We start from the raw sequence: 57,019 nt of genomic DNA, 5'->3' as shown, positions 1-57,019 counted from the left end.
GGATTGCCTCGCCCGCATCGGCTCTCTGGAAACGGATCTGGCGACGACTCGCGAAATCGCCGCCCGTCTGGCCCCTACCGAGGCCCGTGTAGGAGATCTGGAAACCGCACTGCGTGCGGAGCGGGGGCGCACTGCGGCTCTGGAACAAACGCTCTCCGTCACCACTTTGCGAGCTCAAGAGTTGACCACACAACTGCAGGACATCCAAACACGACTGGGCAGCCAACTTGAAAAATCGAAAGTTCGCGAAGCCGAGCTGATGCAGCAATTAGCGAATCAGGAGCAGACCCTTGCCGTGGATCAGGCGCGATTAGGCACCGTGGATGATGAGATTTCCCGTTTGAAGGAGAATCATGCAGCTTACCAGACCACTGCAGAAAATCGAATCACAGGTCTCCAGCGTCAGCTAGCTGCGGCGGAGGCCAAGGCTGCGATGGTGCAAAAGGAATTCATGAGTGCTGTAGGTGTGCTGCCAGAGCCTACGGCTGCGGTGGTGGGTGCGCCTAACGACAGGCGTGTCATGGAATTGGAAGCAAAGATTTCCCAAACGGAGGCGGAGGCCCGAAAAAAATCCCGTGAAGATGGTTACCGCATTGCAGAGCTGGAGTACCGACTCACTGAAGCTCAAGAGGCCTTGGCTAACCCAAAAGTGCACGACGCTGCATCCCCAGAAATCGAAGCCTTAAAAGCCGAGGTGAAAGCTCTCACGGCTGACAAAGAGGCGCTGGTGCATGATCTGGAGACACTGAAAATGCTCAAGGCAAAGTCGGTAGAGCCCGTGCCTGAGGTTCTAGAACAGGGCTTTCTGCTCATGGATGATGACGCTCCTGCGCAATGATTTTGCCAGATGGGCCACTGACGCACGTTTGATGGATCATGATGTTAGCCCGCCAGCCGCTCAATTTTTGGGAACTCACCTACGGCAGCACTTTGGGGCTGGGCGTTCGTTACCTCTTGTTCGCTGGTATCGCCTGGCTCTTGGGGTATTGGATTTTCAAACGCAGCTGGTTCCACCGCAAGATCGTCGCGCGCTTCCCTAGCTCCCATGAGGTGTGGCGCGAGATCGGCTACTCCGCGCTTTCCATGATGATCTTTGGAGTTGTCGGTGCGGCCACGGTGTATGCCTCACGTCAGGGCTGGACGCAGATGTATGGGAAAATCTCCAAGCATGGACTGCTATGGTTTTGGCTGAGCATCGGCTGTGCCATTGTAATCCACGATGCCTGGTTTTACTGGACTCACCGGCTCATGCATCATCGGAAACTGTTTCGCTGGTTTCACCGGGTGCATCACTTGTCTCATAATCCTACCCCCTGGGCTGCCTATGCCTTTTCACCTCTAGAGGCTCTGGTGCAGGCACTTATTTTTCCGCTGCTGGTCGTCGTGATGCCCATGCACACCTATGCCTTTGGTCTCTTCATGATGTGGCAGATCGTCTTTAACATCGCTGGCCACATGGGGTATGAATTTCACCCGCGCTGGCTCATGCGCTCTCCACTGCGTTACGTCATCAATACGCCGACGAACCACATCATGCATCATGAAAAGCTAAGGGGAAACTACGGTCTATACTTTAACTTTTGGGATCGCCTCATGGGGACGAATCACGAGGCGTATGAACGGCGCTTTGAAGAAGTCACTTCTCGCGCAAAGGGGCCGTCTTCCACACCACCCAGCACTCCGGTGGATTCGCGCTGCGATTGACCGGGCGCAGATGCTGCACCTCATAGGCCCGAGGGGGCAGGGAAGTCGCCCAGTCCGTCAGTGCGGCCAACTCCTGTGCCCCGCCTTCGTGCCCTGGGTAAACGGCGATGGTGAGCAGCCCGCCGGGCTTTAGCAACTGCACGGCAGCATTCACCGCCGTGAGGGTGGTCTCTGTACGCGTGATGACGGTCTTATCGGATCCAGGCAGGTAACCTAGGTTAAACATGATGCCCGCCACCTGGCCCTGATGCTCGTGCTTTACGAGCTCCATCATCGTTTCATGTCCCGCCTGGACCAGGGTGAATTGGTCTTCCTCAATGCCTGCCTCTAGTAAGCGACGGTGCGTTTCTGCCACGGCCGCTGCTTGCACATCCATGGCGTAAACATGACCTGCTGCGCCCACACAACGGGCGAGGAAGAGTGTGTCATGCCCGTTCCCCGCCGTGGCATCTACCACCACATCTCCTGCGGAAAGGCGATCTGCGAGGAGCAGTTGCGCCCAGCGCACGGCGGAGGGCAGGCCACCGGTCTGGCTGGCGAGTTGCGGGAGGCGGGGGGAGGATTCCATGCCAGATTTTGCCGTGCCGCAGCCTCCTGACAAGTAGCACCGGAGGCTGTTTTGTTCCTCTCGGGGGAATTGACAGGTGAAGAGGAGATGCATACTTTGACTGAGTTTGTCTCTTCCCAGAGAAAACGAGGAGTCTGATTCTGACGCCATGGATCAGCCTTCTGTTGTATTTACCTCACTGGCGGCTCCTGACTCAGACCTTTCAATGAACTTATACGTCAGCAATCTTGCGTACAGCGTGACTGATGATGAACTGCGCGGCGAATTTGCTGCTTTCGGTACCGTTTCCAGCGCCCGTGTGGTGATGGATCGCGAGACTGGGCGCTCACGCGGCTTTGGTTTCGTGGACATGCCGAATGATACCGAGGCAAAAATGGCCATCTCCAGCCTTGAAGGCAGCAACCTGGCTGGGCGCGCGATCAAGATTGTCGAAGCCCGCCCCAAAGAGGAGCGTCCACGCCCTGCGGTGGGTGGCGGCGGCTATCCTGACCGGAAGAAATCAGATCGTGGTCATGCGGGAGGATTCCGCAGTCCCCCAGCGCCCACATATAACGATTGGGACGATGGAGATCGTGGCGGCAAAAAGGGCAAACCCCGGGACCGTGGCCGGAAAAACCCTGAAAGCGACTGGGACTAATTCCTCGCTACATTGGTCCTCGAGGCACTGTGTAGGTCATTGCGACCCGCAGTGCCTTTTTGCCTTATAGCAAAAAAGGGATCATTCCAGGGTGTTTTGCTTTGATAAACCTAAATTTAAGGCTTTGCAAAGTGAGAGCTGGAGCCTAAATTTCCGTAACTGACATATTTGCCATGTCTAACCGGGTTTTGGCAAACATGCCCCGAGTGAACTTGCACCCGGCCATCCTGAAAATTTGCGAGCGGTGGCAACGCAAGTTGCTCGACCGGGGGCGGCAGCTACCTCGAATTCATCCCGGATGATTCGCCTGCTTGCGATTTCGGCAAAAGAGCCCACCTTGCGCGCCCTTTTTGCCAACCTGACTGTCCTGTGAGCCCTTCCCACCCAACCGATGACCTCCGCGTGGCGGAGATCCTGCCGCTGATCCAGCCTGCCCTGCTGATGCATGACATCCCATTGGGTGATTCGGAGGCGGTTTTTATCGAGCAGACACGTCGCAGTTCGGAGGCTATTCTCAATCTCAAAGATGACCGCCTGCTGGTGGTGGTGGGCCCTTGTTCCATCCATGATCGCACGTCTGCTTTGGAATATGCCAAGCTCATCGTGGCGGCCCGGGAGAAATACTCCGCAGATTTGGAAATCCTCATGCGGGTGTATTTTGAAAAACCCCGCACCACGGTGGGGTGGAAAGGTTTCATCAATGATCCTCATCTCAATGAAAGCTATGACATCAACACGGGCCTGCGCGGTGCCCGCGGTTTGCTGATGGATCTGGCCAAAATGGGCGTGCCCGCTGCCACGGAGTTTCTGGATGTCATCACGCCCCAGTACATTGCCGATGTGGTTGTGTGGGGTGCCATCGGTGCCCGCACGACTGAGAGCCAGGTGCATCGCCAGCTCGCTTCCGGTTTGTCCATGCCGGTGGGTTTCAAAAACGGTACAGATGGCAGCATCCAGACCGCGCTGGATGCCATTCAGGCAGCCGCTGGCCAGCATTGTTTCCTCTCTGTGACCAAGGACGGCGTCGCTGCCATCGTGAAAACTCGTGGCAATGAGGCCTGCCATGTCATCCTGCGGGGTGGCAAGGCGGGGACTAACTTTGATGCTCAGTCCATCGAGTCTGTGGTGAATCAACTCGGCACGCGTGGCCTGCCCGCCAGTGTGATGGTGGATTGCAGCCATGGCAATAGCCTCAAAGACTACCGCAAGCAGCCGGCCGTGGCCCAGTCCCTAGCGGAACAGATGAGTGCAGGCAGCAAGGCCATCACCGGGGTAATGATCGAAAGCCACCTCGTTGAAGGTCGCCAGGATGCGAAGCCCGGTCAGGCCCTGACCTATGGCCAGAGCATCACGGATGCCTGCGTGAACTGGCCGGCTACGGAGTCCATGCTAGATACCCTGGCTGCCGCTGTGCGCGCACGGCGGGCAGCGTAAGGTGACTGTTGTGTTTCACTTTCCAGTTGCTCCCTTCGGCCAGCGTTGCTGGTTGATTGTCTTTCTTTCTCAGTGATCGCTGCCCATATCGAGTCTTTTTCCCGTGCTCGCATCCTCGTCATCGGGGATGTCATGCTGGACCATTTCATCTGGGGGGCAGTGCGCCGCATCTCACCGGAGGCCCCGGTGCCGATCGTGGAGGTGACCAAGGAAACGACCTTTCCAGGAGGCGCAGCCAATGTAGCGCGCAACCTTTCTGCCTTCACACCGCATGCCTACCTGATGGGCCGTGTGGGCAAAGACAGCGCTGCGGGGGAACTGCGCCGCCTCTTGCATGAGGAAGGTGTCAATACCGACCCCATGCTGGAAAGCAGCACGCTGCCCACTATCGCCAAGACGCGCATCATCGCCCGCCAGCAGCATGTGGTGCGGGTGGACCGTGAGACGATTCAAAAGCTCTCCGCCGAAGAGTTGGATGAAGTCTGTCGGGGCGTCGAAGCGATGTTGCCAGAGTTGGATGGACTCATCATTGAAGACTACGGTAAAGGCTTCGTCACACAGGCTTTTGCAGACCGAGTTCTCGGCCTGGCCAAGGCCGCAGGGAAGCTGGTGACGGTGGATCCTTCCCCCCACAATCCTCTCAACTGGCGTGGCGCTTCTCTGGTGAAGCCCAATCGCCTCGAAGCCTTTGCAGCGGCTGGCATTCAGGACCAGCGCACTCCTGGCCCACCTTTGGAAGACAAACGTTTGCTGGAGGTCGGTGAACAGCTTTTGGATCAATGGGCCGTGGGCAAAGTGCTTATCACTTTGGGCGAACAAGGCATGATCCTTTTCCAGCGCGATGCAGCTCCACATCATATCCCGACTCAGGCCCGCGAGGTGTTCGATGTTTCTGGGGCAGGGGATACGGCAATTGCATTCCTAACGCTGGCGATGGCGGTGGGACTCAGTGCAGAAGAGGCTGCGAATGTCGCCAACCATGCCAGTGGCATCGTGGTTGGTAAGCTAGGCACCGCCCGGGTGATGAAAGATGAACTGCTGAATGCCTTCGAAGATTGATTCATTATGTCAGATTTTAATGCCATGCTTCAGGGTCATCTCGATGGCCACCTCGCCACGCTCAAGCGCCTGGATGAATGCCGTGAGACTCTGGCAGCCATTGCTGCGGCATGGGTCACGGCGCTGAAGTCTGGGAAGAAGATCTTGTTCTTTGGCAATGGCGGCAGTGCAGCCGATGCCCAGCATCTCGCGGCCGAATTGTGCGTGCGTTATCGCATCAATCGCCGTGCTCTTGCAGGCCTCGCTTTGACCACAGATACTTCTGTGCTCACCGCTCACAGCAACGACTATGGTTTTGAAACCGTCTTCTCTCGTCAGGTAGAGGCTCTGGCTCAGCCGGGGGATGTGGTGGTAGGCATCTCCACCTCCGGCACCAGCAAGAACGTGGTCGCTGGGCTGAAGGCAGCTCGCGAAGCTGGCTGTGTCGTCGTTTCCTTCACCGCTGAAAAAGGCGCTGACTGTGCGGCCCTGGCTCATCACGCCTATTGCGTGCCCACTCCCGTCACCGCGTTTGCTCAAGAGTGCCACCTGCTAGCTGGGCATGTGCTGTGTGAGTATGTGGAGGCTGCTTTTAAGGACTGAAGAGAGCCTTTTTAGTTAGGCGAAAGGTATCCATGGGACTGAGTCGAAAACTAGCCATGGCAAAGGTCGCATGGCGACTGGGCCGGCGGTTTCAGGACAAGCTGGAACTTCTGCGCCTGTGCGCCTGCTACGGTGGGTTAACTCCATTCCGAGGGGGGCTGGTGAAGGTGAATACCAGTGTGCCTGGTGCACCTGTGCTGCATCTCCGTCATGCTCAACCAGACACCATTTTAATGGTGGAGGTGCTGATGGAGCAGGACTACCGCTGCCTGGAGGCGCTTTCATTCACGCCCACCTCCATCCTCGACATCGGGGGAAACATCGGCCTGGGTAGCTTTTACCTGAAGACGCTTTTTCCCCAGGCCCAGATCACTGGATTTGAGCCTTCTCCGTCGGAGTTTGAAAGGCTTATGGCTAACTATGCCGAATGGTCCGGTTGCCGGGCTTTTCAGAATGCCATTGGCGATGTGGACGGTGCGCATCTTCGTTTTGCTGTCCATCCAGACCGCACTGGTGGCCAGCATGTGCTCGGGGCAGGGGAATCTGGAGATTGGCACGAGATCCAGGTGACCGCGCGGCGGGTGGATGCCCTTATCCATGAGGGCCTGGTAACCGTTCCAGATCTGGTGAAGATGGATATCGAAGGTGCGGAGGTGATGGCCTTGCAGGGCTTTGGTTCATACCTCTCTCAAGTGCGCGCCTTCGTGCTGGAGACTCATTCGGCGGAACTTCACGCCCACTGCATTCGCCTGCTCACCGATGCCGGGCATACGGTGTTAAGTGACGTTTCTCGCTCCCCTGAAGCCCGGATTCTTTTCACGGAAAAGCGGCCTTGATGGCCTAACGAAGGATTTACATATGGACCGCGCCTACTGGAGAAGCCTTTTTGCCACCATGCCGCATGCTCTACTGAGCAGCCTACGTCAGCATGGACTGAAAGGCGTTTATTTAACACTGGCTGTTTTTGTGTTTCGTCGTCTCTGGTTCCCTTTGCAGATGGGCCCCGTCATTCGACTGACTAACTGGCGTGAAGCGGCCAACTACATGGACAACTTCATCCTAGGCGAACTGCGCCACCCGGAGGTGGAAAGATGGGTGCAGAGCCAGCCTGGGGTGGTGATTGAAGTGGGCGTGAATGTGGGCATCACCAGCCGCTGGTGGCTGGCGCAAAATCCAGACGTGCAGGTCATCGGCGTGGATATGATGCAGGAGGCTCTGGACTACACCGGTCGCTGTGTGGGCGAGTTGAATCAAGCCCGCCGCTGGCACCCTGTCGTAGGGGCTGTGGGGGATACCGCCGGGAGTATGGAAGTCGTTTTTGATGATCCTTTGGAAGGCACCAACAGCCTGGACAATGCCCAAGGGGGAAACCGCAGGACGGTGGAAATCAATATGCTGGATGCCTACCTTCAGCGTGCGCCGCAATTGCCGCCTCTCTTGCTGAAAATTGACATCGAAGGTTACGGTGCATTAGCACTGCAGGGCGCATCCACGCTTTTACAAACGGTGCCCTGGGTGGTGGTAGAAACGCACCACGCAGAGGAGCTTTCGCAGTCGGCGGCCCTGTTGACGAAGAGCGGATTTGGCCTGCGGCATTTTCACGGACGGACCATGTGGTGGTCACGGCTGAGTTGACATGATCCTGCGAAATCTCTCATGGCTCACGGTTTCCCAGATCGTGCGTTTGGTCACGGGCCTGTTCGTTGGCACGTGGTTGACTCGTGCTTTAGGGCCAGAGCAGAATGGTTTGTTAGGCACTGCTTTGGTCATCAGTTCTTTGATGGGGTTTACGGCGGAGCTGGGGCTGCGACAGGTGCTGATCAAAGAGCTCTCCACTCGCGGCCACGATGCGGGACTGGTGCTAGGGACGGCTGCGCGATTGATGTTCGGCTGGGGGCTTGTATGCTTCGGGCTGGCGTGTGCAGTTGCGTGGTGGTGGGGAGGGGCGGAGATGCTGATGGTCGGCAGTATCCTGTATGCATCTCTACCCCTGAATGCTTACCTCGCGATCCTTTCGCGCTGGGATGCCGCACAAGAATCTCAGCGGACAGCGCGTTTGGGCATCTTGGCCAATGGACTTGCCGCACTCGCACGGGTGGTCTGCATCCTGGCAGGGGCAGATCTACGCTGGGCTGCTTTCATCATAGTTCTAGAGGTCGCTATCTCGGCTGCCGTGGCTTTCACGTGGGCGATCAAACATGGCTGGGGGCCGGAAATGCGCTCCTGGGACGCGAAGGTGGCGCGCTCTTTGCTTGTGGAATCGCTACCTTTGTTTTTGGCACACTCCGGCACTCTTTTATTACTGCGAGCAGATCAGTTGATGATCTATCACATGCGTGGGGCGGCTGAAGCGGGTGTGTATGCAGCAGCCACTCGTTTATCCGAGATTGTTTATGCGGCAGGGCCTTTGGTCATCATGACTTTCATGCCCATTCTCTCTCGCTCGTTCCAAAGCGACCCTGCGAAGTACCTGCGCCAGTGCGGCTGGTTGTTTGGGGCGCTGAGCTTGGTGGCCTATGGTTCCATCCTGTTTTGGTGGCTGGCGGGAGCGGCTGTGGTGAGATTGTTCTATGGGGAGGCTTTTACTCAGGCCGCCATGGTTCTTTTGGTGCATGGCATCGCGTCATTGCCGTATCTGCATGGTGAGCTCCGAACCGCTTTGTTGGTCATTGAGCGGAAAACGGTATGGAGCATCCGCTGTGCGCTCATCGGCTTAGTTTTAAATGTGCTGCTGAATCTGTGGTTGGTGCCGGATCATGGCGCCGTGGGGGCTGCTTGGGCCACGGCCATCGCTTACACTTTAGTGTGGTTGGGATCCTCTTGGGTGCTACCTGTGCTCAGGCCTTTAGGGCTGCAACAACTCGCCGGGCTAGCTGCGCCTTTTTGGTTCTGGCGGGAGTCGCGCCACTGGCGGGCCTTGATGTCATGAAATTTGAAGTTCTAGATTTGGTCAATCTCCGGCGCGTGGCGATCGTTCGCTGCTGCGGGCTGGGGGATGTGGCGCAGATGACACCTTTGCTACAGCAGATCCGACAGGATGCACCGCAGGCTGTGGTGGAAATTTTTCTCAATGCCAATGTAGCTTCGCTGCTGGAAGGCTCCATCTGGGTAGATCGTGTGCATGGCCTGCCGATGGAAGATTTTACCGCCACACGCAGCGCTCCTTTTCTCAACAACCTATGGGAAAAAATCCGCCAACAGGGCACTTACGATGCGCTCTTTTGTTTGGATCTCGCGTGGTCTCGCACACTCCTCTCATGTCGGGTGAAGGCCGGGGTTCGCATCGGCTTCCGCACGGAAAGTTGGCGGCCTTATCGCCCGCTGGATTTTACGGTGACGGTGCCACTGGACTATGCACGCAATGCAGATCACACCTCGCTTTGGTTTCTGCGTTTGTGGTTAGGCTCCACAGATATGGAAGATCATGAATTTGGGCCGGACCTGGCTCACCTGCGTGATTTTAATACCGACCGTCTGCCACGGCATGTGGCCCTGGTGCCACGAGCCGGCAATGATCTGGTGGCGGGGGATTTAAAGCAGTGGCCTATGACTGCCTGGCCTAAACTGGCGGAGCTACTTTTGGCCCGTGGGTGGCAGCCCGTGGTCATGGGCAGGACGGGTGACTTTGACATGAAGGACATGCCGGAAGGCACGCTGGATATGCAGGGGAAGCACTCCGTCACAGGCGCGGCGAAGTACATCTCCCGATGTGCTGGCTTGATCGGCAATGACTCCGGGCTTTACCACATCGCTCTGGCGCTTGGGACTCCAGCGGTGGGCCTGTTCGGCCCTACCGCTGTCGCGCGCACCGGTCCATTCCGTGCGCCGCATGGTCTGGCGATGACGGCCCCTTTGCCTTGCGTGCCCTGCTGCGCAGATCGCTGCACTGTTGCGGCTGAAGGACGCGAGGAAAAAGGGCGTCCGTTTTGTTTGTCATCGCTGACTCCAGAATCCGTCTGCGAGCGGGCGATCCAACATTTTTTGAGATCATGAATGAGGGCCGCGCAGGTGCTTTGTTTCCCATGATTGTGCTGGGGGGCGTGGGGCTTTTTGCTCTGGCTTCTATTTTGCTCACAGAAGGGAACACCATTGGTGAGTTTTGTCGCTATCTGCTCGCAGGTGGTTTTCTACTGAGCTTGGTTGCTCCGCGCACCGGATTCTATGTGTGGCTGACTTTCTGCGGCTACAATGACTTGCTCAAACGGCTTATGATTATGGGCGGGCGGGTGAGCCATAGTGACCTCCCTTTTGTGCTAGGAATCACTCCAGCGATGTTTGGCGGGGTGGCATTGGCTCTGGCCCTTGGAGGACTCATGGGCACTCGTCGCTTAGTCTTTCGTGACTTGGCTGCTTTATTTGCTGGTGGGGTTCTGATGATGGGCACAGGTGCCTTAGCTTACATGAAAGGTGGTGTGGGCCTGAACGGGGTCTTACAGGCCATTGCCAATAACGGTCTTTATGCCCTGCTCTTGTTTGTTCTACCCATGCTTTTTCGCACTGTCGAAGACTTGCAAAAGCTGTGGCGATTTCTCGTCTTCGCTTTTCTTCCCGTGGCCGTTTATGGCGTCATTCAGCAGGTGCAGGGTTTCGCTGAGTTCGAAATCGAGTACCTGCAGACGAATTTAAGCATCGAGATCAAACAATTGGGAACCGGGGAGGTTCGCGCCTTTTCCACGCTCAATTCACCCAGTGCTCTTTCCGTTGTCTGCGCGACCTTGGCGGTGGCGAGTTTGTTCTTAGGATTTGCGCACCGTGAAAAGAGGCAGCGTCCTTTGCTTCACCCCCTGCTCGCCATGACGTGTTTTGCCATCCACTTTGCAGGCCTGATTGCTTCCACCAGTCGCACACCCATTTTCATTGTACCCATCGCTTTATTTGGTGGGTGGTGTTTCTTTTCAAAATCTCGCACCCGGATGTTTTATTTCTTCTCCGTGGGCAGTTTCCTAGCTCTGGTGGTGGCTTCACCTTGGTTGGTTCAGCGCATAGATTTGGTCAATGAATTCATCGGTCGCTTGGCCGCACCCGGAAGCTTCATGGGGCGCATGTTGACGGTGGGTACCTACTGGGACCGGCTGGAAGGCTTTGCCACGGTGCTGATGAATCTGGATGCCTACACACTGCTGGGATGGGGCATTGATGAGCATGGCGAAGGTCGTTTCCATTTCCACGATCCTTTGAGTGAAGTGCTCGTGCGCTTTGGGGCATTGGCCTTGCTGTTTTTGTTGGTCTCGGGATTCTTATTGCTCGTCCTCAGCCATCGCCAAGCCTGGCGTTTGCATGCCACCGCTGATCGGCAGTTTGCGGCTCGCATGATCGGGCTGGCTTTTGCTCTTGTGGCTGTCTCACTCATCAGTGGCAGCATTCTTTCGGTATTTCCTAACAATGTTTTCTTCTGGCTTTGCCTAGCTGGGGTCGCTGCCTTGGCCCGGCAACAAGCCATGGGTGATCGGAAAGCGGCTGCCCATGAGACACCTGTCCATGGTTCTTCCGTCGCTGTTCATCCGGTGCCCCGAGTGGTGCCAATGCGTCCCCGTATCCGCCAGATCGGAACCAGATCATGAATGCCGCCTTTGCCGCTCTAAAACACCTCGCTCGCCGCTGGCCTCTGGTCCGGGGACGGGATTTCATGCTGAGAAACGTTTTGCGCCGCTCATCCTGGTGCCAGTCCCTGGCCAGCACCACTCCCCTCGTGCAGACCCGAGCGGGTTTCTCCATGAAAGTGAATCCAGGGAATGACTTCATCTCCATGGGATTGAAGCTCTTTGGCAACATCGAACCTGTCACCGAACAATTCATTTTATCTCACGTGCCAGCGGGCGGAGGCTTCGCAGATATCGGGGCGAACGTGGGCTACTTTTCTCTGCTCGTTGCCAATCTGCGAAGTGAGGCCCAGGTGCATGCTTTTGAGCCAAATCCGCCGATTGCCACCCTGCTGGAAGAAAGCGTTAAGTTGAATGGTCTAACAGATCGTGTGACCGTTAATCGTCTGGCAATCGGGGACCAAGTCGGTGTATTACCTTTTAGACTGCACGATACGAATACCGGCCACTCTCGCTTGGCAACTGACGGTGCCCCTGGGGACATCGAAGTGCCGGTGGTGGTCTGGGATGCCTGGTGGGCGCAGAAACAACCTGAGCGCCGGATCCACTGCGTGAAAATGGATATCGAAGGTGCAGAGCTCCTGGCGCTGCGCGGGATGAAGACGTTTTTGCAACAGCAGAAACCCGCCTTGGTGGTGGAGGCTTACGATCATCAACTCCGTGAGTTTGGCTGCACGGCGGATGCTTTGAAGCAGTTCATCCTAAATTTAGGATATCGCGAAGCCCGGCCTGCCGATGGCAATTTTTATTTCACCCATCCCTCTTCCTGATGTCTCTCTTGCGCTCTCTCGCCCGCCGTTGGCTCTTCACCTTCAATACCATCCGCTACCGAGTGGAGTGGCCGCGTATTGAAAAAGCCATGCGCATGACCCCATGCCGTGGGGTGATTTTTGATGGCGGTGCAGGTTCCGGTGAGTTTATCCGTCGTTGTCTCGACCTTGGTTTTGAACAAGCCGTCGCCCTGGAATATGACGAGGGCAATTACGCCCAACTCCAAGCCAATGCTGGGCGACTGCACAATGTGCGCACGATGCGTGAATCTTTGTTAGCCATCCCCCTGCCGGATGCGAGTGTGGACGTGGTCCTTTCCACGCAAGTGCTGGAGCACATCACAGACCACGAGAAAGCTGCGGCGGAACTGTGCCGCATCCTCAAACCTGGAGGATACGCGGTGATCACTGTGCCACGTCCGCCAGAGCCGTTCCCGAATCCGGAGCACATGCGGGAAGGCTACACCGAGGCTGAACTCACCGCTTTGTTCGCGCCCTATGGCATGAAATGGCTAGCCAGCGATTGGTTCCTTACCCGAGATACGGTGGACCGCATGCTGCACTGTGCGCGACTGCCTCTACGGGGGATGTTTGTGCCGGTGGCTCTGGTGGATGGTGAGACACACCTCACCCCGAAAGAACGCCGTTCGTTGCGTCCCTACGGACTCCTCGGCGTGTTTCAAAAACAAGTTTGATGGCCTCTACGGCAGCAACTGAGAATCGCCGTGTGCTGTGGCTGGACCCCTGTTTTCAGGCGGGCCGCCCCACCACTCAGAGCCTCTATCGCGCCTTGCCCTGGATGTTGGAAAAAGGCTGGCAAATCGAGCTTTGGTGTCTCGATCATGATGCTGTGGATTCACGCGTGAAGATCGTCAGGTTGCCTCGGGCTCACAGGTTAAGACTTCTTGAACCCTTGTGGTTTTGGTTTCTCGCTAGGCTGCGGCTGACTTGGATGAGATGCCGGGGGCAATCATGGAGCATAGTGCATACTTCTGGACCTGATATTCCTGGAGCAGATGTGATGTCGCTCCACTTTCACAATCGCACCTGGATTCAGCTTCAGTGGCAAGAGCCCGCACCCTCGCTCAAGGAGCGGCTGCGGGTGCTGCACACGGTCATTGGAGTGATCCAAGAAACGCTGGCTTTCATGTCCAAACGCTGGCGTGTGATACTACCGGTTTCGGAAGGGTTGGCCGCACGGATTCGTCCGCAAATCGCCGCACCTCAACGCATTCAAATCTTGCCAAACCTCCTTGATGAAACGCGTTTTCATTCGGGTGTCAGATCCCTCCATAGGGCAGCCATGCGCCAGCAGATCCACGCCGGAGAAACCGATTTTCTGTTCATCTTCGTCAGCACAGGGCACTATCAGCGCAAAGGATTGTGGTCAGCATTGCGGAGCCTCCAGGCCTGCCGAAAGAGAGCCGAGAAGGAATGTGGACTGCACCTGCGATTTCTCGTGGTGGGGGCAGGGGACCGCGCCCAACAAAATCTCATTCCTCAACTCAATCAAACCGCTCCCGACTGGCGTGACTGGGTCAGCTTGATCCCCCCCACATCCGAGGTGGAGCGCTGGTATGCAGCAGCGGATGCTTTTTTATTTCCTTCCCTTTATGAGACATTCTCCCTTGTCGCACTAGAGGCCGCTGCCTGTGGTTTGCCCCTTTTGGTCACTGCATACGATGGCCATGAAATGTATCTGCGAGATGGGGGCAATGGCTGCCTTCTCCCCTGGACAGTGGCGGGGATGACCCAGCGCATCATGGAGTTTTTGCAGGTGGATCGTCACCATCTTAAAGCAGGGCCAGACCGGTTTGTTCATGCCTCTGGTTATGCCGATGTTTTGGATCAAACCTATGAGTCGGTGATTCGTGAAAGGATGCTATGACTTCCCTTGCTCGCATTCATCTGGCACCCGCTCACCCCTGCATGGGATGGGTCAGCATGAATCGTTACTGGCAAGCACTGCGGGCAGAGTCAGCAGGAGATACCGATGTGCAATCCCTGGTCACTGAGGGACCGCTTGAAGCTCCTGCTGCCTCTCGTTTGAAACGCCAGTGGATACGCCGCATTGCCTATCCCTGGCAGGTGCGGAGTAAGGTGCAGAACGGCGTTCTGCATGTCTTGGACCATAGCTTTGCAGACCTGCTATCTCAGGTGCCATCTGCTGTAAAGACGGTGGTGACGGTACATGATCTCATCCCCCTAACAGACCCGGGGGATCTCACCCTGGCTCAGCAGCAGCGTTTCCAAAAGACGGTGAGATGGGTAGCAAAGGCAGACAGAGTCGTGTGTGTATCACAGCACACCGCTGGGGAAGTCCAGCGGCTGCTCAGAGTCGCAACGGATAAGCTAAAGGTCTTGCCCAATGGAGCTTCAAAGCTGCCGGAAGCGGATGCCCGCATGGCTCAGCGACTGGCGTCACTGCCCCCTTACATTTTCAGTGTGGGCGGTACCAGTCCACGTAAAAACCTCCCGTTTTTGATTCCCCTGGTGAAGCAATTGGCAGAGCGTGGACAGCGGGCCACCGTCGTTCGTGCGGGGGCACTGCTGGATCTGGCCCTAGCCTCTGCCATTCGGGAGCAGGGTGATCTGATCGAACTTGGCCCAGTGGATGATGATGAACTCGCGGCAGCTTATGCAGCGGCTGCCCTCACGCTGGTGCCTTCCACCCAAGAGGGCTTCGGCTTGCCTGTTTTAGAGGCCATGCAGGCGGGCTGCCCGGTGGTTTACAGTCTCGCTACCAGTCTGCCTGAAGTGGCGGGCAAAGCGGGGTTAGGCTTTGAACTAACAGATATCCATGCGGCGGCCAGTCACTGCTGGCGTATTTTGACAGATGCAGAGGTCCGTGTGCAGTGCCGCATCGCCGGACTGGAGAGAGCTGCCCAATTCACTTGGCGCAGCCATTGGCGCGGGCTGCGTACCCTTTATGAAGAGCTGTTGAAAGCATGAGCCATTTCACCAAAATTCATGTCTGGATGCTTTTGGTCTTTGGGCTGGCATTAGCTGCTTTGGTTTTCTGGCAGCCGTATGCAGCGGGTTACGGAGATTTTCGTCTCACCCTCATCCAGGAGTTGCTCATCCGCTGGAAAGATCCCACCTGGCAGCACGGCTTCTTGGCCCCATTCATTGCAGGTTGGTTGGTCTGGCGGCAGCGGGTAGAACTGGGCGCGATGCCGCTGAAAGGCAGCCCGTGGGGTTTGGGTGTCATCGTCTTGTCGATGCTTTTTTACTACGCAGGTTACAAGGCGAATAACTACTACTTCGGTGCTTTTGGCCTTCAATGGTTTGTCGCAGGGACGGTGCTTTGGGCCTGGGGTTGGGCGCAGTCAAAGCGGCTTTTTTTTGCCTGGCTGATGCTGGGATTCATGTGGCCCTTGGTGTTTCTCGAAGAAACCTTGGGCTACCGTTTGCAAGTGCTGATGGTGGAAAGTGTCTCCATCGTTCTCAATACCCTGCAGGTGGATACGATCCGCGATGGAACAGCCCTTGTTTCTGCGCCGGATGTTTCCTCTGGGCGAGTTTTAGGACAATTGTTCCATTTGAAAGTGGATGGTCCTTGCAGTGGCATGCGCTCACTTTTCGCCCTGCTGAAGGTCTCGGCTTTGTTTGGTTACTTCAGTCAAAAGAGCTTGGGGCGCTGCCTGTTTCTTTTCGCCTGTAGCTTTCCTTTGGCGATTTTGGCCAACATGGCGCGCATTTTCATTTTGTTAGGTGGCACAGTGCTTTGGGGGCAGGATTTTGCGGTTGGCAATGCGGAACAAAAAGTTTCTCCCTTTCATTTTGCCTCAGGCATCGTGGTTTATTTGGTGGCTTTGGCAGGCCTCCAAATGATCGGCACTCAAATGAACCGTTGGCTAGGCCCACCCGCTTCGTCGGCTTCGCCTAAAGTTGAATCTGAGTCCTCCGTTAAGCCATCTTATCCTTGGGGAAAAATGGGGATGCTGACGGTTCTCGTTGCAGTCACGTTGTTAGCATGTCGCTTTTCCCCTGAAGTCACGGCTGGAAATGAAGCCGGGGTGGTGATGGAGTTGCCTGTCGGCATTGGCAGATTTATCGGAGATGAAGAAGCGCCCGATCGGGTGGAAAAGGAACTGCTGCCTGCGGATACCCAGTTGGTGAAAATGCGTTACCGCACGCTTTCTTCTCCCGAGTTGCGCGATGTTGCCCAAGTGACGTTGGTTCTTTCTGGGGCAGAACGTCGCAGCATCCATAGGCCTGAAGTTTGTCTGGATGGCCAGGGATGGACGTTGCTGCAATCACGCGTGGTACCAGTGGAGATTAACCCGGGCCAGGTGTTGGAGGTGAAGGACCTTTTGATTGAACGCGTCTGGGTTGCACCGGACGGAACACGGAAACCCTTACGGGCTCACTACGTGTATTGGTTTGTGGGGGCAGACGTCACTACCCCTCATAATGCCACTCGAGTTTGGCTGAGCAGTTGGGATAACATCACCCGCAATGTCAATCACCGTTGGGCCTACCCGAGTGTCACGGCCTGGGTCACGGAAAATCTCGATTCCTCCGAAACCGGACAACGTCGTCGTGGTTCAGATGAGACGATGGATGTTATTACCCAATTGATTCGTGATTTGGCCCCCCGTTTTCAAAAATCGTTGATGAAGGAGGTGCCTGATGTCCGATGAACTCATGCCTCGACGGCTGGATAAGGATACGGAACTGATGATTGACGCCCTGCGTGGCGTGGCAGCTCTGCTGGTCTTCTTTACCCATGCTTTCGATCTCGCTGTTTCTGATGCATACGGCTGGAACTATGCGAGCAATCCTGAGGGCTGGCGCTGGGCCCGCGCCAGCCTAGGGCATGGAGGCTTTTTTGTGTGGTGCTTTTTTATGGTTTCAGGAGTGTGCATTCACCTGTCCATTTCACAGAGTTTGGCCAATCGTCAGTTTTCTTGGAGGCATTATGCGGTAGCGCGCATCTCCCGTATTTATCCATTGTTCTTGTTAGGTCTCGTTTTGGCAGTGTTAGCCTGGGCTTTGCATGAAAATTTTGGTGAAGGTTACAATCCCACGCCATGGCGTCAGCTCGCTGCCAGCTTGTTGAGTTTACAGATCTTGACCACGCCCTTTCCGGCGTATGAGCCTTCCTGGAGCCTGAGTTGTGAGATGATCTATTATGCCATCTGGCCAGCCACGTTACTCCTCATGCGCGGGCGTGTCAGTCGGGCGACGGCTTTCTGCCTGGTTTCAGTTTTGGCTCTCATTGGGGGGATCATGCTGATATGGAAGGTGGGGCATCGGTTTGAGAGTAGCACCTTGGTGGATGGCGTCTGGACGGCGGCGGTGCTTTTCCCTGTTTGGGTTTGTGGAGCCTGGTTAGGGGCGAACTGGGGGAGCCCCACCCTGGCCATTTCTCGTCGCACCTGGTTAACCTCTCTTTTGCTTTGCGTGCTTTCTGAGGGGCTATTGGTGGTGCTGAAGTTCAAAGAATACCCCTCCTGGGCAGTTCACATGGCAGGTTTAAGTTCTATTCCTGGCCTCATGCTTTTTTTAGCGGGGGCACATTATGCCCGCCTGACGACCTGGGAAAAGGCCCCTGCCATCTGTCGTTGGTTAGGCCAGTTCAGCTACCCTTGCTACATTCTTCACATGCAGCTTTTGCTCTTGCTTGACCATTTTGTGGACGAATATGCAGAGGACTATGTGCATCGGCACCCCATCTGGCACACCGTATTTGAATTTGCAGGGGTCCTTATCCTACTGGTCTGGCTAGGGCCCAAATTAGAGCGAACGGCCATGCGTTGGAGATCCTCTTTTCTGAAAGGGACTCGTCCGGTGGCCATGGGTTGAAAGCATTCTTGAGCTCAAAATTAGAAATTTTAAAAAATATTCAATATCTGCTAGATTTATCATAAAATTTAGCGAATCTTAAGCTTATGAAGTACATTGTTCTGTTTTTCTCCCTCCTGTTTGCGTCTGCCCTCCCTTTGAGTGCGCAGTCCATCTTCAATGGGGTGGATTATGACGGCTACATCGGGGTTTATGACATCAATGATCAGCATTACTGGTGGCTGTGTGTGGAGCCAGAAAGCACCCCGGCCGCAGGCGCAGGCACAGGTTTCATTGCAGATGCCGTCAGCATCCTAAACGGATGGGATCAGCAGAACACGGAGCGCCGAGATGACTACATCGCCGATTCGGCTGCTCAAGCAGCCTTGGCTAAACAGGTCGCTGTCATCGAATACGTTCTCGATACCTATCTCCCCATCAGCACCCTCACCACACCAGGCGCTCTCCTGCAAGGCAGTGAAAATGCCGCCTACTATGGCAACAATGAGGCCTTTTATAACTCGATGAATGTGGTCCAGCACTTTCTGGTCGAAACCTATGGCAAAACGACCAAGGTGGATTTCACCGACATGACGGGTTACGGAGACCGCTGGGAGCTAGATCTCAGTGCGGCAGGCATGGCTCGTTCAGACCTCTATCAAAGCATTCTGACTGACGTGGCGGCCAAAGATGGGACCAACTTTTTTGATACCTACACAGCGGTGAATGGTTACTACATCGCCAATACCCTTTACTCGCTCAACAATACGGACCCTCTCGCTAGCGATTACAACTGGCAGGATGTCTTGATCATCGTCGCTCCTGTGCCAGAGCCGAGCGGTGCTCTCTTGATCGCTTGCTGCGGCTTTGCTGTTCTGTTCCGTCGCTGGCGCAAATTGGCGTAAATCTCCTTCCCGCCTAGATCGGGAATTGAGGTTTGGGAAAGTGGGTAGGTGACTGATACTTTTTCGGGTTTCGAAAATCATGACGCACACTCACAGCCCTGGTCGAGTGCGTGCAGAACTGCACTGTCACACCGTCGCCTCTAGCGATGGCATGATCACGCCCGATGGACTGCTCAAAGCGGCACAGCTTCAAAAATTAGACATCATTGCCATCACAGATCACGATACCACGGCAGGGGCGCTGGAGTTTCAAAAGTGGTTTCGTTACAAAAACTCTGCGACGCAGATCCTGATTGGTGAAGAGCGCACCTTGTCCAACAAGTGCCACATCATCGGGCTGTTTCTTCAGGAGGATATTGTCTCAACAGATCCCCAGGACGTGATGGCTGAGATTCATGCTCAGGGCGGTCTTGTGCTAGTGCCGCACCCCCATCGTTTGAAAGATGGTTTGCTGGGCCCTCGCGGGATTGGTCTCTCAGGCTTGACTCAGGCAGATGCGTTTGAAATCCACAATGCCAAAGGCGGCCAGGCTGATAATGTGAAAATGCGCCAGAACATGGCAGGGATAGCTGCGGGCATCTTTGGCGGTAGCGATGCCCACTATGAAGCCGATGTGGGGCAGTGCGTGAATGAAATCACCCCTATTGGGACAGCGGAGGAAACCGTTCGTGCCATGATAGCCCAGCGCACCTCTTTCCGCATCCTCGCGAAAGCTCAGTCTGCGAGTTCGGGCGAGCGCAAATATGCCGCGAGTTATTACGCGGTGAAGCGCTTCATCCAGCTCCCAAAGCCTTTGTTGCCATTGGCTAAGAAAGCGTATCGATTTTACTGGAACACTCGTCGGGGAAATCGGCCTCACTCACTCACAGAGATTGCCACTCATACGGCCATCCACCATGCATAAGAAGTCCATCCGTAAACTGGCCCAGCTTCACGGCTGGTGGACCTACCAGTCCTTTCTGAAGCGCACCCGCACATGGTCAGAAGACCAGCGCCAAGCCTGGATTCGCAAGCAATTGCAACAGACCTTGGTGGGCGCTTTTGAAGGCACGCGGTATTATGCGGAGGTGTTTAAAAACATCGGTTTTGATCCGCGGACAGACTTTGAAGGTCCCCAGACTTTAGCCAGGTTACCCATTTTGACCAAGGAGATCATTCGCGAAAGATTCGAAGATTTGGTGGACCCTCGTTACCGCCGCCTCAGTGCTTATGCTGAGACCAGCGGCACCACGGGTAAGCCCATGCGCATGCTCCTGAATGAGAGTTACATCGCTCTCGACTATGCCTGCATGTACGAGATGTGGGCCCAGGCGGGATACCGGTTTCGCGATCCCTTTCTAGCCTTGCGCAGCTACGTTCCGTCCCGCGCAGGCGACCCCTTGTGGATTCATGACAAAGCGCAGAATACGCTCTTCATGTCGGCTTACCATTTCTCTCCCCGCCTGGCGGAAGAGTACATGCGAGCCATTCAGGATTTTCAGCCCAAATTCATTCGCAGTTATCCTTCATCTCTTCTCGTCTTGGCAGAGTATCTGGAGCGCACGGGACAGTCTTTGCCTTCCGTAAAGGGATTATTCACCGCTTCAGAAACCTTGGCACTCCACGAGCGCGAAGCCATTGAGCGTGTCTTTGGCCGCATCCTCTTTGATTGGTACGGGATGACCGAACCCACGCTGGTGGCCTATGAAGGGGCAGATCACGATGGCCTCAACATGGTCTGGCAATATGGTCATGCAGAGTTCTTGCCAGATGACACTTTAGCTCCCGGGGATTGCCGTCTCATCGCCACCAGCCTGCAAAATCCGGTGATGCCCTTCATCCGTTATGACACGGGAGATATGGTGACGCGTCATGCCTCTGAAAATGAGACGACGCTTTATCCGCGAAAGCTTGCTAGGGTGCAAGGTCGCAAAGATGATGTCATCCTCACACCTGATGGTCGGCGTCTGCCTTCGGTGAATTTCTACTCGGTGTTCCGTTCCGCTCCAGGTGTGGTCAGATTCCAGATTGTTCAATTCGGTGCTTCGGACATCGTCGTGAACATAGAAAGCACCGAGGCCACTTTCGAGCGCCACCCGGCTTTCCTGAAAGTGAAGGAAGAAATGCGCTCACGTTTTGGGGATGCCATGGCGGTGGAGTATCGCATCAATCAACGTTTTGAGACGAATCGTGATGGCAAGACACCTGTGGTGGTGCGCCGTCGGGCGAATAAGGCGGTGGAAGAGCGCAAAGAATACGTGCTTTCTTCCCAAGTCGCCTGGTCACGGTCCAGGGCAGGGGAGGACATCCTCAAGCTCGATTGGAATGAGGCAGATGCCCTTCCTTCAGAACGTGTTCGCGAAAGACTGGCCGCATTGGTGCAGGATGCTCACTCCATCATCTGGTATCCGGAAGCCTACCCTGCGGCGCTGCATGAGGCCCTGGCTAAGCATCATGGGATCGAGGAGGCGAAACTGCTGGCTACCCATGGGTCGGACATGGCGCTGGCGTACCTCACTCAATGTTATGTCACCAGCGGTGACAAGGTGATGATCGTCGCCCCCGGTTATGACAACTTCCGTGCCGTGGCCGAACAACGTGGAGGACTGGCGATGCATTTTACCTTCAATGGCGAAGGCGATTTTCCTCTTCAGGAAATGCTGCGCAAAATTCAGAATGAAGTCCCGCGCCTTATTTACCTGACGAATCCAAACAACCCCATCGGTTATGTGCTACCTCCCGAAAGTATTGCAGCGATTTGTGCTGCGGCCGCCAAGGAGTCTGCCCTCGTCGTGGTGGATGAAGCGTATGCCGAGTTTGCGGAACAAGATTGTGTGCCCTTGCTGAAGCAGTTTCCCAACTTGGTGATTGTCCGCACTTTCTCCAAGGCCTTTGGTCTCGCTGGCTTGCGGGTGGGATATTTAATGGGCGATGTGACCGTCATCGAGACCATCAAACGAGTGGCGAATCCGAAACACCTAACGACTTTTGCTCAAGTGGCTGCACAAACAGTGCTCGAAGACTGGCCGCAGGTCAAAGCACAGATCGAAGAAGTGAAAGTGCAGCGCACGCGCTTCATTGATTTTCTGCGATCTCATGAGGTGAAATGTTTCGCTTCACACGGGAATTTTGTGCTTTTCCAGATGCCCGAAGCCACCGAGCTCACACGTTGGTTTGAGGCCAAAGGCATCCTCATTCGGGATCGCTCCAGTCAACTCGCGCAGAGTGCTCGTATTACCATCGGCGGTAAAGAAAGCACAGATCGTTTGATCGCCCTCTTTACGGACTATTGGCGTGCCAAGGCCGCTGATGAAATCACGGGTGGTTAAATGGCACTCAATGGCCCTTATTCAATCTCTCATGCTTCAGCTTGCCCAATACCAGGATGGCCGCCTTGAGTTGCAGGAAGTGCCTGCACCGGTGCCGCCTCCAGGAGGAATTTTAGTCCAGACCACCTGCTCCGTCATCTCGCCTGGGACAGAAAAGATGAAGGTAGAGCAGGCACGGATGTCCTTACTTCAAAAGGCCAAAGCTCGCCCTGACCAAGTCAAAAAGGTGCTAGATACTGCCCGCATCCTAGGCTGGAAGGCTGCCATGGAAAAGGTGCGCAATCGTTTGGAGTCGCCTTCGCCCCTCGGCTACTCGGCAGCCGGCGTCGTGTTGGCTGTGGATGAAATGAATTCGCGCTTTCGGGTAGGGGATCGTGTAGCCTGCGGGGGAGCAGAATGCGCTTTTCATGCGCAGATGATTGCAGTGCCGGATTTGCTCGCGACGAAGATTCCTGATGAAGTGGAAGATTGGCAGGCCGCCTACACCACTTTGAGCGCGATTTCCATGCAAGCGGTGAGACAGGCCAGCGTGCAGTTGGGGGATCGGGTTTTAGTCCTCGGTCAGGGGCTGGTAGGGCTTCTTGCCACCAGTCTTTTACGCGCTTCAGGGGCTCGTGTCATGGGGGCTGATTATGTGCCCGCTCGACTGGATACGGCCCTCGCTCTAGGTGCTGAGCGGGTGGTGAATCCTGGCCAGACTAGACTGGCTGATGCCGTGCGAGAATGGACCGGCGGCGATGGTGTGGATGCGGTACTGCTCTGTGTGGGCGGTAAGGGCAGCGATGCGGCTGATACCGCCATCACCTGTTTGCGAGATCGTGGGGTCATGGTGATCGTGGGCATCTATGATGCGGAGCTGTCCTGGAAAACCGCTTACATGAAGGACATCCAGGTTCGCTATTCCCGCAGTTATGGCCCAGGGCGTTATGATCCTCAGTATGAATGGGGAGGCAAAGATTACCCCATCGGCTACGTGCGCTGGACGGAGAATCGAAATTTTGAGTCTTGCCTGCAACTGATGAAAACAGGCCAGTTGAATTTGGCACCTGTGACCACTCGCCGAGCTCAATTTACTGAGGCGGTCTCAGTGTATGATGCGCTGATGCAGCCTGGCAATGCGGACATCGGTGTGGTGCTGGAGTACGCAGCACAGGCTCCAGAGAGACCTTCGGTTTCCGCTCCTTTGGCACCGCTGAACGTAGGAACAACATCGCCTGCGAAGTTGCCCATCGCTTGCCCTAGCCTGGATGTCATCGGTGCAGGTAACTTTGCTCGCACCATGCTGCTGCCGCATGTGAAAGGTCAAATGGACCTTGGCACGATTGTTAATGCCACAGGATTGAGCGCTCGCCATGTGAGGGAGAAGTTCGGTTTCTCACTGGCAGAGACAAATGCGACCTGCATTTTTCAAACGACAGGCCGGGCTTTGATGATCGGCACCCGGCATCATCTGCATGCGCCCCTAGTGCTGCAGGGATTGGCCTCAAGTCATCATGTGTTTGTAGAAAAACCACTCTGTCTCACTCGCGCAGAACTGGCTCAGATAGATGACGCCGTTAAAATATCCTCCGGCAGCGTGATGGTCGGTTTTAACCGTCGTTTTGCCCCGGCTGCGGTAGAACTTAAGAAACTGCTCAACACCTTGCCAGGCCCTAAAACGTTGGCTTTCCATGTTTTTGCAGGTCCGTTGGCCCCTGATCATTGGTATGCGAATGTGGAAGAAAGTGGTGGCCGTATTCTCGGTGAAGCTTGCCACTTCTTTGATTTTTCCTGCTTTTTGTTAGGTCGTCCGGTGAAGGTGCTTGCACAGACTTTAGGTCGCCCAGTCTTCCCTGATTCCATGACGGCGCAGATTGAGTTTGAGGATGGCTCCACCGCTCAAATCATTTATTCCGCTGAAGGCGACTATGCCTTCCCCAAAGAGAGCTTTCGAGTTTTTGCCTCAGGCTTGGTGGCCGAGTGCGAGAACTTTCAAAAACTCACCCTTTTCCGGAATCGGAAACGCAGCACACAGACGTTCTCTTCAAAGGGCCATGCGGAAGAGATGCAGGCTTGGCTATCTTATCTGAAGGCTGGCTCGGCACATCCCATGACGTATTCGGACGTTCATCAAAGCATGAACCTGACCTTTGCTGCGCTCGAAAGCCTCCAGTCAGGCACTGCGGCGGCTCTTTAAGGACAATGCATTTTTTATCCTCCATCGCCTGGTACGCACGCCGTCTGCAGGCTATGAATCCTGCGGAGGTGAAGCATCGGCTGGAGGAGCGTTGGCGGAAAATGACGGAACCAAACTTTTTGAAAGGTTTGGAGTCTTTTGATCTCGGGCCGTCCAATCCCAAGACGCCCAAACTCCCTGATCAAGCTTCCGCTCCGATGGATCTCCGTGCCCAACTGGGCGATGATGCGCGCCGCCTACAGAGTGGCAAGTGGCAGCTCTTTGGCTGGCGTGAAGTGGATGTCGGAGCACCGCCCTGCTGGCATCGCGATGCGTTTTGTGGCGTGGTCATTGATCCCGAAAAGCCTGCACAACGCATCAACCATCGGCATCTGCCAGATGGTGCCGATGCCCGAACCCTTTGGGAAATCAATCGTTGGTCAGAAATGACTCGGTTAGCCATGCATGGTTGGCTCAATGAGGATGTATCCGCACTCCGCACGGCGCAATCATGGCTGGAAGACTGGTGCGAAAGAAACCCCCCTGGTTATGGCATCAACTGGACGAGCCCTCTGGAGGCGGCGCTTCGCCTCCTCAATTTCACCTGGCTGGATGCCATGATCCATGCCGCCGCCCGTGGAGCGGAACGGGAAGCGTTAAAGGCAACTCAGTCGGCGCTGGCCAAACGCATAGTGCCAGCACATGCCGCCTGGGTATGGCGTTACCGATCCGCAGGCTCATCGGCAAACAATCATTTGTTAGGTGAATTGGCAGCTTTGGTGGTTGCCGTATCGCGTTGGCCCAGTTTGACCCCACTGGCCTGTTCCGCAGGGGAGGCCTGGGATCTGCTGGGGCACGAAGTTTTGCATCAGTTCGTTTCGGATGGCGGTTCCCGTGAGCAGGCGCTTCACTATCACCTTTTTGCTTTTGACTTGGCTTGGCAGGCGGCATTGACGGTAGGGTGCAAAGCGGGGGACGTGCATGAGAGACTCAAGGCTGCTGCAGACTATTTTGCTGCCTTGGCTGCGAGCGATGAGCCTTGGGACTTTGGCGATAACGATGATGCTCAGGTTCTCCCTGTAACTCAAATGCGAGCACATGCAGCGCGGGAATGGCTCTCATGGTTTCGCGGTGAAGCTGGATCTCTGCGTTATTGGTTAGGTTCAGCACCTCACCTTGCTTCGCGATCACACACACGTCTGTTTTCTGACAGCGGAATGGCGGTGGTCAGTGACCATGACTGGAAAGTTCGGCTAGACGGTTCCCCCCTTGGTTTCGGTGCCTTAGCAGCTCATGGCCATGGCGATGCCCTGCATGCTTCCGTTTGGGATGGCGAGGAGGCCTTGCTCATAGATCCTGGAACAGGTGGTTATTACGGCCACCCAGAATTGCGGGCTGAATTAGCCGCCTGGCAGGCACATAACGGTCCTGTTCCGCAACAAGGCTACCGCACTCCTAAACGCATGGGCAGCTTTCTCTGGGCCCAGCATCATGCTAGCCCTACCATCACCGCCCAAGAGGGAAACCTTCAGGCCACCTTTCAGCATGAGGGGCATCAATTCCGGAGGTCCGTTTTCATCACCAAGGATGCCCTTCAGATCCAGGATGAGGAACTCACCGGCAAGGCTTTTCAGGCACGCTGGATCTTCAGTCCCAAGTGCCAAGTCAAAACTGCTGGCTCAGAGGTGGATGCCGATATTATCGTCCAGCGTGGGGGCCGGGAGTGGTTGTTAAAAATCACGGGCCATTTGACCGCTGCTTCGTTGGAGGAGTGTCGTGTTTCACCTGCTTATGGTTGCATTGAGATGGCTCCTTGTCTCACCGTGATAGATAAGAGCGGGCAGCTATCGCTTTCCATTCGTCGAAAGCGCTAAGCCAGCGAATCCTCGTCAAAGGCACGTTTCACGACGTGTCTTTTTTGTTTTCAGCCTGCCCACTGGTGGCGTCCAGAGATCTGGGCAAAAGCTTTGGAGAGTGCAGTATTCAGTTCCTCTAAGGTGGCCTGTTCCAGTGCCGGGTCCAAAGAGGTGGGCGCGGTCGCCTCCATGACAATATGCGTTGTCGGTTCTTCATGCCAGGAGACCTCAGGTGGAGGAGCTTCACTAACCGGGGGAACCGGTTCGGTCTCGAAGAGATTAGGCACGCTCACATCTCTCGGCGCTGATTGGCTCAGCTCGTCCAGAGCCTGAATCTGTGCGTCCAATTCCTGACAGGCTTTCTGCAAGGATGCTCTCACCGCAATGAGCCTCGCCCGCACTGCCGCAAGTTCGTCTTGAGGGGTGCTAAGATCAGGCAGGGCAGGCAGAGTCATGATTAACTTTTTAAAATTTAAACGCTAATTCCATAAATTTCAAAATTAATATACCGTTTGAAATCATTTTGATCGAATTCGGATCTCCAGACAAGCGTTCTTGCGAAAATGAGAAGGGAGCATGGTAAAAATTGCCCGGTTATCTGGGCCTTTTGACTTGGGCTTGTCCTCACCCGCCTAGCAAGGTGAAGGTGGCACCGCATGAGCGAATTTAGCTACACGCCCTACCTTCATTTACCCCCACTGGCTGGCTTAGCCTCTTTTGAAGAAGCTGCCAAACCTGGGCTGGGAGTCGATGAGAGTGTGGACCGCATCAAGCGGTACCACTTCGCTCTGAAAAGGCTCATGCAAATCCTTCAAGCGAGGTTGACGGCGGAGCCTATTTACGAGCTTAAAATGGCCTTCAGCCTGCACAGTCACTACTGCGCGGAACACTGCACCGCCATGCGCGAAAGGGTGGCGGAGATGCGCACCCCTCCGCTGGGGCTGGAGAAGATTCCTGATTCTCACCTGGACCTCTTCTTCAAAGAGATCCAAAACGCACCCACCACGGCTCAGTTACTCATCGGCCTCTATGACTATGCTTTCCCGGCCCTGCTTCGGGGACTGCGACGACACGTGGCGGAAACCAATCCCTTGAGTGATCACCCCAGCCTGCGCATCTGCCGTTTTGCGGCCTTAGAGATCGCCGAAGTTGTGGAATACGGCACCCAGGCGGTGAAATGCGTGGTTAGTGAAAAACAGCGGGGAGAATCGGCTTCTTGGGTCTTGTTGTTACAGTCTTTGTTAGACGCGGCTGGTGATTTGGATGGTGCCTTAGAGAAAAAAGCTCTCACCCAACCTTTGCAATTCAGCCAGCAGCCACGTGCGTATGAGAAGCTGCCCCAGCGGGATGAGCGCTTTCCAGATCCCTACAACATGGGCGTCCATGCCGAGGAGTTTCTTTACGATCCTCGATTCCAGAGCCGTGACAAGACCCTGATGATGTACTACAAACGGCTGCGTGAGATCGACGTGCCGGAGATGATGGCCACCATTTTGACAGAGACTGAGGCCAAGCCCTGGGGTTATTACAAAGACATGACCCGCCAGCTCTGGGATGAGGCCCGCCACGCCATGATGGGGGAGGTGGGGTTTGTGAAGCTGGGCATTGATTGGCCCCAGCACGTCATGGTGAATTTCACTTGGTCCCTGGGGCTGAACTCTCAACTTCTTCCCTGGGAAAGACATGCGGTGCTCTACTTTATCGAACAAGGGCTCATGACCAAGACGGGCAAACGCTTCGAGTGGGAAGTGGGTGCGGAATCCGGCGATCCTCTCAGCAAACTCTTTCAGGACTACGACTGGGCTGATGAGGTGCTGCATGCCCGTATCGGCCGGGACTGGTATGTCAGTGCTTTTGGAGATCAAAAAGAGGCGATTGATTTCGGCAGTGCCTGCTGGAGCAAGGTGCTTAGCAACTGGAGTGCCTGGAAAGAGGAAGGGAAAACAGACCACCGCAACTGGTGGCCAGGGCTTTACCAAAACTTCTGCGAGCGACAGGGCCTCCAGCCAGACCCCCAGGCCCTGGCGTTTGCGACTACCTATGAGGCCACCCGGGCAGATCTGGAAAAACTGGCTGCCAGCGCATGATCTCCGTTCATTCATGGGGAAGACTCGCCTGTGTGAGAACGTACTGAGGGGCGCATACTAAAAGCGCATTTATCTAGCCATTCGTTCCGGGGTTGCTAGCATCGCGCCTTTTCAAACCCCCATGGCTGCTGATTCTACCTCACCCCTCGACCGCGCCCGGCGGAAGGCCTTCATCCGCCTGCTGCCTGTTCTCTTCATCAGCTACATGATCGCGTATGTGGATCGTGTGAATGTGGCCGTTGCGAAGCTGACGATGATGAAGGACATGCCGGCCTTCACGGATGCCGTCATTGGTTTTGGCAGCAGCTTATTCTTTATTGGCTATTTCCTGCTAGAAGTCCCCGGCACCCTGATGGTGGAACGTTGGAGCGCGCGGAAGTGGATCTGCCGCATCATGGTCACATGGGGTATGATGGCGGGTCTCACGGCCTTCGTCCGCACTCCGGTGGAGTTCTACACCGTGCGCTTTCTTCTAGGGTTAGCGGAAGCTGGCTTTTTTCCTGGGGTCATCGTTTATCTGACGCACTGGTTCACTTCGCGAGATCGGGCCAAGGCGCTCTCCTACTTCCTGGTGGCCACACCCTTTGCTCAGATGCTCAGCCCCATCTCCAATTGGGTGCTTAAATACGGCACCACCGAGGTCCTGGCGAATGGTGAGACGCTCGTGCACCCGAAGCTCCTAGGCCTCGTCGGCTGGCAGTGGGTGTACATCCTGTGGGCCATCCCCGCCGTCGTCTTGGGCATCGGTGTCCTTTGGCTCCTCACGGATCGCCCGCGTCAGGCCACTTGGCTTACACAGGAAGAGCGTGATGCTCTGGAAGCCGAGTTAGAACGCGAGCGCCAGCTCAAAACCAAGGGCAAACGCATGACCCTTTTGGAGGCTTTTTCGCATCCCAAGGTGCTGCTGCTCTGCGCCGCTTACTTTTTCATCACCACGTGCAGCCACAGCATGGAGCTTTTCATGCCCAGCGTGATCAAGGATTGGTACAACGTCAGTCGGGATCAATTCACGTGGCTCATCGTGCTGCCACCTTTGCTAGCGCTGTGCGGTCAGCTTTTCGGGGGGTGGAGCTCGGACCGCTTCCAGGAGCGCCGTCTCCACGCCTGCATCCCCATTGCCATCGGTGGTATCGCCATGCTGCTGGCCCCGCTTTCTCATGGGAATCTGTTTTGGACGATGGTCTGCCTCATGGTCACCTTTGCCGGATTTAAGACCTACATGCCCGCCTTTTGGTCCCTCCCCAGTCTCTTCCTCGCGGAAGCCGCAGCCGCAGGCAGCATCGGTCTCATCAATTCCGTGGGAAACCTGGGCGGGGCGGTGGGGCCCTCCATCATCGGTTGGATCAAAACCAACACGGGTTCTTACATCAGTGGCTTTTACTTCCTGGGCAGCTCCATGCTGATTGCCTCCCTCATCGTATTCTTTCTCGGCCTGGGCACTCGCAAGCCGAAGTCGGTCGAGGAAACGTGAACAGTTGCGTACTTTCCAGAAACGGCTATCTCCACGGCTCTTATGAGCGAATTCAAACTTCTTGTGACAGGCTGCAAGGGCCGCATGGGCCAGGCAGTCATCAGTGCTGCTGCAGCGCAGGGCGTGCCTGTGGGGGCGGGCATTGATGTGGGGGACTCTCTTTCGGATGCTCTGTCGAAGTGCTCCTGCACGATTGATTTCTCCTCTCACCATTTCACGAATGAATTGCTAACGGAGTCCCTTCGTTTGGGAAAGAGTCTCGTTATCGGCACCACGGGTCACACCGACGAAGAACTGGCTCAGATCAAGGAAGCCTCCAAGACGATCCCGGTGGTCTTCGCGTCGAATTTCAGTGTCGGTGTGAACACCCTCTTCTGGCTCACACGCAAGGCGGCGGAACTCCTTGGCCCGGACTTTGACCTGGAAGTGGTGGAGATGCATCACCGCATGAAAAAGGATTCCCCCAGCGGCACTGCCCGCACTTTGGTGGAGATCTTGGCTGATGTCCGTGGTCTGGATTATGATACCGACTGTCGTCATGGCCGTTTTGGCGATGTGGGGGCCCGCACGCCGAAGGAGATCGGCGTCCACGCCTTGCGCGGTGGGGATGTCGTGGGAGATCACACCGTCGTTTTTGCGAATGTGGGCGAGCGTGTGGAACTCACTCATAAAGCTAGCAGCCGTGATACCTTCGCAGGCGGTGCCGTACGTGCCGCTCGTTGGTTGGCCGATAAACCCGCCGGTCTTTATGACATGCAGGACGTGCTCGGACTGAAGTAAACAGCACGCTGTTTCCCCCTTCATGTCCGCTATCGCTTTTGGCATCGCCCTGGGGTCCAACTTGGGAGATCGGCGTGCGAACTTGGAGCAGGGGGTGGCGCATCTCCTCCATCGCATCCCTCAGGCCCAGCTCCTGGCGGGTGCTTCGTTGTATGAAACGGAGCCGGTGGATTGTGCGCCTGGAACCCAGGCTTTTTTGAATTCGGTGATTGAGCTTCAGGCGCCACTCACCCCTGTGGAGCTACATGCCCATTTGGTCGCAGTCGAGTCCCTGATGGGGCGCCCTCCTGAGCGTGCCCACCATGCCCCTCGCACATTGGATTTAGATCTCCTTTATGCGGGAGATTATGTCAGCACAGATCCCGTCCTCACGGTGCCGCATCCGCGTCTTCATCTGCGTCGATTTGTTCTCCAGCCTTTGGTGGAAATCCGCCCTCATCTGAAACTTCCTAGCCTGCCTGGAAAGATAAGCGAGGCCATGGCCGCCCTCTCAGACGAACCTGACAGTGTGCGCTTCGCTGGCACTTGGCGGTATCATCTCGTTGCTTGATGGATCCCTAGGTGACAGCAGGCCTTAAGGACGTATTCTGTGCCGCCCCATGTCTGAAAGTCACGCCACGCCCATCACCATTCCCATCCTTTATCGCCCCAATGTCGGGATTATCCTGACCAATGAGCAGGATGAGATTTTTGTCGCTGAGCGGATCAACATTCCTGGGGCTTGGCAGTTCCCTCAGGGCGGCATTGACGATGGCGAAGATGCAGAAACCGCCATGTATCGAGAGATGGCTGAGGAGATCGGGGTTACCCCAGATAAAGTGATGCTGCTCGAGCGTCGCGATGGTTACCGTTATGCCTTTGCCAAAGGTCGCCTGAAATACGGCATCTACGGTGGCCAGGAGCAGAGCTATTTCCGCTGTCGTTTTTTGGGTCAGGATAGCGATGTCAATCTCGCCGCCACTCATCAGGAGTTCAGCCACTGGCGCTGGATCAAGCCGGAAGAATTCCAGATGTCTTGGGTGCCCAAATTTAAACGGGCCGTTTATCGCCAGGTCTTTTTGGACTTCTTTGGGCTGGAGTTAGCTCCGGTTGAGAATTGAGCTTACCGCCTCTCTGTCTGCATGAGTCACCATCCACGCTTCTCTAAAGCCCGCGCTGAGTTGGGGGCGATGTCGTGGAATGTTCCGCAGGATGATTGGGACTCTCCGTGGAGCTTTGAGAGCGAGTGGACCCCTCCCTCCTATGCCAACGAAAAGAGGTCCAATTCCACGCGATCCTCCGCCACTCCATTGGTTGATCCAGGGGCACTGGAAAGCCCGCGTTTCACTCCCAGTTCACAGGCTCAGCCCGCTCATGTTCCTGACATTGCCGCTCATGGCACCGTCTTGAGATTTGAAGCTCCAGAGCCAAGACCACCTCCGCCAGCCCCGGCTCCCGCGACCGAAACAAAAGTCGCCAACCTCGTGGCAGAAGACATGCGTTTTAGGCCACCGGGAGTGCCTCCGAAAAAGCAAGCGCCCACTGCATTGCCCAAAGTGCCAGAGCCAGTCTCTCCGCTCGCGGCTGATCCAGAGATTCTCTTCCCACCTGCGGCTCCTCAGTCAGATCCTGAGCACCCTCATCCAACAGAGCGCCGGCGAAAGCGCACGCTCCGTCGTCGTGTTCATCGTCAGTCTTGGGGCACGTTGATCTCTTTGAGCTTGGGCACCTTAGGGTTTACCCTCCTAGCCTGGATTTACTTGCATGATTCGCCGCGCGAATCGGATGAGGATCTGCGCCCTGTCATGGCTGTGGACCAGACACCCGTGATCCAGGCACCCACCAAACTGCGAGCCTTTTTGGACTCGATCGTTCCTGTGGAGAACGTCTCCTTGCGCACACAGCCACCTTGGGCCTGGGACACGCCTTCACTGGCCACCTACATGCAGGTCAATGGCACCGCTTTAGACAATCTTCGAGATCTTTTGGAGGACTATGACTGGCATCCTCATCACTCGGACTGGTATCGTGAAGATGCCAGTTCCCGCTCAGGTTGGGGAAATGTAGGGACTCTCTTGCAGGCCCAGGCCTCTTACCTCGCCCGGCGTGGGGATGAGGAGCCTGCTTTTGTCGCGGCCATTGATCTGGCGGAAATAGCCCGGCGTTTGCAGGATGTCTGGGCTTGGCCAGGTTACATGGATCGGGGGCTAGAGCTGCAAACTGCTGCCGCTCAGATTTTGGCCGAGCTCTTGAAAGCCACCCGGCTGGATAGCGCCACGCTAGCCCGCTTTCAGAAAGAATTCAGCCAGTGCCAGCCAGAGGATGACCTCCTGCGTCAAGCCTGCGCAGCTTACTACATACATGAGAAGAAACTGCTGCTCGGTCCTGCCAGCGGGGAACTGCTAGATACCATGCCTGGAGGCCGCCTTCATCAGCGCCCTGGACGCCTTTTTTTTAAAGTGAACGAGACGCTTAGCCTCTTCGCCTCCGCTTTTCGTGATCTGCGAGATGAGATCAGCAGGCCCCCATACACGCGGCTTTCCGTTTCAGCCTCTCCTAGCCGCCGCATTCGTCTGACCCAGCCACGTTTTTACCACCCAAATTCCAGCGGAGAAACCTACTTCAGTGACCGCATTGCCCCTCGTTTGAAGCTGCCTGAAGCACACAGCCTGGCCCAGGCTAGGCATGGGCTGGTGCGTTGCCTTTTTGCCGTCAGGCGTTACTTGGCGGAAAAGCAGACTTTGCCTCGTCAGTTGAATGATCTTACTCCCACCTTTCTGCTGTCTCTCCCGGTGGATCCATTTTCTGGCGAGCCTCTGCAATACGATGCCAGCCGGGGGCTTTTGTCCTCAGTCGGGCTCAATCTGGTGGCTGAAGGTGGGCGCACCACCTCAATACCCATGGAAGATGAGCGTGAACCGACCGTCGAATTGGGGATTTCCATCGCCGTGCCAGTCAAAAAGTAAGCAAGCACGATCCCCCTCTTTCGGCCCTAGGTCGTATAGGCGCGGGTAACTTTGGCATGGATGAGAATCCTGACTTCTGAGCATCTGTAGTTAGGCCTGCATCCTGAACGCCTCAATGACGGCACCCAAGAAGAGCCTTTTAGCTTACCGAAGTTCACATAGATGTGGCTGAAGGACCTTGGCGTAAGATGTAAGAATTGTGTTAGAAGCATTTTTTCTATCTCAAAAACTCCGTTTTAAGCCAGATTAAAACGATGGCTTCAAACACCCAGGTCATTCCTCACCATGATGGGCTTGTGACGCGTGATGCACTCGCGGCATATCTCCATGTCTCCTGGCCGGAAACACCCGTCAGCATCTGGCTGCATCGTTTGGAATTTTGGTGGGATAAAAACCCCCACCGCGAGGCAGACTCGCATCTCGGCTACACGGCTCTTGCAGGGGAAGACATTGTGGGGTTTGGCGGCTTTATTCCCGCTATGTTTGCGTGGCAGGGACAGCCAGTCCCGGGCCTGTACGCCACCAGTTTTCGGGTGGATGAAAAGCACTCCAAAGCGGCTGCGAAGATGTTTCTCAACCAGCGCGAGGTCATGCAGAAGCACGTCATCGTCCATTCCACCCCTTTGCCCAAGATCCAGACGGCCTTGGTCAAAATGGGCGGGCGGGGGGAAACGCAGGTGACTTGCCACTACGTGGCTTTAGGCAAATTAGGTTATTTCAATGGCCAGCCACCCTGGCCAGCCCTGGCATCGGGCATGAAGATCGTGAGCGATCTCAATGAAGTGACCTCCCTCGCGCGCCCTTACCAGAAAGCAGATCGGATTGAAAAATGGACGACGGTGGACTCTCTGAAATGGTATTGCCTTTCGCCCATGCGCCAGCACTACTTCATCGGGGCGGTGGATGCAGCAGGGGTCTTGAGCTCCTATCTTTTGATCACCGCACGCCGCCGCCGTGGCATCGCAACTTGGGATGTGGTCGAGACATTTACCACCCGCGAAACTCCCGAGGAACTTATGGCTGTGCTGGGCACGTTGGTGCATGAGCCAGATCGGCTTCCAGGCCGGAGGCGCTTGCTGACGGTGACTGATTTTGGGGATGAGCCTTGGCTCGCCCAAATGCCGACTCTCATCCGCAGGAAAGAGCAGGTCTGTCATTACTTTCTGCTGCCTAAAGACCTGTCTCACGCGCCGAAACACACCGTGCTGGCAGAAGGAGATTTAGGCTTGTAAGTTGTTTACTTCTCTGGGTTAGGCATAGTGGAGGCTATGTCCTGCCACATTGAGCCTTACACTGACAGCGTCTCGGCGCGGGCAGAGTTAGTGCCTTTTTTGTGCCAGGAATTACCCGACGGCCCTTCTGAGGAACTTTGGCAACAGCGGTTGAAACACTGGTGGGATGAAAATCCCCATGCCAGTGATTCGGCCGAGCGCGGCTGGGTTTTGAAAGCGGCTGGTCGGCTGGTTGGTTTTCTGGGCTTTATTCCTGTGCGCTATGCCTTCGCTGGCCAGCCTGTGCCAGCCCTCATCGCCACAAGCTGGGTTGTGCAAGAGGGGTTTCGCCATGCGGCTTTGCCCATGGCGTTGAAGATGCAGCGACTGGCTAAGACGCACCTTTTGTTAGACTCCACCCCTAGCCTTGAAGTGCAGGCTTTGATCCTTCGCCTGGGGTGGATCGGGGAACTGAAGGTCCGTCGGCAGATGTTACCCCTCGGTTTTTGGGGTAAACTTTTCGGCCGATTCACTGGCCAGTCTTGGCCAGCCTTGAAGCCCGGTCACCGCTTCACCACCAATGTGAACGACGTCCGTCAACTGGAGCGTCCGTGGCAGCAAAGCGGGCGGCTGGAAAAGTGGATCTGCCTTGAGACTCTGCGCTGGTACGCCGCAGCCAGGCTTCGCGAGCACCAGTTTTTAGGCGTGGTGGATGCAGAAGGCTGCCTGACTTCCTACCTATGGCTGACCCGCCGTTCCCGCCGTGGCATCCACTTGTGGATGCTGCTGGAATCCTTCTCCACGGAGGCAGACAACCAAGAACTCGCCGCTTTGGTGGGGGCACTTATTTCACGAGAGGTTCATTTACCTGGGCCCCCGGCCCATCTTTTATCGTTGATCGGTTTTCCTCAAGATGAGCACTGGCTGGACGTGCGGGCTTTGATCCGGGATGAAGCTCTTGTCAGCCACTTTCATGCTTGTCCACCTGCACTCAAAGACGTCGCCAAGCACACTGTGATGGCCGAGGGCGATTTCGGCCTCTAATGCGGTAGGCTGACCTAGCAGGGCCTGCTCACTAAGCGGTCGCCATCTGGGCTTCAATCGCCTGCAGTAGATTCCCTGCTGTGGCGAGTGTATCCACCGTTACTTGATCATCGGGGATGATGACCCCAAATTCACTTTCGATCTCCATCAGCACATCAATGGACTCCAGTGAATCGAGCCCCAGCTTCCCCAGATCATCTTCAAGGCGGATAGGAGCCTCGGGTGCGAGCATGCGCAGGTGAGGGCGTAGCAGGGCCAGGAGACGGGGAGCGATATCGGACATGGTAGCTATCAAGGAAAAGTCAAATCAGGACTGAAGCTGCTGGTGACCGGTCCGCCACTGCCACACCTGTACCACTTCACCGTCCAGATAGGCGATTTCAGCGGGAGCAGGATGGCTGAGGAAACCAATCAGGCTAGCAGTCAGTCCATACGCGCCAACATTGGGGACCGCAAGCAAATCGCCAGCGGCCACATCGGGCATTTTTAGACCTCGGGCCAGGCTATCCAGCGGAGTGCAGAGCGGGCCCACGATGTCAGCCGTGACTTCGTTTTCGCTCTGCCGACTGAGGTTTTGAAAAGTCACTGAACTGCGTGGGATGCGGCCGAGACCCGCCATCCCCCCCAGATGATGAATGCCTGTATCCAGCACCACAAAGGTGCGTGAGCGGGAAGGTTTCACATCCAAAACTCTCGAGACAAGCGTCCCTGCGCTTGCACATAGATAGCGCCCAGCCTCAAACCAGAGTTCTGCGGTTTCATGAAGTGGGGAGGCTTCCCAGACGGCAGTAAGTGCCCCTCTGAGCCCTTGCAGATCAGGGGGGGATCCCTGGTTAGCGTAGGGCCAGGGAAAACCCCCGCCCGCATTCACCACACTGCATACGAAGCCCAGGGCCTTCTCCAATCGTTCAGCCGTTTCTATGGCTCGTTGGGTATTTTGGGTCAGGGCTTCGACTGATGCCACTTGAGTGCCGAAATAGACGTGAATCCCCCGAATTTTGACATGAGGAAGTTGCAGTTTTTCCCGGGCCCCTGCTGCTAGCAGGAGGCTTTCATCGAATCCAAATTGGCTTTCCACCCCCGTCATTGCCAGGCGGGCCTGTGGAGCTTCTGCCGGGTTCACTCTCAGCAGAATCTGGGCATCCGCAGCACGCAGACTGGCCACGGCGGAGATGCGCTCCAGATCTCTCCATGACTCGCACGAAAACCACCGCACCCCTGCTGCCATGGCGGAAGTGATTTCACTTACCGTTTTTCCTGGCCCCCCGTAAAGCGCTTCTCTCATATCATGGCCGGCGAGTCGGGCTGCCTGCAATTCCCCTTCAGAGGTGATCTCTGCGGTGCCGCCTTCGAGGCGAATTTTTTCGGCAATGGAGGGCAGGGGATTGGCTTTGAAGGAGTGCAGCAGTCTGGCTCCTTCCGGCAAGCTTTCCCGCAGCTCCTGAGTTCTCCTTTTGACCTCGGCGAGGTCATAAGCATAAAAAGGTGTTTCGAATTGTTCGGCTAGACGAAGGAGTGGGGCGTCCATGAAAGGTTACACGGTGGTCAGCAAACGACGCAACGCTTTGCGGTCGAGCTTTTGGTTAGTCGTTCGGGGCAAATCAGGCTGGAAGTAAACTCGGTCGGGGATCTTGCCACGTTCCAGACGCGTGGCCAAGGCAGCCAGGATTCCCGCTTCCGTAAGCGTATCATCCGTGGTGGCCAGGAAAAGGCACAGCAGGTCCCGTTCGTCATCTTTCACGCAGCCTGCGGAGATGATTTGCGGGATCGTGCAGGCGGCTTCTTCCACCTCAGCAGGGCTTAAGCGGGTACCACGATGTTTGATGACAAAATCACCTCGCGAATGAAACGTGATATAACCTTGAGCATCCACGATGCCATAGTCACCCGTGAATAGGCTACGTGTGCCAGCCAGTTCGCGAAAACGTTTGGCAGTCTCTTCTTCGGCTCCCCAATAACCCGGTGAAAGATGGGGCCCTTGAACGACCAACTCTCCAGATTGCTCTGGGGGGAGTTTTTCCCCTTCAGCGTTGACGGCAAAGACCGTCGTTCCATCCAGCGGACGCCCCACACTTTCAGGGTGGGTTTCAAATTCTTCAGGGCATAAAATGGAGACTCGTTTGCACTCCGTGAGGCCAAACATGGGGAAAATTTGTGCCTGGGGAAAAAGCTCTCGCAGGTGGTCAATGTAGGCCTTGGGGAGGTGATCACCCGTATTGGTCATCATACGCAGTGATGGCAGCGAGGTGGGGCGGTACCGCTGCATCTTGATCAAAGCCGCAAACACGGTCGGCACCCCCGGCAGCACCGTCACCTTTTCACGGGCTAAAATCTTGGGCAGCTCTGGCCCCACTTTTTCGGGGCGGCCGATGAACAAACGCGCACCCGTGAGACAGGCGTAAAAAATCTGATAAAGGCTGTAATCAAAGGCCAGGGGCAAAAAGAGGCCGATGCAGTCTTCTGCCCTGTATTTCAGCCGTGCCAGAATAGCCGGGCAGACAAAGCCTACATTTTTTTGGGTGAGCATGACTCCACGCGGGGTACCCGTGCTGCCAGAGGTAAATACCAAGAAGGCGATATCCTCAGGCTGCAAGACGGCGGGGGACGGGCTGTCCACATCCTCAATGGTAGGCCACTTTACATTTTCTAAAAAGACCGCCTGGTCTGGAGAAACGGTCCCCTGCAAATGGCCTGTGCTTTGATCTAAAAAGACGACCTTCGGGCCGCATTGGGAAATGATTCGTTGCAGCCCTTCCGGCTGTAACTGTGGGCTTAGGACAGAAAAGATCACCCCTTGCTGAAGTGCTGCTAAGAGAATCAACACCGCCTCAGCACTATTTGGCAAAATTAACAAGATACGATCGCCTCTTCTGATGCCTCGTTGTTCCATCCAAACAGCGATCCGGCTCACCTCCTGGTAGGCTTCAGAAAACGTCAGTGGCTGTTCCCCGGAAATGAAAACCTGTTCAGGCCAGGTCCTGGCAGCTTGCGCCAGCCATTGAGCGGGGAATGTGAGGGAGAAAGATGGTGCAAACATCTGAAAGAACCCCTTTTAGCCTAAAATCACCCATCAGTCTGGAGATTTTCACTCACTGTTTTCTGATCGAACAGCATCTTCGAAGAAACAGTCTTCAATATCTTACAATTCGCCCTTGCGCAGTCGCTCCACATCTCGAATAATCCCATCCCGCGAGGCACGGATAGCTCAGTGGTAGAGCGGCTCGTTTACACCGAGTTGGTCGGGGGTTCGAATCCCTCTCCGTGTACCATTTAGCCTCGCCAGTTTAGGCTTCTAGGACCGCGAGATTCGGGGATGACGCCGGTGAGTCTACGAAAAGAGAAAAGATGCCTTCTTCTCTACCCGATTGGGCCGCAAGCATGTGACGCACTTTTTCGTGAGAAAGCAGAATGCCGTGAGACTGTGCCACGCCACTGGAGGGAAACACCAAAAACGCAGGATCCTCGGACTTTCCAGGGAAACGCATGCCCCATGCGGGACGTGTATTCATTACTTCACTGAATTCGGCCTCGTCCCATTCGCCGCCGTTCAGTCCTTCCGTCATCCAGACCGTCAGGATGTTTTCAGCCATGGCTTTGAGATGATGACTGGTCTTTTCCAGGAAGAGGCAAACTGGTTCAGCTTCTTCTAGTATGGATTTGAAAGCTTCTTGGCGGATCTGCGGAGAGATCACAGAAACCACGGCACCGATGTGTGCCACTGCCAAAGTGATCAAATGCAGGTCCGAGCTGTGGCGTAACACGGTGACCACTTTGTCCCCACGGGAAACGCCATTCTGTTGCAGCCAGGTGGCGATGCGGAGCACACTCATCCAAGCCTGTTCACACGTGAATTCCATGCCGTCCACGGTCAGAGTGGTCGTGGGAGTGCGTTCGGCGGCATCCGCTAAAAAAGCGCTGAGATGAAAAGGCCCCTGTCTGGCAGGGTTTTGCCAAAGACTAAGACCCGTACTGGATTCTGAAAGAGGGCGCATCTATATGGATTTTATAATTAGCCTTGTATTTAGCAAGCGTTTGTTATCGGAATTATCACCTTGTCAGCAGGCAATACCCTTTTTCGTCACGAACGTTACTTGCATTGATACTTTTTAGACGTGAGTCGTTCAATCTAGCTGCCATGCAGCCTTCGACCGAGTGACCCCGCCTCCCATTCAACGATATTTCGTCAGGGCCGTCAAATACTCCTTCGCATAGGATGACGAGGGGTCGTCAAAAAACTTAACAGCAGAACAGGATTCAACCACTTTTCCCTGTGCCAAGAATACCACCCAGTCCGCCACCAATCGGGCAAAACTGATTTCGTGGGTGGCTAGGACGATTTGCTGGCCTTCTTGGGCCAGTTCTCGAATGACGTCCAGCACCTCTCCTGTCATGACGGGATCCAGCGCAGAGGTGGGTTCGTCCAGAAGAAGGAGTCTTGGTTTGGAAGCCAGTGCGCGGGCGATGGCGGCGCGTTGCTGCTGCCCGCCAGAGAGTTCCGCTGGGCGTTTATGCAGATGCTGGGCTAAGCCCAGGCGATCTAACAGTTCCGTGGCGCGTCGGTGGGCTGCGTCTGCTGGCTGACCATGCACGACGGTCAGGGGCAGGGTGACATTTTGTAGCGCGGTGAGATGAGGGAAAAGGTTGTAGCCCTGAAAGACAAACCCGTTTTGCCGGAGGCCCAGAAGGGCTGCAGCATCGTCTTGAGGAAGCATTTGGTCATTCACCCGGACCTCTCCGGCCTCGGGCACCAGCAGGCCGCCCAGCACGCGCAGTAGAGTGGACTTCCCCCCGCCACTGGGCCCAAGAAGGGCGACCACGCGGGCATCGTCACCCGTTTGAAAGCTGGCCTCATCTAGAGCGATGAAGTCGCCATAACGCTTAACGACCTTTCGTGTCTCAAGTTTCATAGGCGAACCTCCTCTCAAGACGGCCGGCATACCAGGAAAGGGGCAGCGTGACGATGAGGTAGGCAGCTGCTAGTGGCAGGTAACCTTCCAGGGCTGTGTAGCTGCTGCTGTTCAGGATTTTGACCTTCTGCACCAGTTCTTCAACGCCAATCACTGAGAGCAGGGATGAATCCTTGATCAGAGAAACGAGCTGCCCTGTCGTGCCAGGTAGGGCACGCCGCACGGCCTGGGGAATGATGACATAGCGATACATCTGCACCTTGCTAAAACCCACCGCGCGGGCGGCCTCACGCTGGGTCGCGCCGATGCTTTCGATGGCTCCGCGAAAGATTTCTGCCAGGTATGCCCCTTCAAACAAGCCTAGCAGAAGCGTCCCCACCACTAAGGGATCATTGATCTTCCAGGCGGTGGCGATGATGTAATAACCAATTAAAAGCTGGACTAGGAAAGGGGACCCGCGAAGCAATTCCACCGTGCCTGTGCAGAAGAGGCGCAGCGGTAGGATGCGTGTGCGCCGACCTAGCATCAGGGTGAATCCTACGACGATACTCACCATGATTGCTCCCAGAGAGACTAGCAGGGTGGTCACCCAGCCCCACATGAGCTGGGAGCGGTAAATCCAGGCCTTTTCCCAATTCCAAGTATAGTGAACGGCTGCAAAAGTGGTGTACAGCCACCCGGAAACGCCTAGCGCGAGGACGAGCGTCCAGAGCAGTCTTTGGCGGAAAGGGGCGTTCATGGATTATCAGGCGATAGACAGAGCTTTATCAGGTGGCGGTAAGCGTGCCAGTGCAACTCTGTTTTTTTCAGCTTAGGGAGCTGCCGTTTCGGGAGTTTCCTCGGTGGGTTCTTGGGAGTCTAAGAGCACTCCATGCGGAGGATACCTGCCTTGAATTTTCAAAAACTCCGCCATGCCTCGAGCAATCGCCAGTGTGAGTTTCTTTTGGTAGTCAGGATTTTTGAGTGATGCTGCTTCGGCTTCGTGGGTCAGAAAACCGCATTCGATCAAGGCTGCGGGCACCTGAGTCTGACTGACCACAGCGTAATTCCTTTGCTTGATCCCACGATCCACGGCCTCGGTCCCACGGCAAGCATGACGCTGGAGACTTTCAGCCAGTCTGCGCCCGCGAAGATCCTGCACGGGACCTTTCGCGAGTGACCACTTTACCTGCAGCGCTCTTTGCGCAGCGAGTGATTTTCGCTCGTTGTAATAAGTCTCAATGCCGTGCACCTCGGGGCTGGCGCTGGTATTTAGATGCACGCTGATGAAGGCATCAGCCTGCCATTCGTCCGCCAGGGCAGCCCTTTCTTCTAGGGGTAAAAAAACATCGGAATCCCGGGTCATTTTGACTCTCAACCCCAGGGTGATCAATTCATCCCGCAGGCGGAGTGCCAAAGCCAAAGCGAGCTTTTTTTCAAGAGTTCCCCCCGCCACCGCACCGCCATCATGCCCACCATGACCGGCATCCACCACAACCAGCGGTATTTTCTCCAAATCCCAGGGGCCGAGGTTCACGCTAGGCAAATTCTCCATTTTCGCAGAAAGCCAGGCGGTTGATGCAAAAGCACCTGCCAGCGCCAGGTATGATGCTGCGCCACGTAGCCACTTCGACAGGGGGCGGCTTCGCAGAACAGAAAAGTTGGAGGAAGTCTTTTTCAAAAATTGTTCAAATTTTTAAAATATTTAATTGGCCTGAACTATTATATTCACTAAAATATAAATCATGAAAGCGAAGCCTGCCGTCTTTTTTGCGAAGCATCCTCGTTGGGCCATTCTGGCCTTGATGTTCAGCGTTTCTCTGGCGCAGGCCCAGAGCCCTGGAGCACCCGGTGCTGTTCAGCAGCCATACTATCGGCAGCCAGGCTCTGCCTACGTGCCACCTGGCACCACTCAGCGTACCCCTCAGGCCCGGCTGCCTGCTGGCCCTGCTCCCGCGAGAACACAGGGTTACCAACCTGGGTTTGGCACTCCTCCCCCCAACCAAGCTCCGTCTAGCTACAAACCACCGACGATCAAGGGGGCGAGTGTGAGCAAGCCTAAGAGCAGTGTGACCAAAAACACGCAAAGCAAGCCTGTGAGCCTCGAGTCCAAGGTGGCGCGTTTGGAAAAAAACGATGCTCACCAAGATCGTCGTCTTAGCAGTCTCGAGCGCGGTCAGGGAATGACCACCATTGAGGGCGGGGAGAGCTACCTGCCTGAAACAGGGAAGACTTACACCGTCAGACCTGGGGATACGCTTTGGAGGATTGCTGATAAACACAGCACTAGCATCAATGCGATCAAGTCCGCCAATCGCCTTTCAGGTGAGACCATTTCAGTGGGGCAAACGATCCGAATTCCGGGGCATGGGAATGCTGCTGTGTTTGCAGAATCGAACTCAGCTAGCTCTCACACGGTCAGGCCTGGAGATACTTTTTCACAAATAGCCCATGCTCATGGGGTGTCTCAAGATGCGCTTGCTCGTGCCAATCCTTCCGCTTACCCAGACCGCCTTCTGGTCGGCGAAAGGCTGACCATTCCAGGAAAGGGGAGTAATTCGTCGGGGAAACGTGCTTCTGCGGGATCTTCAGTGGCATCGGCTCCATCTTCACGTTCGCATTTGGTGAAAAGAGGCGAAAGCCTGGGCGCGATTGCTAAGATGCATGGGGTTTCGACCGCGTCAGTCGCTGCGGCGAACAAACTGAAGAACTCCAATTTGATCGAACCTGGCCAGCGCTTGATCATCCCTGGTGGCGGTGCTGCCCGCCCGGCGCCTCCATCCCCTACTTATCCGGCTGCTGATTCAGACACGGTGCCGCTTCCTGGAGCCAGCTTGATGGCGGCCCAGCCTGAGCCATCAGCCCCTTCGCCATCACCAGCACCTGCTTTGGCCCCTGCGCCAGCGTATGAGCCGCTGCCAAAGCCGGCCCCTCCCACCAGCAGCAATCGTCGAGGTATCGTGGCTTACCGACTGGAGCGTGGAGATGATATCAATACCGTGGCGGCCCTGTTTAACACCACACCTGAAAAAATCCGTGAGATGAATAAACTGCCTGCGGACCGGAAGCTGAAAGAAGGCGAAGAAGTGGTGGTTCCTTCACTCGGAGCTGTGTCCCTGAATTGACGTGGCGCAATGCCCGGCCAAAATGGGGGCATGTCCCGCATCGGTACCCCTCTTTCCTCCACGGCAACGAAAGTCATGCTCCTCGGCTCGGGTGAGCTGGGCAAAGAAGTCGTCATTGAACTGCAACGTCTCGGCTGCGAGGTCATCGCGGTGGATCGTTATGCCAATGCCCCTGCCATGCAGGTGGCGCACCGCAGCCATGTGATTTCCATGCTGGATGGCGAGGCGCTGCGTCGTCTCATTGAAATTGAAAAGCCGAACTTCATCGTGCCTGAGATTGAGGCCATCGCCACGGATACACTGTTGGAACTGGAGAACGAAGGCTTCACCGTCGTACCCACGGCCCGTGCGGCGAAGCTGACGATGAATCGTGAAGGCATTCGCCGTCTGGCCGCAGAAGAATTGGGGCTGAAAAGCTCTCCCTACATCTTTGCACAAACGGAGGAGGAATTCCGTGCTGCCATCGCAGAAATCGGCATGCCGTGTGTGGTGAAGCCCATCATGTCATCTTCCGGCAAAGGCCAGAGCGTGGTTAAGACGGAGGCCGATATCGCTCACTCCTGGCAGTATGCTCAAGAGGGCGGTCGTGCTGGGAAAGGCAAAGTCATCGTCGAGGGGTTTGTGGACTTTGATTATGAGATCACCATGCTCACCGTGCGCCATGCAGGAGGCACTTCTTTCTGTGCCCCGGTGGGCCACACGCAGATCAAAGGTGACTATCGTGAGTCCTGGCAGCCGCACCCGATGAGTGAGAAGGCCCTGGCCGCCGCAGAGCACATGGCGGGAGCGATCACGGAGGCTTTAGGCGGGCGAGGTCTGTTTGGCGTGGAGCTGTTTATCAAGGGCGATGAAGTCATCTTTAGCGAAGTTTCACCGCGCCCTCATGACACCGGGCTCGTGACCCTGATTTCCCAAGACCTTTCGGAGTTTGCGCTCCACGTGCGAGCCATCCTAGGCCTGCCGATCCCTAACATCCACCAGCATGGCCCGAGCGCGAGCTGCGCGGTGCTTGTCGAAGGGGATTCCTCCCAGGTCCAGTTTGGCTCTCTGGATAAAGTCCTCGCAGAGCCTGATACTCAAATGCGTCTGTTTGGTAAACCCACTGTGAGTGGTCAGCGCCGCATGGCCGTGACTCTGGCCCGTGGAGCGGATGTGGATGAAGCCCGCGCCAAAGCCCACCGCGCAGCCCAGGCCATGGACATTCGCCTGTAATCAGATTGGGCCTTCAATCAGCCCAAATAACAAAAAAGCCCGACTCATTGAGTCGGGCTTTTTTATGCTTTCCGCAGGATAGAAAATGGTGGGCAGGGCTGGGTTCGAACCAGCGTAGGCGTAAGCCAGAAGATTTACAGTCTTCCCCCTTTAACCACTCGGGCACCTACCCATTCACTTTCGTGCGGGCGTGGAGTTAAGACCTGCTGACGATGTTTGCAAGAGAGTTTTGCATTTTCATGAACGAAAAATTAACGACGGGGTTTTCTCTTCACTTGCCGCGTCACCAGTGTGGGTTTGCTGCCGTGCAAAACTTTGAAATTGCGGGTCTCGGCCACGGTCCGTTGATGCTCGAAAGCCTCCTTCATGAGGTTCTCATAAGGGAGGTGTTTGTTGGCGACGAGCCAGAGGTCTCCCGTGGTGCGGAGGGCCTGGGCAGCGACGGTGATGAACTTGAGGCCCAGCATGGTGTTGGTCTCACGGCCATCATGAAAGGGAGGATTCATGATGATGGTGTCATAACAAGCAGTGCCAACGCCTTGAGTGACGTCTTTCCACAGGATGCGCGGGCGCACAGGCACAGGAACGAGCCCGGTATTCCGCCGGGCGCATTCTAGCGCGCGTGCATCGGCCTCATACATGTCCACGCTGCGGAGATTCGGGCAGTGGCGGAGGATGTGATCGCTGAGGTAACCCCAGCTTGAGCCAAGATCTGCGACGGCGCCGCTCAAGGAATGAGGGAGGTGCTGGGTAAGGAGGGCGGAGCCTTCATCCACGCGGTCCCAGTTAAAGAGACCGGGTTGAGACCAGAACTTTCCTTCAAGGATGCGCTGCATGGCGCCATTCGTTTTCCACTGCGCGAGGACATCGGTCTTCCAGGGGGAGGTATGAGTGGCCCAGAAGACGCGACTGTGATTTTTGGAGAGCGTTCTGACCTCGGGAGCGACTTCAGCTAGGTGCTGTTCCATCCGTTTCGCACCCCAGTCGTTGTGCAGGGCGACGACGAGAGTGCCGCCTTCGGCCAAGAGCTCGTGAGCGTGAGCAAAGTCCGAGAGGATGCTTTCACGCTGGCGATCTGGCAGGAGGAGGATGAGGTCAAACTGGCCTTCAGCCTGGCGGGTGTGGCGGATGCCCTGAAGCTCCAGCCCTGCCGCGTGCGGTTTCCAGGTTTGCTCACAGGTGAGGCGTTCGCGAAGAGGATCGAGACCGGAATGGGCCTGGGCGCGGAGGAAAAGGATGCGCTGGGCAGTGGCCAAGGGGATCTCGGGCTGAGTCTCCAGGGCATAAAAAAGGGCGGTGAGGGCGTGCATGAGACGGGAGGCTGCCTGCCGGTGATGGACGGGCTAGTGACCCTTGGGCGGTCACTCCTGTCTATGGGGCGAGGGCGGGCCTGATTTACTGGTAAAGAAAGGTGGTGAGGGGGCTGGTGGCGCTGGCTTCGTCATTTTGATCTCCCAGACCAATCTCATAAGCGGCGCGGCCTGCCTCGACGGCGGCTTTGAAAGCGGTGGCCATACGAGCGGGATCATGAGCGATGGCGATGGCAGTATTTACCAAAACGGCATCTGCCCCGATTTCGAAGGCTTCAGCAGCGTGGCTCGGTGCACCGATGCCTGCATCTACCACCACTGGGACGGTAGCCTGAGAGATGATGATTTCGATCTGCCGGCGTGTGGTGATGCCCTGGTGGGAGCCGATGGGAGAGCCCAAGGGCATGACGGTGGCGGTGCCGACATCCTGCAGGCGACGGGCCAGCACGGGGTCTGCATTGATGTAGGGAAGGACGATGTAGCCTTCTTTGACCAGTACCTCTGCGGCCTTGAGGGTTTCAATCGGGTCCGGCAGGAGGTAACGGGGATCTGGGTGGATCTCTAGCTTCACCCAGTTTGGCAGGCCTGCTGCCACGGCAAGGCGGGCGAGGCGCACGGCTTCTTCGGCATTCATGGCACCGCTGGTATTGGGTAGGAGCAAGACTTCCTTGGGGATAAAATCCAGAATGTTGGCGAAGGGGTCGCCTTTGCCAGTGAGATCGGCCCGACGCAGGGCTACAGTGACGATCTCTGTGCCGGAGGCGATGATGGCCTGACGCATGAGTTCACCGGAGGCAAACTTTCCCGTGCCCAGCATGAGGCGGGACTGAAAAGTGCGGTCGGCGATGGTGAGGGGCTGATTGAGCATGGGGAAGGGATTAAACTTGGTGGAGCCGGAGGCTATTGATGCCGATGGAAATTAAATCCGGCCGCGTAGCTTGTTGAGATTGTGTTCTGGATCGCGCCGTTGGTCCAGAACAGCGAGCACCGTAATGGTTGATGGATCGTTCCGGTAATGAATCGTGAAATACGGGAACCGGCCCAAGACGACTGCCCGATGCGCTCCTCTGCTGATTGAATGGAGGCCGCCAGTGGTCACCAATTCGTCAATTCGCGCAGATAAAAAGTCAAAGACTTCATCTCCGAGTCCTGGTTCCTGAATTTCGTAAAATTCAGCAGCCTCGTCGAGATCAGCTTCAGCTTCTGGAAGGAAAATTATTTTTTTCCCCATTTGCGTCCAAGCCGGGTTTTGACTTCTTCCCACGGAATTGGAATAGAAATTCCCTCATCCAGCAGACGCAGGCGTTCTTGGACCACTTGATTCTCCCAATCTGGAACTCCCGCGTCATCTCGCAATTCAGCCTCTACCCGTTCCAGGAGCACCGCTTTTTCATCGCGCGACATTTTCGCCACAACTGCGAATGCAGACTCCAGCAATGGCGAAGATGAGATGGAAGCGGCACTCATGGAAACATGGATAGTCCCGGTGGACGAAAAATCAAGCCAGCAGCAGGCGCTGGAGGAGCTCCTCGCCATTGAGCTGGATGCCAATGTAGAAGTCGCCAAATTCACCGTATTGGGTGGTGACTTCGTCCCAGCGCATTTCATAGACGATGGTTTTGATCTGGAAAATGTCGTGGGCAAAGAGGGTAACGCCCCATTCGTGACTGTCGAGGCCGGTGGAGCCGGTGATGAGCTGGCGAACCTTGCCCGAGAATTTGCGGCCTGTTTTGGCGTGGCCGCCCATCAGTTCACGGCGTTTTTCAAATTCCTGGGCGTACCAGTTGGCGCCGACGTTGCGGCGCTTGCTCATGGGGTAAAAGCACATGACCTGCCAGTCGGGCATGTTCGGGTAGAGGCGGTCATTGAAGTACTTTTCCATGTGGCCTTTCCACTCGGCAAGGCGTGCGGTGTGGGCTTCGGAGCCGACTTCCAGGTTTTCTGTGCGGGCGATGCGGGCGGAGGCATCCTCTTCCTTTTCGCTGTACTCAGTCCATTCAGTCATGGAGAGGTAGCTGTAGGTCGGATTGAGGACCTCAGGACCGAAGGCCTGGCCGAGCTCCTTTTCAAAGCGGTTCGCATCCTGGAGGTCGGGTGTGAGCAGCATGACCCCGAGATCTGCCTTGGGGCTGACCATGCTGAAGGTGAGCAGTTGCGTCTTTGGATGTGCCCGGATGGCCTCGACGGTGGCATTGAACCGATCAAAGCGTTCGGCCTTTTCTTCAGGGGTGAGGGCGGCCCAGAAGCCGTGATCCACGTGATAAAAGAGGTGCTGAACGATCCAGCCTTCTTGGGGGATGATGGGGGACATGATGATTTGGCAGGTTGTTAAAAAAATCGGCTTTGTGGCAAAATGAGAGGGCGGAATCCCGCTCTGGCATCTCTCTTCATACGCTGGAATGCCTCCTGCTCAATGGGCAGGCGCAGGGAAACGCAAAAAGTGATTGAAACCCCGGTGGCGAGATTTATTTATCTGGCCCGCAAAATCCAAGACTAGGAGACTCTCAACATGGCAGACGCAGAAAACAAATATCCTCAGAACACCGCTGGCGCATACTACGTGGACGATCAGTGCATTGACTGTGACCTCTGCCGTGAGACTGCCCCTGCGAACTTCAAGCGTGACGATGACGGTGGTCATTCCTACGTTTATAAGCAGCCTGAGTCTGATGAAGAGCGTGAGCTTTCTGAAGAAGCTCTGGCTGGCTGCCCGGTGGAAGCGATCGGTCGTGACGGCGAGTAATCTTCCTCCATTCAGGAAGATTTTTTGAGAACACAGCCTCGGCCGAGGCTGTGTTTTTTATTTTTAGGAGCTCAGCTTTTGCTCGGCAGGAACTTACGCGCCGCGATCCAATCTAAAAGTTGTGGGATCGACGGGCGTCGTTGCATGTGGGTTTGGCAGCGTTGAGCAGCGGCCAAATAAGAGGGCTGGGTGAGCAGGTGGTGAAGGGCGGCCTGAACATTCCCAGGCGTGAAAGTACGGGGTGTGAGGCCCAGGCCAGCACCCAATTTTTTCAAGCGGTAGGCATTGTCCGGCTGGTCATGGGCCATGGCCATGATGAGCTGTGGCACACCTGCGGCAAAGCCCTGAGACAGTGTGCCGATGCCGCCGTGGTGCACAAAAGCGGCGGCCTGAGGTATGAGGGTGGAGAAGGGGACGTACTCCACGGCTAGGACATTCTCAGGAAGATCTGGCGGTAGCTGATCCCGCTGCCGGGTGGCGAAGATGGCGCGTTTCTTCATGGCGGTCACGGTTTCCAGTGCCACCTGGAAAAAGCGGCGTGCCTGGATATTGGCGCTGCCGGGAGTGAAGACGATGGGTTTTTCTCCCGCGGCGAGGAACTGGGTGACCTCTGGATTTAGAGGGCGCTCTTGGGCAATGTCTTCGAGAGGAAAGTCCCATACCAGGAGATTGGCCGGCCAGTCTGGCTGGGCTGGGGCGAACCATTCCGGGAAAAGAGCGAGGACGCCATCAGGTGAGTCTGCCCAGTCCCACCACAGACTTTTAGGCGGGGAGATATGGTGTTTTGAGCAAGTGGCGTGGACGGCTGGGCCGGCAAACCGATCTGCCGGATTCGGCAAGTGGACCAACCAACGTCGCAACCAGAGGGGGAGCCTGCGCATGTGTTCCATGCCTGGAAAGAGCACGGGTGGCTCATGAGCGCTGATCATGACCGTAGGCTGGACGTGGACTGAGACCAATGGGATGTGGTATTTTTCGCGGATGAGGCGCGCTCCAAAAACGGTGCAAGCTGCCATGAGGAGATCCGGCGGTTTGGCCGAGTGAACCATGGCCTCAAGAGCGGCAAAGATCTCTGGTGTTTTGGCCCCGGCGGTTTCAAAAACGAGCTTGGTTCCCTGATAAAGCTGCCAGACCCGTGGGTCGGCAATGAGCTGATCGAATTCTTCTTGAGTCCCCATGGGAAGGACCTCGAGTCCTGCCTGGCGGGCGATTTCCTCAAAAACGCAGGCGACGACGAGGGTGACCTGATGGCCCTGGGCTTTGAGGTGCCGCCCCAGCCAGAGGAAGGGGAAGACATCTCCAGCGCTGCCAAAGGGGAGAAGAACGACGTGCATGCGAGGTGAAAAAGTTGGGTGTTAATGATTTAACCTAATTAATTATTCATTCGTTAATTTTTAGCTTTTGTTTTTGATAATTTATAATTCTGGTGATAATTACCATAATTAAACATTGGATTCGTAACTTTGAATTTGGTAACTGCCTTTCGTGATGGCCTCAGTCGACTGCTCCAAACCTCTTTATTGACCCTCAAGCCATGAAACCTTGCCTCGTCCGTCGCCTGCTTCTCACCTGTGCTGCCTGGTCTATTTTGGCTTTACCGATGTCGTCCCCCGCGAGCACCATCGTCTGGAGCAGTGATTTCCAAGATCTGCTGTTTGATTCGAATGGTCAGGAACTGGATGGAAATTTCTCCTTCGAAATCGGCTCCTTTGCCAACGGGTTTGTGCCGACTTCCTCTAACTTCAATGACTGGGCGGCAAACTGGAAGGTGTTTGATCGCGCTTATGATCCGACTCCTGCGGATCCCAATGATGGCGATCCTGAAGGGTGGGAACCGCTGCTGCAATTTTATGTCGGGACTGCCGAGCACACCGCGACGGGTGGCTCAGCCTCGCCAGACGCAGACCCTCTCAGTGTGTTTGCTCAGGGAGAAGTGGCTTACTTGTGGGTGTATAACACCAAGAACCGTGAGGTGGGGACAGAGTGGGCGCTGGTCACCGATGGGGCTGGGCTGGGCGATGTGGCCGATGATTGGGCTTTCCCAGATCCGGCAGAGCCATCTTCGACCTCGTATGAGTGGCAGCTCGCCGATGCGGACGAAGCCATCTACGGCGGACTGAATGGGACGACGGGCGGGGGGCAAAATTATACGATTCAGACGAGCTTGGTTCCTGTGCCGGAACCTGGATCTTCCGTTCTTTTTGGTGTGGCGGCACTGGGTGTCCTGCTGCGTCGGCGTCGCACCCGTGAGCAGCCTTCCATTCGTTGATCGAGGAGCCCCGGCATGATCCAGCGATTTTCTTCATCACCTAAGAGGAATGGCCGTGCTCTTTGGGCGCGGTTTTGGCGTCTCCGGGGGACCTTCGTGTTTTTGAGTCTTCTCGTGATTGCTGGAGGCTTGCAGGGACAGACTTCAGATTTCGGCGATTACAGTTCGTTCTTGAGCGCAAGCAGCACGCGCAATGCAACGCTGCGACTGGGTGCGACGGTGGATGCAGAGACGGCAGCGACGGTGAATGCGACTGCTAGTGGTGATGATGTCACGGGAGGTGATGATGAAGATGGGGTGACCTTTCCTGCTACGCTGATGCAGGGGGCGGCTTCCAGTCTAACTATCAATGTGACCAATACACGCGGCTCGACGGCGTATTTGAATGTCTGGATTGATTTTAATAACAACGGCGTGCTGACGGATACGGGAGAGCAGGTTGCCACGAATACGACGATCAGTAACGGAACGTCGAACTTGAACCGCACCGTGAATTTCACGGTGCCTACGACGGCTTTTGCCGGAAACATTGCGCTGCGTGTGCGCCTTACCAGCATCAGTAGCCCTGGGCCGGGTGGCGCAGATGGTATCGGTGAAGTGGAGGATCATCTCATGACCATCACACCCGGTTTCGCCCTGGTGGTGGTGAACTACAACAATAATACAATTAGCCGGTTTAGTGGGGCCAATGGTGCGCACCTTTCCACCTGGACACCTACCGGTTTGAGTGCGCCTAACTATGGGTATCGTCTCAGTGACAATACCTTTTTGGTTGCCAATGGTTCATCAAATACGATCACGAAGTACAACCCATTCACGGGTGCTTATTTGGGGACTTTGGTGTCTTCTGGCAGTGGTTTAAATTTCCCTTATCAAATGGCGGTAGGTCCCGATGGTAGTGTCTTCATTGCGAACCAAAATGCGGACAATGTGCTGCGTTTTAACCAAACGACCGGAGCGGTGATGTCCACGGTGCTGACCACCAATAATCCTGCGGGGCTGGTCTTTGACAGCACCGGGCAGATGTATGTGACGCAGAATATTTCCGGTGGGAAATTGTTGCTGTACAGTTCTGCAGGGGTGTTGCAGTCCACCATCGCCACTTGGCCTTCGGGTGAAAGCCCACGTGGATTGGCCTGGGGGCCGGATGGGCGGTTGTATGTGAACGTGAGCACCAGTACTACTGGGCGAGTGGATGCCGTGGAGTTCCCCACACGCACACGCACGACTTTTGTGACCTTGGATGCTGGGTCCAATCCTTACACCGGGATCAAGTGGGGGCCTGATGGCAACCTCTATGTGGTGGACTATGGTGAGGATGAACTCCATGTGTTTAGCTCCACAGGCGCTGCTGTGCGGACGATCACCACCAGTCTGAGCGGACCTCACGCGATCGCTTTTACTGACTTAGCGGCCGGTAGTACGCAGGATTTCGGTGACTACTCAGGCTTTGGCTCTGCTAGCAGTACCTGGAATACGACACTGCGACTGGGGAATGAAAATGATACGGAGGCAGCACCACGTCTTTCAGACTCAGCGAATGGGGATGACATTGATGACATTGACGATGAAGAAGGGGTGACTCTCCAGGAAACAATGCCGGCGGGTAGTGTGGGCAGTGTGGTGGTGAAGCGGCTGAATACTTCCGGCGCAGTGGCCTACCTGAATGGCTGGATTGACTTTAACCGCAATGGCGTCCTGACCGATTCTGGAGAGCAAATCATCGTGAATCAAACGGTGGCAACGGGCACCAATGGGATCAATCAGGCGTATTCCTTCAATGTGCCTTCTGGGGCTTCTTTGGGCGAGGCAGGTGCGCGTTTTCGACTGACTTCCACTAGTAACCCTGGGCCTGTCGGAGCATCCGGCAATGGTGAAGTGGAGGATTATTTAGTGACGCTGACGGCGGCGATTTTGGACTTTGGGGATCACTCCAGTTTACCCTCTGCTGGGAGTACGGTGAATTCAAATCTGCGTCTGGGGACACTGGTGGACAGCGAAGCGAGTGCCGTGACCAATGCAACGGCCACGGCCGATGATACGACGGGGACGGATGACGAGGATGGCGTGACTGTTCCCACGAGTGTCCAGCAAGGGACGGCAGGATCACTCAGTGCGGTGGTCAGTAATGCGACGGGGAGTACTGCCTTTTTGAATGCTTGGATTGACTGGAACAATAATGGTTCCCTGACGGATGCAGGGGAGCAGATCGCCTCGAATACAACAATCAGCACGGGCCTCACCAATACGACTCGCACTTTGAATTTCACAGTTCCTTCGACAGCTGCAGTGGGGCAGGTGGCCGTGCGGGTGCGATTGACTTCCGTGAGCAGCCCGGGACCTGATGGTAACGATGGCACAGGTGAGGTGGAAGATTACACACTGACTCTTTCACCTAACTTAGGGTTAGGTAATCTGGTGTGGAATGATGCGAATGACAATGGCCTCTTTGATGCAGGCGAAAGCGGCATTAACAATGTGCAGGTGGAGCTGTGGTCTCCAGGCCAGGATAACTTGATCGGCGGAACGGGGGTGAATGCAGATACGAAGCTGGCCACGACCGTCACGGCGGGTGGGGGTGTCTATGGATTCACGGGGCTCACGGCGGGACGCTACTTTGTGAAGGTGCCGACGCCGCCGCTTTCGAGATCAAGCTCGGTGGTGGATAGTACGGACAATGGTCAAGACCTAGACAATGATGGTGCACAGCCTGGAGGCTCTGCCACATCAGCCTACAGTGGTGTGGTGCAATTGGCCGTGGGGGCAGAGCCAGGGAGCACCGGCGGTGGCAACGTGGATAACACGATAGACTTTGGTTTTGTAGCTAACGTGGGTTCGCCTTTCGTGTGTGATAACCGCTTCTACATCATGCAGAACGCGGAGACAAGCGCGGGCTCTGGCATATGGGACACGACGTTGTATTACATCGGCACGGGCCAAACGCTGGAACCCATCTTCATTTTCAGCGGTAAGAAGCTGAATGGATTGGCTGCCTATGGAGGCTACCTCTACTGTGTGGACCAGAACGGCAACCACCTCTACCGCGTGAACTCGCTGGGGACGTTGGTGGACATGGGGGTGATCGATGGCTTGCCCTCACCGGGAAGCAGTGGCCAGTGGTCTGGTGCCACTGCGCTGACGACTGGGCAGATGATTTTAAATTTGTTCAGTAACTCGACCACTACTCTCTACACGATTGATCTGGGGTCGGCGAGTCTCGTCGGCAGCGGTGTGGTGTGTAAGTATGCCAGCACAGGGCTGCCCGTGACAGGCAATTTTGGTGACATTGTTTGGGACCCTCTCAGCACGAAGATTTACGGTTACAATACTGTGGATACCGCGCAGTTAGGTTTATTCGAAATCAATGCGAGCACAGGTGTCTGCACGCGTGTGGCTGCGGCGACGGTTTCTTCTTTTGGTTCAATGGTGATCGATGCCAACGGATTGGCTTATGGTTATGGCAGCCAGGGTAGCTCTGGGGTGCAGGACACCCTGTATGTTTTCAATCGCACGAATGGCATTTTAAATGGTTCGCTGACCGCTGTGGGAACGGGCCCGAGTGTTTCTAACTCCGATGGTGCGGCCTGTCCTGGAGCGGCCCCGTCCATGAAGCTGGGCAATCTGGTGTGGTATGACGTGGATGATGACGGCATCAAGGACAGTGGCGAAGTCGGCATCAATGGGGTCCAAGTTCGTTTGTTTTTGGGGGGGGAAGATCCACTCACAGCAGCTCCCGCTGCAACGGTGACCACCGCTGGCGGGGGATTGTTCTCGTTTGAGAATTTGTCTCCTGGGCAATATTTCCTCTACATCCCGACTCCACCTGCCGCTTACCCATTGAGCAGCACCGTGACGGATACGGCGGACAATGGTCAGGACGGTGATGATAACGGCATCCAGACTCAGCAGGGGCAGCCTGTGCGTAGCCCTTTGATCTCTCTGGTCGCAGGGACTGAGCCGACGACTGATGGTGATACGGATAGCAATACGGACTTAACGATCGATTTTGGTTTCCGTTCTTGTTCTGCCATCAACGTGAGCGGCACCCCTGGGAGTGCGACGGTGGGGAAGTTCTTTACCCATACTTTTGGAGCTGTGGGAGGGAGTGCACCTTACACATGGTCTGTGGTGAGTGGCACATTGCCTGCGGGATTGCTTTTGAGCGAAGGCGGTGTCTTGAGTGGCACGCCGACCACCTCCAATGGCAGTGGTATTTCTGTCACGGTGCGTGCGACGGACGCTGTGGGGTGTCGGGGGGATATGAGCGTCACACTGGTGGTGCTGCCTAACCTAGACTTTGGAGATTACACAGCTTTCCCGAGTGCATCGAGTGTCGCAAATACCACTTTAAGGATCGGTCTCTTGACGGATGCAGAAGCGACAGCGACCACCAACACGACGGCTACAGGAGACGATGTGACGGGCAGTGATGATGAAGATGGCGTTGTCGTGCCAGCGCTTTTGGAACAAGGCAAAGCGAGCAGCATTACGGTGATGGTGACCAATTCTACTGGATCTTCGGCACTGCTGAATGCTTGGGTTGATTTCAATCGTAATGGCAGCCTCAATGATGCAGGTGAGCAGATCGCCACAAATGTCTCTGTGGCAAATGGTTCGGCGAATGTGGCCCGCGTTCTGAATTTTACGGTCCCTGTTTCGGCTTCACTCGGTGCGAGCGCTCTGCGGGTGAGATTGACCAGTGTCAGCAGCCCCGGAACGGATGGGACGGATGGCAACGGGGAGGTGGAAGATCATGCGGTGATGATCAGTCCACCTTTGTTAGATTTTGGTGACTATGCCAGTTTTGCCCAGGCATCGAACACGGCGAGTATGAACCTTCGGTTAGGCTCAGCCGTGGATGCAGAGCCTGCGGCGACATTGAATAGCATCGCGACTGGGGATGACACCACGGGGAGTGACGATGAAGATGCAGTGACTTTCCCCGCCATGACCGCTGGGCAGCCCGTGACTTTGTCCGTGCCAGTTACCAACCTTACGGGCAGCACCGCTTTCTTAAATGCCTGGATTGATTTTAATAATGACGGAGATTTGCTGGATGCTGGTGAGCAAATCGTGAGTATTCTCACTGTTTCCAATGGATCTAACAATTTGTCCCTGAGTCTAGACTTTACGGTGCCGACGAATGCGGTCACTGCCGCCACCAACATTGGTGCACGCTTCCGTTTGACCTCCGCTTCTGCACCCGGACCTACCGGGGACTCAGGAGTGGGTGAGGTGGAAGATTACGCGGTGGTTATCCTGGCACCCATTACGGATTTCGGCGACTGGGATCGCGGAGTGACGGTATCCAATACAGCGGATTCACGGCTGCGTCTGGGGGCCTCTGTGGATGCTGAGTATGCGGCGACGACGAATGCTGCTGCGACAGGCGATGATGTGACGGGCGTGGATGACGAAGATGGGGTCACTTTCCCAGCTCTCATCGCAGGTGCCCCAGTGACGATCAACATTGTGCGCACCAATACGACGGGGGCAGTCGGCTATTTGAATGCCTGGATGGACTTCAATAACAACGGTTCTTTCACTGACAGCGGTGAGCAAGTGCTG

Annotated in this window: 50 protein-coding genes and 2 tRNA genes (2 of these 52 only partly in view); 36 read left to right on the top strand and 16 right to left on the bottom strand. The window is 55.8% G+C overall.

The genetic code is table 11. The features are described from left to right. Both HNQ64_RS18710 and HNQ64_RS18705 read left to right on the top strand, forming a co-directional pair. On the top strand, positions 1-838 hold the 3' portion of the coding sequence (locus HNQ64_RS18710) for a coiled-coil domain-containing protein (protein ID WP_184211520.1). The gene continues 338 nt to the left of window position 1, outside the view; 838 of the gene's 1,176 nt are visible here — the last part of the coding sequence; the start codon falls outside the window, past its left edge; it ends in the stop codon at positions 836-838. A gap of 38 nt (positions 839-876) precedes the next feature. After that, positions 877-1,704, top strand: a complete 828-nt coding sequence (locus HNQ64_RS18705; protein ID WP_246431114.1) for a sterol desaturase family protein — start codon at positions 877-879, stop codon at positions 1,702-1,704. Here the strand turns inward: HNQ64_RS18705 and HNQ64_RS18700 are convergent. Beyond that, a complete protein-coding gene (locus HNQ64_RS18700; RefSeq protein ID WP_184211518.1) occupies positions 1,637-2,272 on the bottom strand; it encodes a tRNA (mnm(5)s(2)U34)-methyltransferase in 636 nt (211 codons plus the stop codon). The genes HNQ64_RS18705 and HNQ64_RS18700 overlap by 68 nt on opposite strands. Before the next feature lie 205 nt (positions 2,273-2,477). On the opposite strand from HNQ64_RS18700, the gene HNQ64_RS18695 reads away from it, so the two are divergent. From HNQ64_RS18695 to HNQ64_RS18600, 20 genes are all read left to right on the top strand, one after another. Continuing rightward, positions 2,478-2,909, top strand: a complete 432-nt coding sequence (locus tag HNQ64_RS18695; protein ID WP_184211516.1) for an RNA recognition motif domain-containing protein — start codon at positions 2,478-2,480, stop codon at positions 2,907-2,909. Between the two features lie 369 nt (positions 2,910-3,278). Beyond that, positions 3,279-4,343 (top strand): 3-deoxy-7-phosphoheptulonate synthase, encoded by a 1,065-nt coding sequence (locus tag HNQ64_RS18690; RefSeq protein ID WP_184211513.1) that lies wholly within the window; start codon positions 3,279-3,281, stop codon positions 4,341-4,343. A gap of 72 nt (positions 4,344-4,415) precedes the next feature. Beyond that, complete coding sequence (gene rfaE1, locus HNQ64_RS18685; RefSeq protein WP_343075908.1) at positions 4,416-5,402, top strand: D-glycero-beta-D-manno-heptose-7-phosphate kinase; 987 nt, start codon at positions 4,416-4,418, stop codon at positions 5,400-5,402. Between the two features lie 6 nt (positions 5,403-5,408). Next, the gene (locus HNQ64_RS18680; protein ID WP_184211512.1) at positions 5,409-5,984 is read left to right on the top strand and encodes a D-sedoheptulose 7-phosphate isomerase; all 576 of its coding nucleotides are present in this window, start codon (positions 5,409-5,411) and stop codon (positions 5,982-5,984) included. A gap of 56 nt (positions 5,985-6,040) precedes the next feature. Further along, the gene (locus HNQ64_RS18675; RefSeq protein WP_184211510.1) at positions 6,041-6,820 is read left to right on the top strand and encodes an FkbM family methyltransferase; all 780 of its coding nucleotides are present in this window, start codon (positions 6,041-6,043) and stop codon (positions 6,818-6,820) included. A 22-nt stretch (positions 6,821-6,842) separates the two neighbouring features. After that, entirely contained in the window at positions 6,843-7,619 is a 777-nt protein-coding gene (locus HNQ64_RS18670) for an FkbM family methyltransferase (protein ID WP_184211508.1), read from the top strand. Between the two features lies 1 nt (position 7,620). After that, complete coding sequence (locus HNQ64_RS18665) at positions 7,621-8,913, top strand: oligosaccharide flippase family protein (protein WP_184211506.1); 1,293 nt, start codon at positions 7,621-7,623, stop codon at positions 8,911-8,913. Further along, positions 8,910-9,977 carry a glycosyltransferase family 9 protein gene (locus HNQ64_RS18660; RefSeq protein ID WP_184211505.1) on the top strand — a complete coding sequence of 356 codons (1,068 nt, stop codon included), beginning with the start codon at positions 8,910-8,912 and terminating at the stop codon, positions 9,975-9,977. Before HNQ64_RS18665 ends, HNQ64_RS18660 begins: the two co-directional genes overlap by 4 nt. After that, the gene (locus HNQ64_RS18655; protein ID WP_184211503.1) at positions 9,974-11,545 is read left to right on the top strand and encodes a hypothetical protein; all 1,572 of its coding nucleotides are present in this window, start codon (positions 9,974-9,976) and stop codon (positions 11,543-11,545) included. Before HNQ64_RS18660 ends, HNQ64_RS18655 begins: the two co-directional genes overlap by 4 nt. Beyond that, positions 11,542-12,354, top strand: coding sequence for an FkbM family methyltransferase (locus tag HNQ64_RS18650; protein WP_184211501.1), 813 nt, complete (start codon positions 11,542-11,544; stop codon positions 12,352-12,354). Before HNQ64_RS18655 ends, HNQ64_RS18650 begins: the two co-directional genes overlap by 4 nt. Beyond that, positions 12,354-13,049 (top strand): class I SAM-dependent methyltransferase, encoded by a 696-nt coding sequence (locus HNQ64_RS18645; RefSeq protein WP_184211498.1) that lies wholly within the window; start codon positions 12,354-12,356, stop codon positions 13,047-13,049. The genes HNQ64_RS18650 and HNQ64_RS18645 overlap by 1 nt, the downstream gene beginning before the upstream one ends. A 326-nt stretch (positions 13,050-13,375) precedes the next feature. Continuing rightward, a complete protein-coding gene (locus HNQ64_RS18640; protein ID WP_184211496.1) occupies positions 13,376-14,242 on the top strand; it encodes a glycosyltransferase family 4 protein in 867 nt (288 codons plus the stop codon). Beyond that, positions 14,239-15,306, top strand: coding sequence for a glycosyltransferase family 4 protein (locus HNQ64_RS18635; protein WP_184211494.1), 1,068 nt, complete (start codon positions 14,239-14,241; stop codon positions 15,304-15,306). Before HNQ64_RS18640 ends, HNQ64_RS18635 begins: the two co-directional genes overlap by 4 nt. After that, complete coding sequence (locus HNQ64_RS18630) at positions 15,303-17,000, top strand: exosortase/archaeosortase family protein (protein WP_184211493.1); 1,698 nt, start codon at positions 15,303-15,305, stop codon at positions 16,998-17,000. The genes HNQ64_RS18635 and HNQ64_RS18630 overlap by 4 nt, the downstream gene beginning before the upstream one ends. Next, positions 16,990-18,165: an acyltransferase family protein gene (locus tag HNQ64_RS18625; protein ID WP_184211491.1), complete on the top strand. Its 1,176-nt coding sequence runs from the start codon at positions 16,990-16,992 to the stop codon at positions 18,163-18,165. The genes HNQ64_RS18630 and HNQ64_RS18625 overlap by 11 nt, the downstream gene beginning before the upstream one ends. A gap of 86 nt (positions 18,166-18,251) precedes the next feature. Beyond that, complete coding sequence (locus HNQ64_RS18620) at positions 18,252-19,049, top strand: hypothetical protein (protein WP_184211489.1); 798 nt, start codon at positions 18,252-18,254, stop codon at positions 19,047-19,049. Between the two features lie 79 nt (positions 19,050-19,128). Beyond that, a complete protein-coding gene (locus HNQ64_RS18615; protein WP_184211487.1) occupies positions 19,129-19,953 on the top strand; it encodes a PHP domain-containing protein in 825 nt (274 codons plus the stop codon). Next, positions 19,946-22,357, top strand: a complete 2,412-nt coding sequence (locus HNQ64_RS18610) for an aminotransferase class I/II-fold pyridoxal phosphate-dependent enzyme (protein ID WP_184211485.1) — start codon at positions 19,946-19,948, stop codon at positions 22,355-22,357. Before HNQ64_RS18615 ends, HNQ64_RS18610 begins: the two co-directional genes overlap by 8 nt. 31 nt (positions 22,358-22,388) lie before the next feature. Beyond that, positions 22,389-24,533 (top strand): bi-domain-containing oxidoreductase, encoded by a 2,145-nt coding sequence (locus HNQ64_RS18605; RefSeq protein WP_184211483.1) that lies wholly within the window; start codon positions 22,389-22,391, stop codon positions 24,531-24,533. A 5-nt stretch (positions 24,534-24,538) separates the two neighbouring features. After that, a complete protein-coding gene (locus tag HNQ64_RS18600; RefSeq protein ID WP_184211481.1) occupies positions 24,539-26,386 on the top strand; it encodes a heparinase II/III domain-containing protein in 1,848 nt (615 codons plus the stop codon). 50 nt (positions 26,387-26,436) lie between these two features. On the opposite strand, the gene HNQ64_RS18595 is transcribed toward HNQ64_RS18600, so the two are convergent. After that, complete coding sequence (locus HNQ64_RS18595) at positions 26,437-26,823, bottom strand: hypothetical protein (RefSeq protein ID WP_184211479.1); 387 nt, start codon at positions 26,821-26,823, stop codon at positions 26,437-26,439. Between the two features lie 201 nt (positions 26,824-27,024). Between HNQ64_RS18595 and HNQ64_RS18590 the strand changes: the two genes are divergently transcribed. The 8 genes from HNQ64_RS18590 (at position 27,025) to HNQ64_RS18555 (ending at position 35,906) form a co-directional block, all read left to right on the top strand. Then, the gene (locus HNQ64_RS18590) at positions 27,025-28,455 is read left to right on the top strand and encodes a hypothetical protein (protein ID WP_184211477.1); all 1,431 of its coding nucleotides are present in this window, start codon (positions 27,025-27,027) and stop codon (positions 28,453-28,455) included. A gap of 121 nt (positions 28,456-28,576) precedes the next feature. Continuing rightward, positions 28,577-29,926 (top strand): MFS transporter, encoded by a 1,350-nt coding sequence (locus HNQ64_RS18585; RefSeq protein ID WP_184211475.1) that lies wholly within the window; start codon positions 28,577-28,579, stop codon positions 29,924-29,926. Between the two features lie 42 nt (positions 29,927-29,968). Then, the gene (gene dapB / locus HNQ64_RS18580; protein WP_184211473.1) at positions 29,969-30,706 is read left to right on the top strand and encodes a 4-hydroxy-tetrahydrodipicolinate reductase; all 738 of its coding nucleotides are present in this window, start codon (positions 29,969-29,971) and stop codon (positions 30,704-30,706) included. A gap of 22 nt (positions 30,707-30,728) precedes the next feature. Next, positions 30,729-31,256, top strand: coding sequence for a 2-amino-4-hydroxy-6-hydroxymethyldihydropteridine diphosphokinase (gene folK / locus HNQ64_RS18575; RefSeq protein WP_184211471.1), 528 nt, complete (start codon positions 30,729-30,731; stop codon positions 31,254-31,256). Between the two features lie 49 nt (positions 31,257-31,305). Next, positions 31,306-31,806, top strand: a complete 501-nt coding sequence (locus tag HNQ64_RS18570) for an RNA pyrophosphohydrolase (RefSeq protein WP_184211469.1) — start codon at positions 31,306-31,308, stop codon at positions 31,804-31,806. Positions 31,807-31,827: 21 nt separating this feature from the next. Next, positions 31,828-33,651, top strand: coding sequence for a hypothetical protein (locus HNQ64_RS18565; protein ID WP_184211467.1), 1,824 nt, complete (start codon positions 31,828-31,830; stop codon positions 33,649-33,651). Positions 33,652-33,905: 254 nt separating this feature from the next. Continuing rightward, a complete protein-coding gene (locus tag HNQ64_RS18560; RefSeq protein WP_184211465.1) occupies positions 33,906-34,883 on the top strand; it encodes a hypothetical protein in 978 nt (325 codons plus the stop codon). A 36-nt stretch (positions 34,884-34,919) separates the two neighbouring features. After that, complete coding sequence (locus HNQ64_RS18555) at positions 34,920-35,906, top strand: hypothetical protein (protein WP_184211463.1); 987 nt, start codon at positions 34,920-34,922, stop codon at positions 35,904-35,906. 31 nt (positions 35,907-35,937) lie between these two features. On the opposite strand, the gene HNQ64_RS18550 is transcribed toward HNQ64_RS18555, so the two are convergent. Genes HNQ64_RS18550 through HNQ64_RS18540 form a run of 3 tightly spaced genes read right to left on the bottom strand, consistent with a single transcriptional unit; the run spans position 35,938 to position 38,943 of the window. Continuing rightward, positions 35,938-36,189, bottom strand: a complete 252-nt coding sequence (locus HNQ64_RS18550) for an acyl carrier protein (protein WP_184211461.1) — start codon at positions 36,187-36,189, stop codon at positions 35,938-35,940. 24 nt (positions 36,190-36,213) lie between these two features. After that, positions 36,214-37,434, bottom strand: coding sequence for a type III PLP-dependent enzyme domain-containing protein (locus HNQ64_RS18545; protein WP_184211459.1), 1,221 nt, complete (start codon positions 37,432-37,434; stop codon positions 36,214-36,216). Between the two features lie 6 nt (positions 37,435-37,440). After that, on the bottom strand, positions 37,441-38,943 hold the full coding sequence (locus HNQ64_RS18540) for a class I adenylate-forming enzyme family protein (protein ID WP_184211457.1): 1,503 nt from the start codon (positions 38,941-38,943) through the stop codon (positions 37,441-37,443). Positions 38,944-39,100: 157 nt separating this feature from the next. Here HNQ64_RS18540 and HNQ64_RS18535 point away from each other — a divergent pair. After that, positions 39,101-39,175, top strand: a tRNA-Val gene (locus tag HNQ64_RS18535). Between the two features lie 15 nt (positions 39,176-39,190). On the opposite strand, the gene HNQ64_RS18530 is transcribed toward HNQ64_RS18535, so the two are convergent. The 4 genes from HNQ64_RS18530 to HNQ64_RS18515 form a co-directional block, all read right to left on the bottom strand. After that, entirely contained in the window at positions 39,191-39,898 is a 708-nt protein-coding gene (locus HNQ64_RS18530; RefSeq protein WP_184211455.1) for an AMP-binding protein, read from the bottom strand. 177 nt (positions 39,899-40,075) lie between these two features. Continuing rightward, a complete protein-coding gene (locus tag HNQ64_RS18525; protein WP_184211453.1) occupies positions 40,076-40,813 on the bottom strand; it encodes an amino acid ABC transporter ATP-binding protein in 738 nt (245 codons plus the stop codon). Further along, complete coding sequence (locus HNQ64_RS18520; protein ID WP_184211451.1) at positions 40,803-41,552, bottom strand: amino acid ABC transporter permease; 750 nt, start codon at positions 41,550-41,552, stop codon at positions 40,803-40,805. The genes HNQ64_RS18525 and HNQ64_RS18520 overlap by 11 nt, the downstream gene beginning before the upstream one ends. 72 nt (positions 41,553-41,624) lie before the next feature. Further along, positions 41,625-42,347, bottom strand: coding sequence for an N-acetylmuramoyl-L-alanine amidase family protein (locus tag HNQ64_RS18515; protein WP_184211449.1), 723 nt, complete (start codon positions 42,345-42,347; stop codon positions 41,625-41,627). Between the two features lie 190 nt (positions 42,348-42,537). On the opposite strand from HNQ64_RS18515, the gene HNQ64_RS24190 reads away from it, so the two are divergent. Together HNQ64_RS24190 and purT are read left to right on the top strand one after the other, a co-directional pair. After that, positions 42,538-43,917 (top strand): muramidase family protein, encoded by a 1,380-nt coding sequence (locus HNQ64_RS24190; RefSeq protein ID WP_184211447.1) that lies wholly within the window; start codon positions 42,538-42,540, stop codon positions 43,915-43,917. A 30-nt stretch (positions 43,918-43,947) separates the two neighbouring features. Next, a complete protein-coding gene (gene purT, locus HNQ64_RS18505; protein ID WP_184211445.1) occupies positions 43,948-45,129 on the top strand; it encodes a formate-dependent phosphoribosylglycinamide formyltransferase in 1,182 nt (393 codons plus the stop codon). A gap of 86 nt (positions 45,130-45,215) precedes the next feature. On the opposite strand, the gene HNQ64_RS18500 is transcribed toward purT, so the two are convergent. The 6 genes from HNQ64_RS18500 to hemQ form a co-directional block, all read right to left on the bottom strand. Next, positions 45,216-45,301, bottom strand: a tRNA-Tyr gene (locus HNQ64_RS18500). 79 nt (positions 45,302-45,380) lie between these two features. Beyond that, positions 45,381-46,439, bottom strand: coding sequence for a class I SAM-dependent methyltransferase (locus tag HNQ64_RS18495; protein ID WP_184211443.1), 1,059 nt, complete (start codon positions 46,437-46,439; stop codon positions 45,381-45,383). A gap of 85 nt (positions 46,440-46,524) precedes the next feature. Then, the gene (locus tag HNQ64_RS18490) at positions 46,525-47,307 is read right to left on the bottom strand and encodes a thiazole synthase (protein WP_184211441.1); all 783 of its coding nucleotides are present in this window, start codon (positions 47,305-47,307) and stop codon (positions 46,525-46,527) included. 51 nt (positions 47,308-47,358) lie between these two features. Continuing rightward, on the bottom strand, positions 47,359-47,670 hold the full coding sequence (locus HNQ64_RS18485) for a type II toxin-antitoxin system RelE/ParE family toxin (protein ID WP_184211439.1): 312 nt from the start codon (positions 47,668-47,670) through the stop codon (positions 47,359-47,361). After that, positions 47,655-47,906: an addiction module protein gene (locus tag HNQ64_RS18480; protein ID WP_184211436.1), complete on the bottom strand. Its 252-nt coding sequence runs from the start codon at positions 47,904-47,906 to the stop codon at positions 47,655-47,657. Before HNQ64_RS18480 ends, HNQ64_RS18485 begins: the two co-directional genes overlap by 16 nt. 31 nt (positions 47,907-47,937) lie before the next feature. Continuing rightward, a complete protein-coding gene (gene hemQ / locus HNQ64_RS18475; protein WP_184211434.1) occupies positions 47,938-48,750 on the bottom strand; it encodes a hydrogen peroxide-dependent heme synthase in 813 nt (270 codons plus the stop codon). Positions 48,751-48,948: 198 nt separating this feature from the next. Between hemQ and HNQ64_RS18470 the strand changes: the two genes are divergently transcribed. Continuing rightward, positions 48,949-49,182, top strand: a complete 234-nt coding sequence (locus HNQ64_RS18470; protein WP_184211432.1) for a ferredoxin — start codon at positions 48,949-48,951, stop codon at positions 49,180-49,182. 71 nt (positions 49,183-49,253) lie between these two features. Here HNQ64_RS18470 and HNQ64_RS18465 read toward each other — a convergent pair whose 3' ends face one another. Next, on the bottom strand, positions 49,254-50,516 hold the full coding sequence (locus HNQ64_RS18465) for a glycosyltransferase (RefSeq protein WP_184211430.1): 1,263 nt from the start codon (positions 50,514-50,516) through the stop codon (positions 49,254-49,256). Between the two features lie 200 nt (positions 50,517-50,716). On the opposite strand from HNQ64_RS18465, the gene HNQ64_RS18460 reads away from it, so the two are divergent. After that, entirely contained in the window at positions 50,717-51,451 is a 735-nt protein-coding gene (locus tag HNQ64_RS18460; protein WP_184211428.1) for a PEP-CTERM sorting domain-containing protein, read from the top strand. Between the two features lie 96 nt (positions 51,452-51,547). Further along, positions 51,548-57,019 carry the beginning of a GEVED domain-containing protein gene (locus HNQ64_RS18455; RefSeq protein ID WP_184211425.1) on the top strand. Its footprint extends 6,933 nt past the window's final position, so the window shows 5,472 of its 12,405 coding nt (coding positions 1-5,472); the start codon lies at positions 51,548-51,550; the stop codon falls past the right edge of the window.

The organism is Prosthecobacter dejongeii, assembly GCF_014203045.1.
GTDB lineage: Bacteria > Verrucomicrobiota > Verrucomicrobiia > Verrucomicrobiales > Verrucomicrobiaceae > Prosthecobacter > Prosthecobacter dejongeii.
The sequence above is the reverse complement of the archived record's forward strand: the minus strand, read 5'-3'. Positions and strand labels throughout refer to the sequence as shown.

What these genes read in the sequence shown, in the direction of transcription:
- HNQ64_RS18705 (WP_246431114.1), top strand. Translation starts at nt 877, where the DNA reads ATGATGTTAGCCCGCCAGCCGCTCAATTTTTGGGAACTCACCTACGGC.
- HNQ64_RS18700 (WP_184211518.1), bottom strand. Translation starts at nt 2,272, where the DNA reads ATGGAATCCTCCCCCCGCCTCCCGCAACTCGCCAGCCAGACCGGTGGC.
- HNQ64_RS18695 (WP_184211516.1), top strand. Translation starts at nt 2,478, where the DNA reads ATGAACTTATACGTCAGCAATCTTGCGTACAGCGTGACTGATGATGAA.
- HNQ64_RS18680 (WP_184211512.1), top strand. Translation starts at nt 5,409, where the DNA reads ATGTCAGATTTTAATGCCATGCTTCAGGGTCATCTCGATGGCCACCTC.
- HNQ64_RS18675 (WP_184211510.1), top strand. Translation starts at nt 6,041, where the DNA reads ATGGCAAAGGTCGCATGGCGACTGGGCCGGCGGTTTCAGGACAAGCTG.
- HNQ64_RS18670 (WP_184211508.1), top strand. Translation starts at nt 6,843, where the DNA reads ATGGACCGCGCCTACTGGAGAAGCCTTTTTGCCACCATGCCGCATGCT.
- HNQ64_RS18665 (WP_184211506.1), top strand. Translation starts at nt 7,621, where the DNA reads ATGATCCTGCGAAATCTCTCATGGCTCACGGTTTCCCAGATCGTGCGT.
- HNQ64_RS18660 (WP_184211505.1), top strand. Translation starts at nt 8,910, where the DNA reads ATGAAATTTGAAGTTCTAGATTTGGTCAATCTCCGGCGCGTGGCGATC.
- HNQ64_RS18655 (WP_184211503.1), top strand. Translation starts at nt 9,974, where the DNA reads ATGAATGAGGGCCGCGCAGGTGCTTTGTTTCCCATGATTGTGCTGGGG.
- HNQ64_RS18650 (WP_184211501.1), top strand. Translation starts at nt 11,542, where the DNA reads ATGAATGCCGCCTTTGCCGCTCTAAAACACCTCGCTCGCCGCTGGCCT.
- HNQ64_RS18645 (WP_184211498.1), top strand. Translation starts at nt 12,354, where the DNA reads ATGTCTCTCTTGCGCTCTCTCGCCCGCCGTTGGCTCTTCACCTTCAAT.
- HNQ64_RS18640 (WP_184211496.1), top strand. Translation starts at nt 13,376, where the DNA reads ATGTCGCTCCACTTTCACAATCGCACCTGGATTCAGCTTCAGTGGCAA.
- HNQ64_RS18635 (WP_184211494.1), top strand. Translation starts at nt 14,239, where the DNA reads ATGACTTCCCTTGCTCGCATTCATCTGGCACCCGCTCACCCCTGCATG.
- HNQ64_RS18630 (WP_184211493.1), top strand. Translation starts at nt 15,303, where the DNA reads ATGAGCCATTTCACCAAAATTCATGTCTGGATGCTTTTGGTCTTTGGG.
- HNQ64_RS18625 (WP_184211491.1), top strand. Translation starts at nt 16,990, where the DNA reads ATGTCCGATGAACTCATGCCTCGACGGCTGGATAAGGATACGGAACTG.
- HNQ64_RS18620 (WP_184211489.1), top strand. Translation starts at nt 18,252, where the DNA reads ATGAAGTACATTGTTCTGTTTTTCTCCCTCCTGTTTGCGTCTGCCCTC.
- HNQ64_RS18615 (WP_184211487.1), top strand. Translation starts at nt 19,129, where the DNA reads ATGACGCACACTCACAGCCCTGGTCGAGTGCGTGCAGAACTGCACTGT.
- HNQ64_RS18610 (WP_184211485.1), top strand. Translation starts at nt 19,946, where the DNA reads ATGCATAAGAAGTCCATCCGTAAACTGGCCCAGCTTCACGGCTGGTGG.
- HNQ64_RS18605 (WP_184211483.1), top strand. Translation starts at nt 22,389, where the DNA reads ATGCTTCAGCTTGCCCAATACCAGGATGGCCGCCTTGAGTTGCAGGAA.
- HNQ64_RS18600 (WP_184211481.1), top strand. Translation starts at nt 24,539, where the DNA reads ATGCATTTTTTATCCTCCATCGCCTGGTACGCACGCCGTCTGCAGGCT.
- HNQ64_RS18595 (WP_184211479.1), bottom strand. Translation starts at nt 26,823, where the DNA reads ATGACTCTGCCTGCCCTGCCTGATCTTAGCACCCCTCAAGACGAACTT.
- HNQ64_RS18590 (WP_184211477.1), top strand. Translation starts at nt 27,025, where the DNA reads ATGAGCGAATTTAGCTACACGCCCTACCTTCATTTACCCCCACTGGCT.
- HNQ64_RS18585 (WP_184211475.1), top strand. Translation starts at nt 28,577, where the DNA reads ATGGCTGCTGATTCTACCTCACCCCTCGACCGCGCCCGGCGGAAGGCC.
- dapB (WP_184211473.1), top strand. Translation starts at nt 29,969, where the DNA reads ATGAGCGAATTCAAACTTCTTGTGACAGGCTGCAAGGGCCGCATGGGC.
- folK (WP_184211471.1), top strand. Translation starts at nt 30,729, where the DNA reads ATGTCCGCTATCGCTTTTGGCATCGCCCTGGGGTCCAACTTGGGAGAT.
- HNQ64_RS18570 (WP_184211469.1), top strand. Translation starts at nt 31,306, where the DNA reads ATGTCTGAAAGTCACGCCACGCCCATCACCATTCCCATCCTTTATCGC.
- HNQ64_RS18565 (WP_184211467.1), top strand. Translation starts at nt 31,828, where the DNA reads ATGAGTCACCATCCACGCTTCTCTAAAGCCCGCGCTGAGTTGGGGGCG.
- HNQ64_RS18560 (WP_184211465.1), top strand. Translation starts at nt 33,906, where the DNA reads ATGGCTTCAAACACCCAGGTCATTCCTCACCATGATGGGCTTGTGACG.
- HNQ64_RS18555 (WP_184211463.1), top strand. Translation starts at nt 34,920, where the DNA reads ATGTCCTGCCACATTGAGCCTTACACTGACAGCGTCTCGGCGCGGGCA.
- HNQ64_RS18550 (WP_184211461.1), bottom strand. Translation starts at nt 36,189, where the DNA reads ATGTCCGATATCGCTCCCCGTCTCCTGGCCCTGCTACGCCCTCACCTG.
- HNQ64_RS18545 (WP_184211459.1), bottom strand. Translation starts at nt 37,434, where the DNA reads ATGGACGCCCCACTCCTTCGTCTAGCCGAACAATTCGAAACACCTTTT.
- HNQ64_RS18540 (WP_184211457.1), bottom strand. Translation starts at nt 38,943, where the DNA reads ATGTTTGCACCATCTTTCTCCCTCACATTCCCCGCTCAATGGCTGGCG.
- HNQ64_RS18530 (WP_184211455.1), bottom strand. Translation starts at nt 39,898, where the DNA reads ATGCGCCCTCTTTCAGAATCCAGTACGGGTCTTAGTCTTTGGCAAAAC.
- HNQ64_RS18525 (WP_184211453.1), bottom strand. Translation starts at nt 40,813, where the DNA reads ATGAAACTTGAGACACGAAAGGTCGTTAAGCGTTATGGCGACTTCATC.
- HNQ64_RS18520 (WP_184211451.1), bottom strand. Translation starts at nt 41,552, where the DNA reads ATGAACGCCCCTTTCCGCCAAAGACTGCTCTGGACGCTCGTCCTCGCG.
- HNQ64_RS18515 (WP_184211449.1), bottom strand. Translation starts at nt 42,347, where the DNA reads ATGGAGAATTTGCCTAGCGTGAACCTCGGCCCCTGGGATTTGGAGAAA.
- HNQ64_RS24190 (WP_184211447.1), top strand. Translation starts at nt 42,538, where the DNA reads ATGAAAGCGAAGCCTGCCGTCTTTTTTGCGAAGCATCCTCGTTGGGCC.
- purT (WP_184211445.1), top strand. Translation starts at nt 43,948, where the DNA reads ATGTCCCGCATCGGTACCCCTCTTTCCTCCACGGCAACGAAAGTCATG.
- HNQ64_RS18495 (WP_184211443.1), bottom strand. Translation starts at nt 46,439, where the DNA reads ATGCACGCCCTCACCGCCCTTTTTTATGCCCTGGAGACTCAGCCCGAG.
- HNQ64_RS18490 (WP_184211441.1), bottom strand. Translation starts at nt 47,307, where the DNA reads ATGCTCAATCAGCCCCTCACCATCGCCGACCGCACTTTTCAGTCCCGC.
- HNQ64_RS18485 (WP_184211439.1), bottom strand. Translation starts at nt 47,670, where the DNA reads ATGGGGAAAAAAATAATTTTCCTTCCAGAAGCTGAAGCTGATCTCGAC.
- HNQ64_RS18480 (WP_184211436.1), bottom strand. Translation starts at nt 47,906, where the DNA reads ATGAGTGCCGCTTCCATCTCATCTTCGCCATTGCTGGAGTCTGCATTC.
- hemQ (WP_184211434.1), bottom strand. Translation starts at nt 48,750, where the DNA reads ATGTCCCCCATCATCCCCCAAGAAGGCTGGATCGTTCAGCACCTCTTT.
- HNQ64_RS18470 (WP_184211432.1), top strand. Translation starts at nt 48,949, where the DNA reads ATGGCAGACGCAGAAAACAAATATCCTCAGAACACCGCTGGCGCATAC.
- HNQ64_RS18465 (WP_184211430.1), bottom strand. Translation starts at nt 50,516, where the DNA reads ATGCACGTCGTTCTTCTCCCCTTTGGCAGCGCTGGAGATGTCTTCCCC.
- HNQ64_RS18460 (WP_184211428.1), top strand. Translation starts at nt 50,717, where the DNA reads ATGAAACCTTGCCTCGTCCGTCGCCTGCTTCTCACCTGTGCTGCCTGG.